This window comes from Erwinia sp. B116 (assembly GCF_002865965.1).
In the GTDB taxonomy this organism is placed as follows: Bacteria; Pseudomonadota; Gammaproteobacteria; order Enterobacterales; family Enterobacteriaceae; genus Erwinia.
The window spans coordinates 1-57671 of the sequence record NZ_JRZZ01000023.1 but is presented as its reverse complement, the minus strand read 5'-3'; the positions used below and the strand labels follow the sequence as shown (position 1 = coordinate 57671).

At 49.2% G+C, this 57671-nt stretch carries 48 protein-coding genes and 1 riboswitch (1 of these 49 running past the window's edge); of the genes, 29 read left to right on the top strand and 19 right to left on the bottom strand.

Annotation, left to right across the window (positions count from 1 at the left end; all coding sequences use genetic code 11):
* Nucleotides 1-241: the end of a DUF418 domain-containing protein YeiB gene (yeiB, locus tag NV64_RS15505; RefSeq protein WP_056233377.1), read on the top strand. The gene continues 899 nt to the left of window position 1, outside the view; only the last 241 of its 1140 coding nucleotides appear in the window; its start codon lies off the left edge, out of view; its stop codon occupies nucleotides 239-241.
* Nucleotides 242-265: 24 nt separating this feature from the next.
* Here the strand turns inward: yeiB and NV64_RS23210 are convergent, their stop codons facing one another.
* Entirely contained in the window at nucleotides 266-466 is a 201-nt protein-coding gene (locus tag NV64_RS23210; RefSeq protein WP_146005499.1) for a hypothetical protein, read from the bottom strand.
* 910 nt (nucleotides 467-1376) lie between these two features.
* On the opposite strand from NV64_RS23210, the gene NV64_RS15500 reads away from it, so the two are divergent.
* Nucleotides 1377-2582: a diguanylate phosphodiesterase gene (locus NV64_RS15500; RefSeq protein ID WP_056233375.1), complete on the top strand. Its 1206-nt coding sequence runs from the start codon at nucleotides 1377-1379 to the stop codon at nucleotides 2580-2582.
* A gap of 556 nt (nucleotides 2583-3138) precedes the next feature.
* Nucleotides 3139-3720, top strand: a complete 582-nt coding sequence (locus NV64_RS15495; RefSeq protein ID WP_146005498.1) for a hypothetical protein — start codon at nucleotides 3139-3141, stop codon at nucleotides 3718-3720.
* Nucleotides 3721-3817: 97 nt separating this feature from the next.
* Here the strand turns inward: NV64_RS15495 and NV64_RS15490 are convergent, their stop codons facing one another.
* The 9 genes from NV64_RS15490 to NV64_RS15450 form a co-directional block, all read right to left on the bottom strand.
* Entirely contained in the window at nucleotides 3818-5107 is a 1290-nt protein-coding gene (locus NV64_RS15490; RefSeq protein WP_056233372.1) for an HlyD family secretion protein, read from the bottom strand.
* On the bottom strand, nucleotides 5104-7218 hold the full coding sequence (locus tag NV64_RS15485; protein WP_056233488.1) for a peptidase domain-containing ABC transporter: 2115 nt from the start codon (nucleotides 7216-7218) through the stop codon (nucleotides 5104-5106). The genes NV64_RS15490 and NV64_RS15485 overlap by 4 nt, the downstream gene beginning before the upstream one ends.
* Before the next feature lie 65 nt (nucleotides 7219-7283).
* The gene (locus NV64_RS15480; RefSeq protein WP_056233371.1) at nucleotides 7284-7469 is read right to left on the bottom strand and encodes a hypothetical protein; all 186 of its coding nucleotides are present in this window, start codon (nucleotides 7467-7469) and stop codon (nucleotides 7284-7286) included.
* A 46-nt stretch (nucleotides 7470-7515) separates the two neighbouring features.
* Nucleotides 7516-7710, bottom strand: coding sequence for a hypothetical protein (locus NV64_RS15475; RefSeq protein ID WP_056233370.1), 195 nt, complete (start codon nucleotides 7708-7710; stop codon nucleotides 7516-7518).
* 25 nt (nucleotides 7711-7735) lie between these two features.
* Nucleotides 7736-8443, bottom strand: a complete 708-nt coding sequence (locus NV64_RS15470; protein ID WP_056233367.1) for a fimbria/pilus periplasmic chaperone — start codon at nucleotides 8441-8443, stop codon at nucleotides 7736-7738.
* Nucleotides 8434-10026, bottom strand: coding sequence for a hypothetical protein (locus NV64_RS15465; protein ID WP_056233366.1), 1593 nt, complete (start codon nucleotides 10024-10026; stop codon nucleotides 8434-8436). The genes NV64_RS15470 and NV64_RS15465 overlap by 10 nt, the downstream gene beginning before the upstream one ends.
* Nucleotides 10023-12578: a CS1-pili formation C-terminal domain-containing protein gene (locus NV64_RS15460; RefSeq protein WP_082502290.1), complete on the bottom strand. Its 2556-nt coding sequence runs from the start codon at nucleotides 12576-12578 to the stop codon at nucleotides 10023-10025. The genes NV64_RS15465 and NV64_RS15460 overlap by 4 nt, the downstream gene beginning before the upstream one ends.
* 11 nt (nucleotides 12579-12589) lie before the next feature.
* The gene (locus NV64_RS15455) at nucleotides 12590-13261 is read right to left on the bottom strand and encodes a hypothetical protein (protein WP_056233361.1); all 672 of its coding nucleotides are present in this window, start codon (nucleotides 13259-13261) and stop codon (nucleotides 12590-12592) included.
* A 91-nt stretch (nucleotides 13262-13352) separates the two neighbouring features.
* The gene (locus tag NV64_RS15450; RefSeq protein ID WP_101506266.1) at nucleotides 13353-14015 is read right to left on the bottom strand and encodes a common pilus major fimbrillin subunit EcpA; all 663 of its coding nucleotides are present in this window, start codon (nucleotides 14013-14015) and stop codon (nucleotides 13353-13355) included.
* 296 nt (nucleotides 14016-14311) lie between these two features.
* Here NV64_RS15450 and NV64_RS15445 point away from each other — a divergent pair, with 296 nt between their 5' ends.
* The 5 genes from NV64_RS15445 to mglC all read left to right on the top strand — a co-directional run bounded on the left by NV64_RS15445 (nucleotide 14312) and on the right by mglC (nucleotide 20012).
* Nucleotides 14312-14935 (top strand): response regulator transcription factor, encoded by a 624-nt coding sequence (locus NV64_RS15445; RefSeq protein ID WP_101506265.1) that lies wholly within the window; start codon nucleotides 14312-14314, stop codon nucleotides 14933-14935.
* A gap of 168 nt (nucleotides 14936-15103) precedes the next feature.
* Complete coding sequence (galS, locus tag NV64_RS15440; RefSeq protein ID WP_056233356.1) at nucleotides 15104-16144, top strand: HTH-type transcriptional regulator GalS; 1041 nt, start codon at nucleotides 15104-15106, stop codon at nucleotides 16142-16144.
* Between the two features lie 235 nt (nucleotides 16145-16379).
* The gene (gene mglB, locus NV64_RS15435) at nucleotides 16380-17375 is read left to right on the top strand and encodes a galactose/glucose ABC transporter substrate-binding protein MglB (RefSeq protein WP_056233354.1); all 996 of its coding nucleotides are present in this window, start codon (nucleotides 16380-16382) and stop codon (nucleotides 17373-17375) included.
* A gap of 86 nt (nucleotides 17376-17461) precedes the next feature.
* Nucleotides 17462-18982, top strand: a complete 1521-nt coding sequence (mglA, locus tag NV64_RS15430) for a galactose/methyl galactoside ABC transporter ATP-binding protein MglA (RefSeq protein WP_056233352.1) — start codon at nucleotides 17462-17464, stop codon at nucleotides 18980-18982.
* A 19-nt stretch (nucleotides 18983-19001) separates the two neighbouring features.
* Complete coding sequence (gene mglC, locus NV64_RS15425; RefSeq protein WP_056233350.1) at nucleotides 19002-20012, top strand: galactose/methyl galactoside ABC transporter permease MglC; 1011 nt, start codon at nucleotides 19002-19004, stop codon at nucleotides 20010-20012.
* 188 nt (nucleotides 20013-20200) lie between these two features.
* On the opposite strand, the gene sanA is transcribed toward mglC, so the two are convergent.
* From sanA to metG, 6 genes are all read right to left on the bottom strand, one after another.
* Nucleotides 20201-20914 carry an outer membrane permeability protein SanA gene (sanA, locus tag NV64_RS15420; RefSeq protein ID WP_056233348.1) on the bottom strand — a complete coding sequence of 238 codons (714 nt, stop codon included), beginning with the start codon at nucleotides 20912-20914 and terminating at the stop codon, nucleotides 20201-20203.
* A 302-nt stretch (nucleotides 20915-21216) separates the two neighbouring features.
* Nucleotides 21217-22914 carry an NAD-dependent malic enzyme gene (locus tag NV64_RS15415; protein WP_056233346.1) on the bottom strand — a complete coding sequence of 566 codons (1698 nt, stop codon included), beginning with the start codon at nucleotides 22912-22914 and terminating at the stop codon, nucleotides 21217-21219.
* A 124-nt stretch (nucleotides 22915-23038) separates the two neighbouring features.
* Nucleotides 23039-23929 carry a cytidine deaminase gene (gene cdd, locus NV64_RS15410; protein ID WP_056233344.1) on the bottom strand — a complete coding sequence of 297 codons (891 nt, stop codon included), beginning with the start codon at nucleotides 23927-23929 and terminating at the stop codon, nucleotides 23039-23041.
* Nucleotides 23930-24307: 378 nt separating this feature from the next.
* Nucleotides 24308-25009, bottom strand: a complete 702-nt coding sequence (locus tag NV64_RS15405) for a CidB/LrgB family autolysis modulator (protein WP_101506264.1) — start codon at nucleotides 25007-25009, stop codon at nucleotides 24308-24310.
* On the bottom strand, nucleotides 25002-25382 hold the full coding sequence (locus NV64_RS15400; protein ID WP_056233340.1) for a CidA/LrgA family protein: 381 nt from the start codon (nucleotides 25380-25382) through the stop codon (nucleotides 25002-25004). Before NV64_RS15400 ends, NV64_RS15405 begins: the two co-directional genes overlap by 8 nt.
* Nucleotides 25383-25796: 414 nt before the next feature.
* Nucleotides 25797-27830 carry a methionine--tRNA ligase gene (metG, locus tag NV64_RS15395; RefSeq protein WP_101506263.1) on the bottom strand — a complete coding sequence of 678 codons (2034 nt, stop codon included), beginning with the start codon at nucleotides 27828-27830 and terminating at the stop codon, nucleotides 25797-25799.
* A 180-nt stretch (nucleotides 27831-28010) separates the two neighbouring features.
* On the opposite strand from metG, the gene apbC reads away from it, so the two are divergent.
* Entirely contained in the window at nucleotides 28011-29123 is a 1113-nt protein-coding gene (gene apbC, locus NV64_RS15390) for an iron-sulfur cluster carrier protein ApbC (protein WP_101506262.1), read from the top strand.
* 50 nt (nucleotides 29124-29173) lie between these two features.
* Here apbC and NV64_RS15385 read toward each other — a convergent pair whose 3' ends face one another.
* Both NV64_RS15385 and NV64_RS15380 read right to left on the bottom strand, forming a co-directional pair.
* Complete coding sequence (locus tag NV64_RS15385; protein ID WP_056233334.1) at nucleotides 29174-29422, bottom strand: hypothetical protein; 249 nt, start codon at nucleotides 29420-29422, stop codon at nucleotides 29174-29176.
* A gap of 59 nt (nucleotides 29423-29481) precedes the next feature.
* Nucleotides 29482-29904 (bottom strand): GNAT family N-acetyltransferase, encoded by a 423-nt coding sequence (locus tag NV64_RS15380; protein WP_056233332.1) that lies wholly within the window; start codon nucleotides 29902-29904, stop codon nucleotides 29482-29484.
* A 1308-nt stretch (nucleotides 29905-31212) separates the two neighbouring features.
* Between NV64_RS15380 and NV64_RS15375 the strand changes: the two genes are divergently transcribed.
* The 18 genes from NV64_RS15375 to rfbD all read left to right on the top strand — a co-directional run bounded on the left by NV64_RS15375 (nucleotide 31213) and on the right by rfbD (nucleotide 53201).
* Nucleotides 31213-32349, top strand: coding sequence for a polysaccharide export protein (locus NV64_RS15375; protein WP_101506261.1), 1137 nt, complete (start codon nucleotides 31213-31215; stop codon nucleotides 32347-32349).
* 2 nt (nucleotides 32350-32351) lie between these two features.
* A complete protein-coding gene (locus NV64_RS15370; protein ID WP_101506260.1) occupies nucleotides 32352-32786 on the top strand; it encodes a protein tyrosine phosphatase in 435 nt (144 codons plus the stop codon).
* A gap of 20 nt (nucleotides 32787-32806) precedes the next feature.
* Nucleotides 32807-34972 carry a polysaccharide biosynthesis tyrosine autokinase gene (locus NV64_RS15365; RefSeq protein WP_101506270.1) on the top strand — a complete coding sequence of 722 codons (2166 nt, stop codon included), beginning with the start codon at nucleotides 32807-32809 and terminating at the stop codon, nucleotides 34970-34972.
* Nucleotides 34973-35100: 128 nt separating this feature from the next.
* On the top strand, nucleotides 35101-36105 hold the full coding sequence (locus NV64_RS15360; protein ID WP_101506259.1) for a glycosyltransferase family 1 protein: 1005 nt from the start codon (nucleotides 35101-35103) through the stop codon (nucleotides 36103-36105).
* A 136-nt stretch (nucleotides 36106-36241) separates the two neighbouring features.
* Entirely contained in the window at nucleotides 36242-37387 is a 1146-nt protein-coding gene (locus NV64_RS15355; RefSeq protein WP_101506258.1) for a glycosyltransferase, read from the top strand.
* An 80-nt stretch (nucleotides 37388-37467) separates the two neighbouring features.
* Nucleotides 37468-38880 carry a mannose-1-phosphate guanylyltransferase/mannose-6-phosphate isomerase gene (locus NV64_RS15350; RefSeq protein ID WP_101506257.1) on the top strand — a complete coding sequence of 471 codons (1413 nt, stop codon included), beginning with the start codon at nucleotides 37468-37470 and terminating at the stop codon, nucleotides 38878-38880.
* 16 nt (nucleotides 38881-38896) lie between these two features.
* Nucleotides 38897-40273, top strand: coding sequence for a phosphomannomutase CpsG (cpsG, locus tag NV64_RS15345; protein WP_101506269.1), 1377 nt, complete (start codon nucleotides 38897-38899; stop codon nucleotides 40271-40273).
* 98 nt (nucleotides 40274-40371) lie between these two features.
* A complete protein-coding gene (locus tag NV64_RS15340) occupies nucleotides 40372-41526 on the top strand; it encodes a glycosyltransferase family 4 protein (protein WP_101506256.1) in 1155 nt (384 codons plus the stop codon).
* Between the two features lie 267 nt (nucleotides 41527-41793).
* Nucleotides 41794-43224, top strand: coding sequence for an undecaprenyl-phosphate galactose phosphotransferase WbaP (gene wbaP / locus NV64_RS15335; protein WP_101506268.1), 1431 nt, complete (start codon nucleotides 41794-41796; stop codon nucleotides 43222-43224).
* A 254-nt stretch (nucleotides 43225-43478) separates the two neighbouring features.
* Complete coding sequence (locus NV64_RS15330) at nucleotides 43479-44657, top strand: O-antigen ligase family protein (RefSeq protein ID WP_101506255.1); 1179 nt, start codon at nucleotides 43479-43481, stop codon at nucleotides 44655-44657.
* Entirely contained in the window at nucleotides 44654-46126 is a 1473-nt protein-coding gene (locus tag NV64_RS23205) for a hypothetical protein (protein WP_146005497.1), read from the top strand. Before NV64_RS15330 ends, NV64_RS23205 begins: the two co-directional genes overlap by 4 nt.
* 119 nt (nucleotides 46127-46245) lie before the next feature.
* The gene (locus tag NV64_RS23200; RefSeq protein WP_146005496.1) at nucleotides 46246-47097 is read left to right on the top strand and encodes a glycosyltransferase family 2 protein; all 852 of its coding nucleotides are present in this window, start codon (nucleotides 46246-46248) and stop codon (nucleotides 47095-47097) included.
* Between the two features lie 39 nt (nucleotides 47098-47136).
* Nucleotides 47137-48201, top strand: a complete 1065-nt coding sequence (gene rffG, locus NV64_RS15325) for a dTDP-glucose 4,6-dehydratase (RefSeq protein WP_101506254.1) — start codon at nucleotides 47137-47139, stop codon at nucleotides 48199-48201.
* Nucleotides 48202-48221: 20 nt separating this feature from the next.
* Nucleotides 48222-49091, top strand: a complete 870-nt coding sequence (rfbA, locus tag NV64_RS15320; protein WP_101506253.1) for a glucose-1-phosphate thymidylyltransferase RfbA — start codon at nucleotides 48222-48224, stop codon at nucleotides 49089-49091.
* Nucleotides 49092-49634 (top strand): dTDP-4-dehydrorhamnose 3,5-epimerase, encoded by a 543-nt coding sequence (rfbC, locus tag NV64_RS15315; protein WP_101506252.1) that lies wholly within the window; start codon nucleotides 49092-49094, stop codon nucleotides 49632-49634. It abuts the gene before it with no gap.
* A gap of 195 nt (nucleotides 49635-49829) precedes the next feature.
* A complete protein-coding gene (locus tag NV64_RS15310; protein WP_146005495.1) occupies nucleotides 49830-51089 on the top strand; it encodes a hypothetical protein in 1260 nt (419 codons plus the stop codon).
* Between the two features lie 93 nt (nucleotides 51090-51182).
* Complete coding sequence (locus tag NV64_RS15305) at nucleotides 51183-52271, top strand: glycosyltransferase family 4 protein (RefSeq protein WP_101506250.1); 1089 nt, start codon at nucleotides 51183-51185, stop codon at nucleotides 52269-52271.
* Between the two features lie 75 nt (nucleotides 52272-52346).
* Nucleotides 52347-53201, top strand: coding sequence for a dTDP-4-dehydrorhamnose reductase (gene rfbD, locus NV64_RS15300; RefSeq protein ID WP_101506249.1), 855 nt, complete (start codon nucleotides 52347-52349; stop codon nucleotides 53199-53201).
* Nucleotides 53202-53518: 317 nt separating this feature from the next.
* Here the strand turns inward: rfbD and NV64_RS15295 are convergent, their stop codons facing one another.
* Nucleotides 53519-55447, bottom strand: coding sequence for an acyltransferase family protein (locus tag NV64_RS15295; protein WP_101506248.1), 1929 nt, complete (start codon nucleotides 55445-55447; stop codon nucleotides 53519-53521).
* A 312-nt stretch (nucleotides 55448-55759) separates the two neighbouring features.
* A riboswitch (TPP riboswitch) is annotated at nucleotides 55760-55859 on the top strand.
* A 41-nt stretch (nucleotides 55860-55900) separates the two neighbouring features.
* Here NV64_RS15295 and thiM point away from each other — a divergent pair.
* Together thiM and thiD are read left to right on the top strand one after the other, a co-directional pair.
* Complete coding sequence (gene thiM / locus NV64_RS15290) at nucleotides 55901-56692, top strand: hydroxyethylthiazole kinase (protein WP_101506247.1); 792 nt, start codon at nucleotides 55901-55903, stop codon at nucleotides 56690-56692.
* Complete coding sequence (thiD, locus tag NV64_RS15285) at nucleotides 56689-57489, top strand: bifunctional hydroxymethylpyrimidine kinase/phosphomethylpyrimidine kinase (RefSeq protein WP_101506246.1); 801 nt, start codon at nucleotides 56689-56691, stop codon at nucleotides 57487-57489. The genes thiM and thiD overlap by 4 nt, the downstream gene beginning before the upstream one ends.
* Nucleotides 57490-57671: the final 182 nt, after the last annotated feature.

Sequence of the window (57671 nt, the reverse complement as noted above, 5' to 3'; positions counted from 1 at the left end):
TAGCCGGGTAGGCCGCATGGCGCTCTCCAGCTACCTGCTGCAGACGCTGATTTGTACCACGCTGTTTAACAGTCTGGGGTGGTTTAACCAGTTCAGCCGCGCGCAGCTGCTGCTGATGGTGCCGGCAATCTGGGCAGTCAATCTGCTGTTCTCGTGGCTGTGGCTCAAGCGGTTCAGACAGGGGCCGCTGGAGTGGCTGTGGCGTTGGCTGACGCAGCGCTGCGGCGGCAGCGTCCGCTGAGGCGATCAAACGGCGGGAAGAGGGCTAGGTGAAGTATTCTCCCAGCAGGCTGCGTGCCCGGATGCACACGCGTTGCCGCCGGGAGTCGGTGGTCTGGCCGCCAAGAAGGGTCAGCGTGGCGATCAGGCTGAGCCGGGTCACCGGCTGCCCGGCTTTGATGATGGTCGTTACCGCCGCGCCCATCACGGCGCGGAGTTCATCTGTTTCGCTTAAACCTGTCGACATATTATCCCTCGCCTGGCCGCTGCGTTTTGTTGTTTAACTGAGCAATCAAATTTATTTCTCACAGGCAGGACAAAAGCCGCCGGAGTTTGCGTGTATTCCATCATGCACAGAAAAGAACAATAAAGAACAGTAAATAGCATAATTATTTATCACAGGGGTTTGTACAGCTGAAAACATATCTGTACAATTCATTTTTAACTGTATAATTTGGCGCTGGTTTTTTAGCTGTCACGGGTGTAAATAATTTCATCCGCTGCAAAGGTGATTTAGAAGAGCACTGATTATCATTTCTGATAACTTTCATTCTTTCTGACCGTTATCTTCGAAATATCGTTTTTATCGGCAATCAGTTTGCAACCACTCCTTTTTTTTGACGGGAGTGAATAGGAGGTGGTGCGGGTGAAACCTCAGGGTTAATGTGGGTCAGAACAGCGTTATTGGTTGATTATTATTCAAATCTCATCATTGTGAACAGAGACACGCACCTGGCCGTACGCAACTCCTGCGGCAAAGTGTGACGCGGCGTCATTCGCCAAAAAAAAAATTTCTCAGCTTAATCACCCGGTAGCCAGCACTGCGCGACTTCCGAAATATCTTAAAATCCACCTCATTTCAGTTAGCAAAAACGATCGTTTAGGTGATTAACAGGTGTTATTTTGCCTAATCACCTCAAAACAGATCAACTTTGCAGCACTCAGGTTAATGTTTTTTACTCCTTCGCAGGGTGATGTCCGACCGTTAAAATTAATAACGCGGTTGTTAATGAGTAAAACAGAGGCGCAGGGGCTATCCCTGTTACATAACAGAGACTTTCAAGTCGTCCATTTTCATGCAAATATTTATTAACCGTTTCATTTTACGCGACTGATTTTTAATACCAGCGCCCCCGATAACCCAACCGGAGCAGCCGATGCTGACCACCATTCTTTACCGTAGTCATCTCGCTGAGCATGTGCCGGTAAAAACTCTGCCCACTCTGGTGAGTAAGGCCAGCGCGTTTAACGCGCATCACCAGGTCACCGGTATCCTGCTGTTTAACGGTACGCACTTTTTTCAGCTGCTGGAGGGGCCATACGAAGGTGTGCAGGCCGTTTACCAGCGCATTTGTGCCGATCAAAAGCACCATAATCTGGTCGAGCTGATGCGCGACTATGCCCCTCTCAGGCGCTTCGGTAACGCCGGGATGGAGCTGTTCGACCTGCGCGATTATGACAAGTCAGAGGTGCTGCAGGCGGTGCTGGATAAAGGCACCACGCGCTATCAGCTGACCTATAACGATCGCGCGCTGCAGTTCCTGCGCACCTTCGTTGAGGCGCGTGAAAAAGAGAATTATTACGAAGTGTTGCCGGGTGAATACTGGGAGTTTGTCGCCGGGCCAGCGGCCGTCCGCGACGCTGCGCCGGCCACCCATGACGCCGGCCACCCGCCGGTACTTTTTCAGCCGATCGTCGATCCGCTGGCGCGGGAGGTCAACGCCGTGGACGGTGAACTGGCGGGCGTGTGCCTGAGCGCAAATGATGCCGTGCAGTTGCCGGACGCCACCGCCGATCTGCAGCGCCTGCAGGATATTCTGGCGGCCTGGAGCGATCGCCGCGATAACAAAACCCTGCTTAACGTCAGCCTGGCCGCGCACACGCTGGCGACGGTGCCTGCGGTGGCGTCGGTGATTGCCCGTCAGGTCAGGGAGGCCGGGCTGGTGCCGGAACAGGTGGTGATCAGCCTCGATGAGAAAATGCTGCCGGCTGACGTTAGCGCGCTGATGTCCGGCGTAATCGCGTTGAAAACTGCCGGTATCAGCTTGTGTATCAACAACTTCGGTGCCGGTGCGGCGGGGCTGTCTTTGCTGACGCGCATTCAGCCGGAACGCTTAAAGATCGATGCCAGCATCATCCGTGACATCCACCGCAGCGGGCCTAAGCAGGCGGTGGTGCAGGCGATTATCCGCTGCTGCTCGGCAATGGAAATTGTCGCGGTCGCTGCCGGTATCACCCAGGCGGAAGAGTGGATGTGGCTGGAGGCGGCAGGGGTGATCAATTTCCAGGGTGAACTGTTTGCCGGGTTTGGTCCGGCCGATGCCGCGCACGTTGCCTGGCCGGAATACCGGGATGTGATTTAAACCATCACTCTTCTGCCCCCGAAAAATCAGGCCGGAGACGTCCGGCTGGAAAAATGGGTTTTTTTAGCTATATTTAATAATGCGATGAGCTGAAAAAGAGAGTATTAACAATATGTTTAATTATCACTCCTGGGGTTATTACAGGAAAGATTTACAGCCTGCGGTGCGCGTAAGATATCTGCTCAGCATCACGTATAGGAATTTTCGTAATGCGAAAAATTCTCTGATGAGTATAATTTGTTCTGACTGTGGAATTTCGATGCTGAAGTTTCAGGTTCCGCCACAAGATATCCCAGCCAGATGACTTTTTGATACAGTCTCAATTAGTGTTTAATTTTTTTTCAAAATCAACTTGATAAGACGATATTGCGATACAAACTATTATCCGTATCTTCGGTCGTCCGTCGGTTACCGTCAGCCTGTGGTGTGACCTTAACCCTGATTAATAGCGCAGTCGCAATACAAGTGAGAGCGTAGTCCAAGTCGTTACTCTGTGAAGTGCGCCTTTGCAGGGCTAACTATTCCTAAAGTCTGAGGGAGGTGCCCAGTACGGTTTATGACTGATTCCGAAAAATCGTTTCGAAGATCGGCTTTACAGAACAAGATTATCAAAGTTCTTATGGAGATGAAGCGCGGGGGAATCGCAGCAACGCAGCTGAAATCGATCATTTCCTGGCTGAAAGAACGTGAGGGCGAGAAAACGTTCGATTCAAACGTTCGCCGGTCGATATTCAGATTGAAAGAGGCAGGGCTGCTGCAGTTTACCGTCAGCAATGGTACGCCTTTCGATATCAGCCTGACCGAGCAGGGTTACCTGCAGGGGCTGAATATCTCGCAAAAGGTGACCCTGGCGCACGATGCGTTTAAATCTTCTACGCTGTGTATTTCGCTCCCCGTACGTTTGGGGACGGTGCTGGCGACGGATAAGGAGGTAAACATTGATACACACACCTATTCTGTCAGCCGGGCTGATTTTGTTATCCGCAACGATGGCAAAACCTGTCTGCAGCTGAGTAATAAGCAGGGCGAGGTCAAACTGATTGACGGCCCACCGCTGGTCATCGCCCGTTGGTATAAACAGGTGCTTGAGGCGGGGGTTGCCGGCGGTGTACAGATCAACGAAGGTAAACCGGGTTGATTAATGCCCGACCTCGCCAGTAATACAGAGAAGGCGGCTACCACGGTGTGGGTGGCCGCCGTTTTTTTATAACGCTGTTTTAATCAGATTCCGGTGATTATGCATCACCATAGCCCAGGAAACGCGTGCGTATCCGGTTTAACGGTGCAATTAACAGCGCGATCACCGGCCGGGTATCCAGCACCACATCCGCCGAGAAAGTCATTCCGTCCATGATCAGACGCGTCTGGCGATCGGCGTCGATAAAACTGGCTGGCAGGTCAATGCGTGCCAGATACCAGCTCTGCCCCTGAGGCAGCGGGAGCAGCGCAGATTTGGCGTCAATGCTCACCGGATAGAACGCCTTCAGCCGTGCGTTAACGGCACCGTACTTGTCCACTGGCCAGGCGTCAAAATGGACCCTGACTCGTTCCCCTTCACGAATGCGTCCGGCACCGGAGGAGGGAATGTAGATATAACCTTCCAGCGGGCTGTTGAGATGCTGGCGTACCACCATTACCACTTCATTCTCCTGACCGACCGCATGGCCGGGAGGAAAATTGATCGCCACCACGTAGCCGCTGGCGGGTGCCAGCATTGATAGCGTTTTGCTACCGCGGCTGGCCAGCGTGCGCTCAATCTCGCTGATACGGTTGCGTAAGCTGAGGGACTGGTTAGCCAGCTCGTTGAACTGGACCTTGTGATTATCGGCCAGCTCGCGCTGGTTGCTCTTTAACTGCAGTAAGCCGGACTCCTCCTGCTGCAGATTCAGTTCGGCGTTCAGGTAGTCGTTGTTGTGCTTGTTCAGTTCGTTATGCGCTACGTAGCCCTCATGCTGCATTTTCTGCCAGGCCTCCAGCGTGGCACGAGTATTGCTGACCAGCGCACGACTCTGGCGAATCTTAATGCGGGCGGCCGCTATCTGCCGGTCGATCAGCAGCTGCTGTTGCTGCAAATTGTCCTTCAGCTGGGTGACGGACTGCGCCAGCTCCTCAATGCGCGTCTGTGCCTCCTGCTGTTCCTGACGGTAACGCGCGGCTTCAAAAGCCGGCACCGATCCCTGCTGGCCACCATAGTCCTGCGCCACCGTAAACAACACCTGATTCTTCTCTACCCGCTGACCCAGTTTTACCGGAATATCGACAAGGGTGCCGGCCACCCGGGCGCGGATTTGTGCCTCACCGGCGCTGCTGATGACGGTGCCCCGTGCCTGGGTGGTTTCCGAAAAGGTCATGACCACTGACCAGACTAACAGGCTGACGATAAACGCCGTCAGCAACAGACCCAACCGCGATAAGCCGGGGACGTTAACCGGGTAGATGCGGGAGAAGCGCTTCGCAGAAACCTGACCCGGCGGCAGCGGTGCCTGCTGCTGATAGCGCCGTGCCAGCCAGTTGAGGAAGCTCATGCCAGCACCTCCGCTGCATCCACCGCTGCCAGTGACCCGTTTTCCAGACTGAGCAGCTGTCCCTGCTGGTAGACCCGTTCCGGCGAGTGGGTCACCAGAACCAGACCGATGCCTGAGCCCCTCAGGTTCGCCAGCACGTGCTGTGCTGTTACCTTGTCGAGGTTAGCGGTGACCTCATCGCACAGCAGCCAGTCGGGCTTTGAGTAGAGCGCCCGCGCCAGCACCAGCCGCTGTACTTCCCCGGCGGAGAAAAACGGGCTGCCGGGGACAAACGGCGTCTCATAGCCGTGGGGAAGGGCGTCGACGATGGTGTCAATTTCGGCCAGCCTGCAGGCGGATCTGACCCGGGGATGGTCGATCTCAGCGGCAAAGCTGGCGACATTCTCGGCAAGGGTGCCGGTAAACAGCGTATCGTCAGCGTGAACGATGCGAATACGCTCACGAAGTGAGCTCAGCTGCCAGTCGGTCACCGGCCGCTGGTTGATGCGGATCTCGCCGCTGCTGTGGTTGAGCATGCCGCAGATCAGGCGCAGGAAGGTGGTTTTACCCGATCCGCTGCGGCCAATGATCACCGTTTCCTGCTCGCGCTTCAGGCACAGGCTGAGATTTTTCAGCGTTGCCGCTTTTGCCGGCCAGCTAAAGCTGACGTCGTCGAACTCAATATTCGCCACCGGGCCCAGCGGAAGATCGCCGAAACGCTCTGCTTCCTGCGGATAGTGTATCAGGTCGGCCAGACGCTCCAGTGGCCCCCGCAGCGAAGATTTTTCTAACAGCTTTTGCGCGATCTGCATCACCCCATCGGCGAAGTAGCGTTTGTAGCTGAGGTAGGCAAAGAGCATGCCGAGGGTCATGCTGCCCTGCATCACCGACCAGGCGCCGTAGCCGACCACGATTAGCTGTTCGATGTTGATAACCGCCAGCGAGGTGGCGTCAAAGCGGGCCAGCAATCGCTCTTTCTTAATCAGTGCGGCTATATGCTGGCGCATCGCCACTTCCAGCACCTGGCTGAGGTTGGCCTCCATATTGTTCGCCTTTAGCGTAATGATGCCTTTTTGCGTCTCCACCAGCAGTGATTCATATTCAGCGGTTTTAAGGATTGACCGATCGACCGCCCGCTGCCATGGGCCGATTAGCATAAAACGCAGCATAAAAAACAGTGCCATTGACACCAGCGTAATCATCGCGATCTGCAGATTGTAGAACAGCATAAACACCAGGCTGCACAGTGCCATCAGCGCGGAGGAGAGCATAGCGATATAGCCGTTGCTGATAAATTCGGCGCAGGCGTGCAGCGACTTTTCCACCGCCAGAATAATGCCACTCGGCCGGGTACGGAACCATGACGGATGAGCACGAAGCAGCAGGCTACGCACGGTCTGGCTCAGGTCGTCATAGGCGAAGTTACGCATACAGATTTCCAGTATCTGTTTTAGCAGGCGGCTGGCAACGTCGAAGACAAAGACGATGGCAAACACCAGCGTCAGCAGTATCACCAGATCGTAATCGTTGCGTGCCACCGCTTCATCCACCACCAGCTGCAGATAGGAAGGCGAGATCAACATCAGCAGCAGGCAGAACAGTGAAAACAGCAGCAACGCCAGCTGTCGCCGGTGCAGGTGGCCGATCAGGCCGCTCAGTGCGCCGAGGCGCAGCGTCTGTTCCGGCTGCGCCTCCTGACGGATAAAGACCGGTCCCGGCTGCAGCTCCAGTACGTAACCGGAAAACAGCGCGGCGGCTTCCCGATGGCGATAGTGCCTGACGCCGCTGGCCGGGTCGTGAACGGTAACCTGCTTCGCGCTGAAGTGGGTAATGACCACAAAATGGTGGCCGCGCCAGAAGGCGATGGCCGGCAGGCGGATTTCTGTCAGTTCAGCAAAGGTGCCCTGCAGCACCCGTCCGGTGAAGCCGTAGCCTGTTGACCAGTTGAGCAGGTCAAACAACGAGGTACCGGCCTCTTCGGAGACGCTATGCTGACGGCGCAGCTGGCTGAGCGAGGCGTGATGGCCGTAGTGCCCCAGCAGCATTGCCAGGCAGGCGAGGCCGCATTCCGTGTACTCATGCTGGCGGATCATCGGGGTGGTCAGTTCTTTTTTATGGCTAAACAGAAACATAAAGTGGCGTGTCTTATTGAGTGAAAAAAAGGCCCGCATAGGCGGGCCTGAAACGCTATAACCGGTTAAGCGGAAACGAGGCCGGCAATTAAGCCTCCGAGAAAGCCTAACGCCCCGGTGACCGTGCCGCCCAGCGGGCCGAGGATCTTATTTCCGACGTCAAAGCATTTTCTTGCGCCGGAAAGGGCGGCACCAAAAGGATCCCAGCCGCCCACAATTTTCTCTGCCTGTTGTTCACTTACTGCTCGCATAATTAATTCCCTCTGTTATGTATCTGAAAGAGTTGCCAATTGTTAATCACTTAAAACTGCCTACCAGCGCCCCGAGGAAACCGCCAATGCCGCAGACAATACCGCCGACCAGGCCACCCAGGATCCCCATAACATCAGAGCCGGTTTCATAACCCAGCTGCGCACCCTTAATCAGCCCCTCAACGGGGTTCATAGCACCGCCCACCACGCGCTGCGCTTGCGTAAAAGAGATGACTTTCATGTATTACGTCCTTTGTTTTGTGTACTTACTGCTTAAGACCAATGCCACCTGGCATTGACCGGTTTTTTCCTGTTTCGTCACAGTGACTGACAGGAATAATCTGGTTTTCAAAAACGACGATCTTTTTGGCACCGCGTTCAGCCGGCTGAAACGACCAGCTCTCTCCCGGGGCCAGATAGATCGCCTGCTGATATTTTTTACTGCAGCCCTGAGCCGCCATGTACTTAAAGTAACTGTTGCCGGTATTGATGATTTCGCTGTCGGTTATCCGGTAGCTGAAGCGCAGGCGCGCCGGCCGGACAATCACAATTGCCGAGATGGCGATGCGGAAATCGGAACGGGTCTGCGCATTACCGGACGGTAGCGGTACCGCAGCCAGCGGGGTTTCGGTAAACGTGACCCGGTAATAACGCTCCCGATCGTCTTTCGGGCCGCTGTAATAGAGCTTGAACCCGGCCCGCTCCCCCGGCGACAGCAACAGCTTTTGCGGCGACCACATCAGGCTGCCGTCGTTAATTTCGCTCTCCGTTCCCTGCGCTTTGGGCACGCTGACCTGCACCATGCTCAGGGTGTAAATGCTGCGCCGCGGGCCGTTATTGCTGAGCGGAACAAAGCGCACCTGCTTTTCCGGATTGAGGTCAATGTTCAGATCTTCAAGCAGCAGAGCCGATGTGCGGGCCGGTAGCAGGCTGCAGGCGGCGAACAGCCAGGCTGCCGCGCGACCTATTTCCATGTGGCTTTAACCTCAATGGTGCCTTCGGCGTCAACTACGCCATCCCAGGAATCTCCTGAGAAGGTTTTGGTCGAGACTGGATCGTTCATGGTAAAGCCGAGGATCAGCGGCGCACGCCACAGGGTGTAGCCGTTGATGCCTGACGGCTGTTGCTCCCAGGACGTCGGCGAGTGACTCGGATCGGGGATAGCTATTTTTTGCCCGTTGCAGCTTTGCGGGTAGCGCTGCTGCCCCAGCCCGGCCAGCAGAAAGCCCGGTACCGGCACCGTAACGTTGCTGGCGGCCCCGACGCCGCGGAACAGGCAGTAATCCTGGCCCCGCAGGGCCTGGCTGCTGCCGGTAACGCTGACACTTATCGCCATGGCCGGCTCTTTGGCAGTGGTCAGCAGCGTAAAGGGGATGGTGACCGGTTTACTGTCGCCAATTTTGCCCTTACCGCTGCCGCCGAAGCCGTTGGGATCAAGCTTATAGTCGGGGTTATCCGGGCGGATCTCGATGCTGGGTGCAATCGGCCGGATACTTACGCCCTCGCCGGGTTTGAAACAGAAGTCGGCGCCGATGCGGCTGTAGTCCGGATTGAGGCACAGGGTGACGATATCGGTCAGATCGCTGGCCTGGCCCTGGGTGGCCACCGCCATAATAAAGTCGTTAGGGAAAAACACCTTCATCGTAGCGTTACCGCCATTTTTTGCCGCGGCGGCGATCAGCGAGTTAGCCAGCTGCTTTGCACTCCCCGATGTGGCGTTCGACAGTGAGCTCCATAGTTGCTCATCGAAGGTGTAATCAATGCTTAACCCGCGGTTATTAAACTTAGTGAGCAGCGGGTTGATGCCGCTGGCCGTCAGTTTCAGCGGACCGGCGGAGAGATCGGGCATGCTACCCTGGTAACTGATGTTCAGGATGCTGCACAGCATGCCGGGCATCACCAGCCGGGTGTAGGGCGTACACTGGTTTCTGCTGTTGGCGGTGTGCAGTGAGACTTCACCGCTGATCGGGTCAATAACAAATTCGAGCCGGCTGGCGTTGTGCAGAGTCATATCGCCGCGTTTCAGCAGCGTGTTGCTCTGCGATTTTTCCTCATAACGCCCCTTCACCGACGTATTTATGGTTGTCTTCGCCCCTGGTGGCAGCGTGGCCAGGTAGTGCAGAAAGGTATCGCTGAGGATCAGGCCGTTCGAGCTGTAGATCCCGCCCAGCACGTTGTACTTCAGTGTGATAGCAGTATCGCTAACCGCCACCGGCGGCGTTATACCGCCCGGGCAGCTGACGCAGAAACTGCCCTTGAAGCCGGTGCCGCTAAAGCCTTCAATCTGATATTTCCAGCGGGCATCTTCGTCATAGCTGGCAATACCGGCTTCTGTGACGCTGGCGGGGACATAGGTCGCCACGGTTCTGGCCGGGTTATCGCTGAGTACGGGATACTCTGCCGGGCCGGCCAACAGGGGCGTTCCGGCATTCAGGCTGTAAACGGCGATGCTGTTACCGCCGCCTCTGGCATCATTGCTGTGCACGGCGATATAAGGGAGATCAACTGCCCCGACGGCAAACGTGCTGAACGCCAGTAAACCGATCGCTCTTTTCATGATTTTCTGTTCCCTGCGGATGGATGTGTGGGCTGCAGCGCCAGCTGCTGTGGCTGACAGTGCACGTCTCCGATCCACTGCGCACCGGTTTTCGGTTTAATCTGCAGATCGATAGCGCACTGGCTCTGGTCAGAGGTTTCGATGTTCAGCACCGGGTGCTGCGTATCCACGTCAATAACGAAACGACCGTCGCTGCCGCTCTCCGCCAGGCCGAAGCGGTTCTTGATTTTACGGTTGGCCAGCGGCTGACCCTGACCATCCAGCAGACGGCCGAACACCGTAACAATCTTGCGCACCTGCGGCTGCAGATAGACCACGTTGCCCGGGTAAAGGGTCACGCTGTTTTTGGCACCGCTACTGACCTCATAGCTGTCGAGATCCTCAGCGCTGTTCATCAGCGACAGCTGATAGCGGTTGTAGGCACGCAGCGGGATATAGTTACGGTTGCCGGTCAGCGCCCTGGCAGTGCCGTCTACGTCCAGCATCAGTTTTGCATCGCCCTTCAGACCGGTATCGATCAGCACTCCGGCGTTACCCGGCTCTTTACCGGCGCCGAGATGGCTGCCGGCCAGGCCGAGAGACCCCTGACTGGTCAGCGTCGTGTTCCAGCCGCGCTGGTTGTCGGTTTGTACGCTCAGGCTGTTGCTGTTGTAAGGGGTATCGATATTGGCCAGCACACCGCCGGCCAGATCCCGGCCTACGCCACCTGAAAAGGCTTTCGACAGGTTGGCCGACATACTTTTCAGGTAGTCATTATCAAACTGGCGGCTGGCAGTCATGTTGAGGTTGGTGCCGGCATCCCGCGAGTGCGACAGGCCAACGGAGATGGCGTTGCCAATGGGAATCGCGAAGTCCAGCATCACAAAACGCTCCCGATCATGGCGCGTGGTACGGTTACGGGTCGTGTTGCTGGCCGCTCCGGCACGCATTCTGACGGTGCCATAGCGCCCGGCATAAAGAGACTGCGAGTAATCCAGCCTGCGTCGCACGTAGCCATAGACGGTATCGCGATCTTCATTAAAGGTGACGATGCCGCCGTTATAAAAGCCCACCGACGGGATATTCAGCGCCAGTCCCCAGTTGACGCCCTGCGTTTCATACAGCGCAAGGAAACGCCCTGTTGATAACTTGCTGTAGTTCAGCCAGGCGTTACCGGCGTTCCAGGGCAGCGTGACGTTGCTACCCACGTTGGTGCGCTTGCTGCCGTCACTGGAGCTCATACCCTGGGTGTTCAGTGAGAACCAGGAGAGAATTCTGGCGGAGAGCGAAAGCTCGCCAATGGCCTGGTTTTTCAACATATAAGTGGAGAGATTCCACTCAAGACGACGATAGCTCTTGCCGAGCGATACGCCGAGCAGCGACAACATTTCTTTGCGCTTGCGGTCATAGGTCGTTTTAATGTCGTCTTCATTATTAGCCCAGGAGTTATTGCGATGGTAAGCACCGCCCCAGAGCTGCCAGCGTACGTCTTCGGTGATGTCCGCTGAGAACGGCTTGTTGATGTGGAATGGGCTGCGTGACAGAACTTTTCCGCCGCTGACCACTTCGACATCCACGCTGTAGATACCGTAAGGCATCTGTGAGGTATCAATTTCATGGTTGCCGACGTCAAAGCGCTGAATGCCGATCAGCTTGCCTTCGCGGTAGATACGCGCCTCGCCGGCGGTGGCAAAGAACACGACCACCGGCGTTAATGACAGCGACTTCTCACGCTTACGTGAGCTGGCGGCATTGCCGACGGAAAAACCGTAGACTTCACCACCGTCGAGGGCAGTAATATTACCGACCGACTGCATCTTCCAGCTGTCCAGAACGCCGGCCGCATAGCGCATGCCTTTGTAGTCACGCTCCCACAGCGCGGCGTTGATGCGCCCGCCGCGATCGGATGAGAAACTGTTACCGACATACATTGCGGAGTCGACGATCAGATGATCGATACCGCGCGACAGCAGAGCGTTAGCGTTGAGGTAGCCTGAGTTACTGGTCATCCCCCGGGCGCTACGACTGCTGTAGCCGCCAAACTGGTAACTGAGCGTCGAGGACAGCCCCTGTGACGTTGGGTCATCGATATCATACTGTCGGGGTTTTATTCTGATGCCGTAGCCCTGCTGTAACACGTGCAGGATCAGCCGCATTCTGACGACGTCGAGCGTAAACCATGCCCAGGGTGTGATTGTCATCTTCATTTGCGGGTCAAACTTACGATCGCTGTCGCCGCCAAGCAGCGTCAGCAGTTCCGGGGAGAGGCGCACGTCGCTATCGTTGTTTTCAATCATTACGTTGCGCAGCCCCAGCCGATCGGCGTCGGTAAATAGCGAAGCGCGGCCGATCTGCAGATAGCAGGTATCATTACAGGGGGCGGCGGCGTCGGTGCCTGCCGGGCGATTTTCCAGTAGCACCGGGACGTCGAGCCCGCTCTTCAGCATTCCCCACAGCGCGGCTGGGAAACGATACTGGGATGCCTCGTGCGCCGGTGCAGGGTGAACTTCTGCCCGGACAAACGGAGACAGTGCAAGGAAAGGAAACAGCCAGGGGGCGAAGGTGAATTTCATTGCGGCCTGCGCTACTTGTTCACTGGTACGTACTGGTCGATATCCCAGATGCCGATATAGGAATGCGGATCATTGATATCAACGTCAGGGAATGTGTAGGTTTTACCCGGCGGTACGTAGTAAACGTCACGGCAGTCCTGCTGCGACGTGTTTTTGTTCAGGCAGCGACCCATGGCGTTAACCCGCCAGGAAACATTACCGGTATTGCTAATTTTTCCCTGGCTGAAAGCGTAATTAAGATGCTTATTTCGCGGCTGCACGACCAGAATGGTACTGATTATCGCCCGTGTCATGGCATCGGTATTTTTACCACTGCTATTTTTGGCGCTCTCACCCACCGACTCATCGGTAAAGGTGATGCGATAATAACGCTCCACGCTATCCGATTTTCCCTGATAGTAGAATTTAACCAAATTTCGGGTTTCGGCGGGCATCATTAGCTGTGACGGAGCCACCAGCAATTCGTCAGCTGAATCGAAGGGGAGTGTGGTACCTGAGGAAAACGGCGAACTAATCTTGTCAACTCTGACTGTTACCAACCGAGCCATATCGGTTTGATTGATTATCTCTTTCGCCACCAGTTGCTTATCCGCAGCAATAATCGTAGTAACGTTGCCGACATTGAGCGCGGCGGTATTGAAAGAGACTAACAGAGTTAAGGATATAAGACGGTCGATCTTCATATGCAAATCCTTCTTGAAGTGCAGGAGCCAGTCCGTGCTCCTGCATCACAATGCGCTTAAACGCAGGTTAATAAGGGCCAGCTGTTAAGAGTCAGGAACCCGTTTTTCCGCCCGCTGGCGTCGCCCATGTCGCGCGGAAGGCCACCGCCACCTCGCCCTGCCACATAGCGTCAGGCAGTTTGGACAGATCAGCCTCCGCCGTGCTGCCGTCCAGCGTGGCTTTTTTAACGATAAACTTGAAGTTATCGCGCGCCGAAATCAGCGGATCCTTACTTCCCGCTGACCGGGTCAGCGCCCATAACGCACTGCCAGCGCCGATATCTTTGGTGGAGTCGAGCAGTGTGGTCCACGCATTCGACGCACTCACGCCGCCAGCGGTACCACCGTTGCTGGAACCGACTTCGGTACTGCCAAACAGGGCACCGATCTGCAGCGTACTCTTACCGCCGACCTGGCGTAGGATGTTATTTGTGTCGTCAACGCGGGCTTCCAGTTTGAAAGCGGTTGAGGTGCTGTGATCGCCCTTCAGGGCGATCTCAAAGGTCCCCGTGTCCGTATTGAAGTCTTTGGCAGCGGGAGCATACTTGAACTGCAGGGCACGCATCGGTGTGACCACCAGATTGTTAGTGGTGTTTTTGTCGGCTTCGGCCTTCCAGACGGCGGAGGCCGTCACGGCCTCGTCAGCGGCCTGGCTTGCGGTCGAGATGACCAGTGCAGATAAGGCCAAAGGAATAAGCGAACAGATACCTTTCATTAGTTTTATCCTTATATCTAAGTTATATCTTAGTTAGTTATGGTGTGGTTGGTTCTATCGTGGTTTCAGAATGACGCTAAATATATGAACTTCCGGGTTGTGGTGCAAAGAAAATGACACCAGGATTTTTTCATCATTGTTGAAATGTTCTCATTTTTGCAGGGTTGATTTTATGCAAAAAACCGGTCTTTTGTTTTTTTTGTGTTTGTTTTGTTGTCATTTTTGGTGGTCGGTGTACTTTGGTGATGATTGCGCTTTTATTTAATCGGGTGTTATTTTACAGGGCGAATTAAGCTATGGAAGGTAAGAAGATATTTAATGTCGCGGTGGTTGATAATTGCCAGTATACGCAGCATGCTATGGCGGCATTATGTCAGGAGATCGAAACGGATATCACCTTGTCTGTAATCGGTTTTATTCAGCTAAGTGACTTTATTGTAAACTCGCGGGAAATTAACTTCGATCTGGTTTTTTACGACATATTATCTCGCACCGAGTGGTCTATTGATCCTGAACATGAAGTTTTACTCATCAGACAGGCTTATCCCCGCATTTCCATCTGCATTTTCTCACTGGTGCATGAGTTTATGTCCATCGGTGGGGTGGAGTGGGTGATCGACAAACGTATTCCGCTGACACATCTGAAATACACCATCTCCAGCGCGCTGGCAGAGCATCCGCGCAAGACGTCGATGTGCCTGAGCTTCATTTCCCAGCACAGCTATCGTCTGAGTAAATGGCAAACGAGCGTGCTGCGCGGTTACCTGGCGAACTGCCATACCAAGGTGATCGCCCGAACGCTGAACTGCAGTTCCAGACAGGTTTACGCCTTTCGCAACAGAGCGCTGGAGAAGATTACCCGGCAGAACTGTGACCAGATAAGCATCTGGCGCTGCATCAATCGTCTGAACTCCACCTGACTTTTCAGGTAAACCATGATCCCTCTCACAAAGTTGTTACCGCATGATGTAACCGTTTTCAAGGCTGTGACCTGTTTCACGCAGCGGCGCGCTCAGGGCTGACACAATACGCGGTAACAGCGTCTGGTCAGGAACGGCTATGCAAACTTTCAACGCAGGTATCAGCCTGTGATTACCATCCGCGATGTGGCCCGCGAGGCCGGGGTATCGGTAGCCACCGTTTCGCGCGTGCTTAACAACAGCGCGGCGGTCACCGTCGACACCCGCGAGGCGGTGCTCAGAATCGTCGAACGCCTTGGCTACCGGCCCAACGCCAACGCCCAGGCGCTGGCCAGCCAGGTCAGCGATACCATCGGCGTGGTGGTGATGGACGTCTCGGACCCCTTCTTTGGCGCGCTGGTGAAAGCGGTGGATACCGTCGCCCAGCGTATGCAGAAACACGTGCTGATCAACAACTCCTATCATCAGGCCGACAAAGAGCGCCACGCGATTGAGGTGCTGATTCGTCAGCGCTGTAACGCGCTGATCGTGCACGCAAAAGCCCTGGGTGATGACGAACTGGCCTCGCTGATGCAGCAGGTGCCGGGGATGGTGCTGGTCAACCGGGTGATCCCCGGATTTGCCCACCGCTGCGTCTGCCTCGATAACGTCAGCGGCGCGCTGATGGCGATGCGCATGCTGCAGCAGCACGGCCACCAGCGCATCGGTTATCTCGGGTCGATGCATCCGATTGAGGATGACGACCAGCGGCACGCCGGCTGGGCGCAGGCGCTGGGCGAGCAGGGCGTAACGCCGCAGGAGAGCTGGTGCGCCAGCGGCGAGCCGGACCTGCAGGGTGGTGAAGCGGCGATGGTCGAACTGCTCGGGCGCAACCAGCAGCTGACGGCGGTGTTCGCCTATAACGACAGCATGGCCGCCGGTGCGCTGGCGGCGCTGAAGGACAACGGCATTGCGGTGCCGCAGCAGGTTTCAGTGGTCGGTTTCGACGATATTCCCATTTCCCGTTACACCGATCCCCAGCTCAGCTCGGTACGCTATCCGATTGTTTCTATGGCGAAACTTGCCACCGAACTGGCGCTGAAGGGCGCGGCCGGCGTGCTAGACGCCAGCGCTCAGCACTGCTTTATGCCGACGCTGGTGCGTCGCCATTCGGTCGCCATCCGGCAAAATGTGGCGGCCGTCACTTTACCGCGCGATTCAGCGGTGTAACCGTTTTCAATTTGTGAGTAAATTCACAGAACTATTACAACGCCTTCACTATGATGGCAGCGTTACCACACAGCCAGCAGGAAGTCTTCCGCACACGGACGTCGGGTTTTGTCAGCAATCGTCGGCCGGTGTAACGCACCGCAAAGGTGTAACACCGCCAGTTAATTGACCGTGACGTGCCGCCCACCGCTGCATTTCACGTTGAGTACTACCCTACAATAAAACCGGAGATAGCATGAATAAGAAGGTATTCACACTTACCGCACTGGTTGCGAGCATGATGTTTGGCGCGACGGCTCAGGCTGCAGATACCCGTATCGGCGTAACCATTTATAAGTATGACGACAACTTTATGTCGATGGTGCGCAAAGACATTGAGAAAGAAGCGAAAAACAGCCCGGACGTACAGCTGTTAATGAATGACTCACAGAACAGCCAGTCTACCCAGAACGACCAGGTTGACGTGCTGGTGGCAAAAGGCGTGAAGGCGCTGGCGATTAACCTGGTTGACCCGGCTGCCGCCGCGGTGGTAATCAGCAAAGCCAAAGCCAATGATATCCCGGTAGTGTTCTTTAACAAAGAGCCGTCTGCTAAGGCGCTGGCCAGCTACGACAAAGCTTACTACGTCGGTACCGACTCAAAAGAGTCCGGCATCAAGCAGGGCGAGCTGATTGAGAAGCACTGGAAAGCCAACCCGAACTGGGATCTGAACAAAGATGGCCAGGTGCAGTTCGTTCTGCTGAAAGGTGAACCGGGCCACCCGGATGCCGAAGCGCGTACCAAATACGTGATCGACACCCTGAACAAAGACGGCCTGAAAACCCAGCAGCTGCATATGGATACCGCGATGTGGGATACCGCACAGGCGAAAGACAAAGTTGACGCCTGGCTGTCTGGCCCGAACGGTAACAAAATTGAAGTGATTATCGCCAACAACGATGCGATGGCGATGGGTGCGGTTGAAGCGCTGAAGGCGCACAACAAATCCAGCATCCCGGTGTTTGGCGTCGATGCGCTGCCGGAAGCCCTGGCGCTGATTAAGTCTGGCGCAATGGCCGGTACCGTGCTGAACGACGCCGACAACCAGGCGAAAGCCACCTTCGATATGGCGAAAAACCTGGCGGCCGGTAAGCCAGCCACCGAAGGCACCAACTACAAGCTGGACGGTAAAGTAGTCCGCGTTGCTTATGTACCGGTAGATAAAGACAACCTGTCTCAGTTCGCTAAATAAGCGTCCTCTGTTCCGGGGTGAATCGCCCCGGAACAGACGTTGAGTCAGGGTGACCTGACTTTACACTCTTTCAGCCAGGTAGAATTATGGGCAGTGATAACGTGAAAGCAGAGCGTGAGTTTTTGCTGGAGATGACCGGCGTCAGCAAGTCATTCCCCGGTGTGAAAGCGCTGGATAATGTCAATTTAAAAGTCCGCCCGCACTCCATTCATGCCCTGATGGGTGAGAACGGGGCCGGGAAGTCGACCTTATTAAAATGCCTGTTTGGCATTTACAGTAAAGATGCGGGGAGCATTCTTTTTCAGGGGCAGGAAGTTAATTACAAAAGTTCCAAAGAGGCGCTGGAAAACGGCGTATCGATGGTGCATCAGGAATTAAACCTGGTTCTGCAACGTACCGTGATGGATAACATGTGGCTGGGCCGTTATCCGAAAAAAGGCCTGTTTGTCGATCACGACAAAATGTATCGCGACACTAAAGCGATCTTCGACGAACTGGATATCGATATCGATCCGCGCGACAAGGTAATTAACCTGTCGGTGTCGCAGATGCAGATGATCGAAATCGCCAAGGCGTTCTCCTATAATGCGAAAATCGTCATTATGGATGAACCAACCTCGTCGCTGACCGAGAAAGAAGTTAACCACCTGTTTACCATTATCCGTAAACTGAAAGATCGCGGCTGCGGCATTATCTATATCTCGCACAAGATGGAAGAGATCTTCCAGCTGTGTGATGAAATCACCATCCTGCGCGACGGCCAGTGGATTGCCACCCAGCCGCTGGAAGGGCTGGATATGGATAAGATCATCGCCATGATGGTGGGCCGTTCGCTGAACCAGCGCTTCCCGGACAAACACAACGTGCCGGGCGAAACCATCCTTGAGGTGCGTAACCTGACCTCGCTGCGCCAGCCGTCGATCCGCGATATCTCCTTTGACCTGCGTCAGGGTGAGATCCTCGGCATTGCCGGGCTGGTGGGGGCCAAACGTACCGACATCGTGGAAACGCTGTTCGGCATTCGTGAAAAATCGGGCGGCACCATTAAGCTGCACGGTAAGGCGATCAATAACCACAGCGCCAACGAAGCGATTAACCACGGCTTTGCGCTGGTGACCGAAGAGCGTCGCTCGACCGGCATCTACGCCTACCTGGATATTGGCTTTAACTCGCTGATCTCAAATATCCGCCAGTATAAAAACAAAATCGGCCTGCTGGATAACAGCCGCATGAAGAGCGACACCCAGTGGGTGATTGATTCAATGCGGGTGAAAACGCCGGGGCACCATACCTCGATCGGTTCGCTTTCAGGCGGTAACCAGCAGAAGGTGATTATCGGCCGCTGGCTGCTGACCCAGCCGGAAATTCTGATGCTGGATGAACCGACGCGCGGCATTGACGTTGGCGCCAAGTTCGAAATTTACCAGCTGATCGCCGAGCTGGCGAAGAAAAATAAGGGAATCATTATTATCTCGTCAGAGATGCCCGAATTACTGGGGATCACCGACCGGATACTGGTAATGAGTAATGGCCTGGTTGCGGGCATTGTCGAAACGAAAACTACCACGCAAAACGAAATCTTGCGTCTGGCATCGTTGCACCTCTAATGATGTAAGGGCTGTTACTATGAACGCTGTTAATAAGAAAAATGCGCTGACCTTTTTAAAAGAGGGCGGGATTTATGTGGTGCTGCTGGTATTGCTGGCGATCATCATTATCCAGGACCCGACGTTCTTAAGCTTAATGAACCTGAGTAACATTCTGACCCAGTCCTCGGTGCGCGTGATTATCGCACTCGGCGTGGCCGGGCTGATCGTTACCCAGGGTACCGACCTGTCGGCCGGCCGTCAGGTCGGGCTGGCGGCGGTGGTGGCGGCCACGCTGTTACAGGCGATGGACAACGCTAACAAGGTGTTCCCGACGCTGGAAACCATGCCGATTGCGCTGGTGATCCTGATCGTCTGTTCGATCGGTGCGCTGATTGGCCTGGTCAACGGCGTGATTATCGCTTACCTGAAGGTGACGCCGTTTATCACCACGCTGGGCACCATGATTATCGTTTACGGCATCAACTCGCTGTACTTCGACTTCGTCGGTGCGTCACCGGTGGCCGGTTTTGACGAGAAGTTCTCCACCTTTACCCAGGGCTTCCTGCGCATCGGCGACTTCAAACTCTCGTACATCACCTTCTACGCGATTATCGCCATCCTGCTGGTGTGGGTGCTGTGGACCAAAACCCGCTTCGGTAAGAACATCTTCGCCATCGGCGGTAACCCGGAAGCGGCGAAAGTCTCCGGCGTTAACGTGCCGTTCAACCTGATTCTGGTTTATGCGCTCTCCGGCGTGTTCTACGCCTTCGGCGGGATGCTGGAAGCGGGGCGCATCGGTTCCGCCACCAACAACCTTGGCTTTATGTACGAGCTGGATGCAATCGCGGCCTGCGTGGTGGGCGGCGTCTCCTTCGCCGGCGGCGTGGGCACCGTGGCCGGGGTGGTAACCGGGGTAATCATCTTTACGGTGATCAACTACGGCCTGACCTATATCGGCGTCAACCCGTACTGGCAGTACATCATCAAGGGCGGCATCATCATCTTCGCGGTGGCGCTGGACTCGCTGAAGTACGCGCGTAAGAAGTAATCTCTGCACCATCAGCACAAGGGCCGCTTATCGCGGCCCTTTTTTTTGCCGGCAGTTTACTGCATCAGGCTGTCGCAGCGGAGGGCGGATTACGGCCAGTAAAGCGGGTGAGGGCAGCGGATCTGCACCCGGCAGGCGGTCTGACGTCGCAGCGGGGCAGGCGAAAACTGCGTGCGGTAGCCGTTCTGCTACTTCCTGCGCTGGATCTCCAGCACCTGCTCCGGGGTAACCGCCGGATAGCTCTGGGCGTCTTCGGCGACTTCGTGGCGGGCGGGGATTGGCACCAGCGGGCCGAGGAAGCGCGGTTCGCGCTTCATAATATAGAGATCGGCCAGCGCGCCAAGGCGGGCACCGACTTCGCGCAGGCGCACGGTAAGCATGTTTTTCGGCGACGGCACCGCGTAGCACTGCGCCTGGATGCCGGAGTGCAGGGCGATAAACAGCGCGCGTTCACAGTGGAAACGCTGGGTGATGATGATGAAGTCGTTGGTATCGAACACCTTGCGGGTGCGCACGATCGAGTCGAGGGTGCGGAAGCCGGCAAAGTCCATCACTATATCGGCCGGATCGACCCCGGCGGCGATCAGGTCGCGGCGCATGGTCATCGGCTCGTTGTAGCTCTGCTGGGCGTTATCACCGCTGAGCAGCAGGTAGTTAACCTTGCCGCTGTTGTAGGCGTTCAGCGCGCCCTGCATGCGGAACAGGTAGTATTCGTTGGGGACGCCGGTGCGGTAGTACTTGGCGGTGCCAAGCACTACGCCGACCTGGCGGTGCGGCAGCGACTTCAGGTCGTCATAGACGTAGGGGGCGGTTTTCCAGCTGATCCAGCGATCCAGGCCAAGCGCGGTCAGACCCGTCAGTCCCACGACGATAATCAGACCATAAAACAGGCGTTTCAGCATTCGGCTCGGTACCCGGTTCAGCAAGTGCAAGGTGGTTCAAGGCTACTTGAGGCGGCGGGGTGAAGCAAGTCAACGCGTGCCGGTTGGCGGGATTTCAGACAAAAGGAGGGACAAAGGGTTGTCTGCCGGCCCAGGTTAACGATGAGGCAGCGGCTAGCTGGCGTGCCGCTGGACAAAACATCAGCATCAGCAGGTAGCGGGTGTATGGAGCAGGAGCAGGTATCGCGTGCGGGAAGCTGGCAGGAGAGAGGCAGGTGCAGCGGTAACAGCGTCAGGGCCGCAGCCCTGACGCTTTACGCCGATCAGATCGATGTACGACGATAGTTACGGTACTGCGGCAGCCAGAAGTTGGCGGCGATGGCTTTCGACAGCACGTCTTCCGAAGTCACTACCGCGACGCCGGCCAGCTGCGCCGCTTTGGCCACCGCCATGGCGATCACCTTCGACACGCCCTGAATATCCTTCACTTCCGGCAGCACCGGGCCTTCGCCGTCGTTGGCCAGCGGCGAGCAGTCGGCCAGCGCGCGGCTGGCGGCCATCAGCATGCTGTCGGTGACGCGGGTGGCGCCGGAGGCGATCACACCCAGACCGATGCCGGGGAAGATATAGGAGTTGTTGCACTGGGCGATCGGGTAGGTTTTATCCTTCCAGGTGACCGGGGCAAACGGGCTGCCGGTGGCGACCAGCGCCTGGCCGTCGGTCCACGCCATAATATCCTGCGGGGTGGCCTCCACGCGCGAGGTCGGGTTAGACAGCGGCATGATGATCGGGCGCGCGCAGTGTTTGTGCATCTCGCGCACGATCTCTTCACTGAACAGCCCCGGCTGGCCGGAAACGCCGATCATAATGCTCGGACGGGCGTTACGCACCACGTCGAGCAGCGACAGCGAGTCGCTCTGGCTATCCCAGCCGGCCAGTTTGTCGCTCTTCTGCACCAGGCGGCTCTGGAAGTTCAGCAGGTTCGGCAGCTTGTCGGTCAGCAGGCCGAAACGATCCACCATAAATACGCGGCCGCGCGCTTCGTCATCGCTCAGCCCTTCGGACTTCATCTGCGCGATAATCTGCTCGGCGATGCCGCAGCCGGCGGAACCGGCCCCGAGGAACACCACGTTCTGTTCGCTCAGTTTGTTGCCCGCCGCGCGGCTGGCCGCCAGCAGGGTGCCGAGGGTGACGGAAGCGGTGCCCTGAATATCGTCGTTAAAGCAGCACACCTCATCACGGTAGCGCTCCAGCAGCGGCATGGCGTTCTTCTGCGCGAAGTCTTCAAACTGCAGCAGCACGTTCGGCCAGCGGCTCTTCACCGCCTGGATGAAGTCGTTAACGAAGTTATCGTACTCTTCTCCGGTGATGCGCGGGTGGCGCCAGCCCATATACAGCGGATCGTTCAGCAGCTGCTGGTTGTTGGTGCCGACGTCCAGCACCACCGGCAGGGTGTACGCCGGGCTGATGCCGCCGCAGGCGGTGTACAGCGACAGCTTACCGATCGGAATGCCCATGCCGCCGATGCCCTGGTCGCCGAGGCCGAGGATGCGCTCGCCGTCGGTGACCACGATCACCTTCACATTCTGCTTGGTGGCGTTCTGCAGCATGTCTTCGATGTTTTCACGGTTCGGATAGGAGATAAACAGGCCGCGCGCGCGGCGGTAGATCTCAGAGAAGTGCTCACAGGCCGCGCCGACGGTCGGGGTGTAGATAATCGGCATCATCTCTTCCAGATGATTGTCCAGCAGGCGGTAGAACAGGGTTTCGTTGGTGTCCTGAATGTTACGCAGGTAGACGTGCTTATCGTTATTGTTCTTGAAATCCTGGTACTGGCGGTAGGCGCGGGCCGCCTGCTCTTCGATGCTCTCAACGGTTTCCGGCAGCAGGCCGCGCAGGTTAAAGTCGTGGCGCTCTTCGGTGGTGAAGGCGCTACCCTTATTCAGCAGCGGGAATTCCAGCAGGATTGGGCCGGCGTAAGGGATATAGAGGGGGCGTTTACTTTCGTACTCGAGTTCCATGCAATCATTACTCAGTGGGGATTGGGGATGTGGCGCCAATCCTAGAATAAATCGCCTGAAAGTACAGCTTTTGTTAACACGCAATAACAAAAGCTGCGATTATCCTCGAATATTAGAAAAATTCTTACAGATCGCCCAGCGATAAGCGGCTGAAATGTTGACAGCCGAGCGCGGCCAGGGTGGCGGCGGTGGCAGACGACTGATCGAGTTGCGCATCACCGGCCTGCGCCAGCACGCCACGGCGGATCTGGTCGAAGCTGCGGCCGCTGAGGTTAAGCAGGTTCAGCGCCCCCTGCAGCGGCGGCAGGCTCGGGTTAAAGGCGGCGTTCTCGGCGTAGCGGCCGGCAAAGATCGCGCCGTCGTCGGTTTCCAGCGCCACGCCGCTCCAGGCTCCGCTGTACGGCGCGTGGCTGCGGTTCGCGGCGGCCAGCGCCGCCTGCTCCAGCGCGTCGCCGCGCGGCTGCACGCCGTGATCGACCTCATCCATCAGCAGGGTGGCGATCTCCAGATCGCGCGGGCCGAACGAATCCGGCAGATAGTGGCCAAGCGTGGCGGCGGCGCGCCCCGGTAGCTCAACGATCAGATCGCTGCCGCTGTTCAGCTCGTTCATAAACTGACGACAGTGGCCGCAGGGGGTGTAGTTAACGGTGATCGCCGCCAGCCCGCGCTCGCCGCGCAGCCAGGCGTGGGTCACCGCGCTCTGCTCGGCGTGCACCGTCTGCTGCATGGTTGCCCCGGCGAACTCCAGGTTGGCACCGAACCACAGCGTGCCGCTGACCCCGCGGGCGATGGCACCCACCATAAAGTTCGACAGCGGCGCAACCGCGCAGGCGGCGGCCAGCGGCAGCAGCGCAAAGGCCAGCTGGCTGTCGTCCAGGCCGCTGGCCAGCTTCAGCGCGGCGGCGTCGGCTGCGCTGATTGAACCGGCAAAGTCGTCTGCGTCAAGCAGCGGCTGAATGGCCTGCTGCAGCGCCGCGGGCAGGGTGGTAAAAGCGGACTGGAAACGTGGGTGCATACGAAACCTCATTAACGGAGTACTGGCCCATCCTAATGGGCCGGCAGCCTGTTATATGTGATTCATGTCACGCTGACAATGTAATAGATGAAAGATATGTGAGAAATGCGAGACTTATCGCAAGTTTTAGACCATTTACTGCCCCAGCGGGCAGCGGGCAGCGGGCAGCGGGCAGCGGGCAGCGGGTAACGAGTAGCGAGTAGGGGGCACGGGCGGCAGGTTGAGGACAACAGCGACGGGCAAGGTGCAGCGGGCAGCAGGCAGCAGGCAGCGGGAATAGAATATCGGGCACCTGGTAACGGGTAACAGGTAACAGGGAAACAGAGAAATTCTGCTCCCGAGCCACTGGGGGCACGGGAGCAGGGGAGAGTGTCGCTGTCAGCCCAGCCAGTGCAGCAGCAGCGGGAACAGAAACGGCGCGGTCAGCGAGGTGATAATGGCGCACAGCACCAGCGCCAGCGAGCTGAACGCGCCCTCCTGCGCATCCAGCTCCACCGCGCGGGCGGTGCCGATAGCGTGCGAGGCGTTACCGATCGCCAGCCCGCGCGCCGCCTTATGCCTGACCCGCAGCAGGTTCAGCAGCATATGGCCAAACACCGCGCCGGAGACGCCGGCGATCAGCACGCAGATAGCGCTGATCGCCGGAATACCGCCCTGCGAGGCGGAGACCGCCATGGCGATCGGCGTGGTCACCGACTTCGGCATCAGGGTGGCGGCGATCTGCGGCGTCGCTCCCAGCCACAGCGCAATCGCGGTGCCGGAAACCATCGCCGTCAGGCTGCCGACGAAGCAGACGCTGATAATCGACTTCCAGCGCGCGCGGATCTGATGGATCTGCTCATACAGCGGCAGCGCCAGCGCCACCACCGCCGGCTGCAGCAGGTTATTCAGCAGCGCGCTGCCGGCAAAATAGCGCGCGTAGGGCAGCTGCAGCACCAGCAGCAGCGGAATAATCACCGCCATGGCGACCAGCAGCGGATTCAGCAGCGACAGCTTCGCCTTCGCCGCCAGCCAGCGCGCCGCCAGAAACACGCCAACGGTCAGCGGCAGCGCCCACCAGAAATCACCGAAATCAGACATCATCCCCCTCCTTACGCTGCAGACGCTCAGACAGCAGCCCCACCGTAACCAGCACGATCAGCGTACTCACCAGGCAGGAGACAACGATTGGCGCAAACTGCGCGCTGAGAATATCGATGTCGTTCATAATCCCGACGCTGATCGGCACAAAAAGCAGCGCCATATAGCGAATAATCAGCTGGCAGCCGGGCCGCACCCACTCCACCGGCAGCAGCTGCGTCGCCAGCAGGGTAAACAACAGCAGCATGCCGATAATACTGCCGGGAATGGCAACGGGAAGCAGGGTCGAGATGCCGCGCCCGGCAATCAGGCACAGGTAAATCGCCAGAAACGAGCGGCAATAGCGGAACACAATAAGAAGAACGCGGGACATAAACCACTCCGGAATTCAGAGCGTTAAGCATACGACGATTGCCAGCCCACTGCCAGCAGCAGCGAACACGTGTTCTGCATTCAGACGACATGCAATGTATAGCGAAGGGAGTCAAACAACATGAAGACAACGCAACAGGTAAAGCGAAGCAGTCAAACAAGAAGCTAAAGACAACGCAGAAGGTAAAGCGAAGGGAATCTGACAGCAATCAGAAGACAACACAGAAGGTAAAGCGAAGGGAGCCCGTACACGGAGTAAAGCATCACGGGCCAGGGAAGGCCCGTGCTGAGCTGTCATGGATGACGTTTTTTGCGTCTTTACGGAGTGTCCGGGCTCCCTGAGCCGGAGCCCGGATTAACAGACGACTCAACGCTGTTGAACTTGCTGAGCCCGCCACCGCATCAACAGACGACCTTACTTAACCTGCTGCCCCGGCTGCGCGCCGCTGTCCGGGCTGAGCAGGAAGATATCCTTGCCGCCAGGACCCGCCGCCATCACCATCCCTTCCGACACGCCGAAACGCATCTTGCGCGGCGCAAGGTTGGCGACCATCACCGTCAGGCGGCCGACCAGCACCGCCGGATCGTTATAGGCAGCGCGGATGCCGGAGAACACCTGACGGGTCTCACCGCCGAGATCCAGCGTCAGCTTCAGCAGCTTATCTGAACCCTCGACCAGCTCGGCGTTCTGGATCAGCGCAATACGCATATCCACCTTAGCGAAATCGTCAAAGCTGATGGTCTCCTGAATCGGATCGTCCGCCAGCGGACCGGTCAGCGCCGGTTTAGCCGCCGCCGCCGCATCTTCCTTCGACGCTTCGATCAGGCCGTTAACCTTATCCAGCTCAATACGGCCATACAGCGCCTTAAACGGGGCAATGGTATGGTTCAGCAGCGGCTGCTGAATACCGTCCCAGCTCAGCTCCTGATTCAGGAAGGCTTCGGTACGTTCGCTCAGCGTTGGCAGCACCGGCTTCAGCCAGGTCATCAGCACGCGGAACAGGTTAATGCCCATCGAGCAGATCGCCTGCAGATCGGCGTCGCGGCCTTCCTGCTTCGCCACCACCCACGGCGCCTGCTCGTCAACGTAGCGGTTAGCCACGTCGGCCAGCGCCATAATCTCGCGCACGGCGCGGCCGAACTCGCGGCTGGCCCAGGCCTCACCAATGCTGGCGGACGCATCGGTAAAGGTCTTATACAGCGCCGGATCGGCCAGCTCGGCGGACAGCTGGCCGTTAAAGCGTTTGGTGATAAAGCCGGCGTTGCGCGAGGCGAGGTTAACCACCTTGTTAACGATATCGGCGTTAACGCGCTGCACGAAGTCTTCCAGGTTCAGGTCGATATCGTCAATGCGCGACGACAGCTTGGCGGCATAGTAATAACGCAGGCTGTCCGCATCCAGGTGCTGCAGCCAGGTGCTGGCCTTGATAAAGGTGCCGCGCGACTTGGACATCTTCGCCCCGTTCACCGTCACGTAGCCGTGCACGAACAGGTTGGTCGGCTTGCGGAAGTTGCTGCCTTCCAGCATCGCCGGCCAGAACAGGCTGTGGAAGTAGACGATATCCTTACCGATAAAGTGGTACAGCTCGGCGTCGGAGTCTTTCTTCCAGAAGGCGTCGAAATCGATATCGCCGCGCTTATCGCACAGGTTCTTAAACGAGCCCATGTAGCCGATTGGCGCATCCAGCCAGACGTAGAAGTACTTGCCCGGCGCACCCGGGATCTCAAAGCCGAAGTACGGCGCATCGCGGGAGATATCCCACTGCTGCAGGCCGGACTCAAACCACTCCTGCATCTTGTTCGCCACCTGCTCCTGCAGCGCGCCGGAACGGGTCCACGCCTGCAGCATGGCGCTGAACTCCGGCAGGTCGAAGAAGAAGTGCTCAGAGTCGCGCAGCTCCGGCGTTGCGCCTGACACCACCGACTTCGGATCGATCAGCTCGGTCGGGCTGTAGGTGGCGCTGCACACTTCGCAGTTATCGCCGTACTGGTCCGGGGCCTTACATTTCGGGCAGGTGCCTTTCACGAAACGGTCCGGCAGGAACATGCCTTTCTCCGGATCGTACAGCTGCGAAATGGTGCGGTTCTTAATAAAACCGTTCTCCTTCAGGCGGGTGTAGATCAGCTCGGACAGCTCGCGGTTCTCGTCGCTGTGCGTCGAGTGGTAGTTGTCATAGCTGATATTGAACCCGGCAAAATCGGTCTGATGCTCCTGACTCATTTCAGCGATCATCTGCTCCGGGGAGATGCCGAGCTGCTGGGCTTTCAGCATGATCGGCGTGCCGTGTGCGTCGTCGGCACAGATGAAATAAACCTGATTGCCGCGCATTCGCTGGTAACGAACCCAAATATCCGCCTGGATATGCTCGAGCATGTGGCCGAGGTGAATGGAGCCGTTTGCGTACGGCAGTGCGCACGTTACCAATATTTTTTTCGCGACTTGAGTCATAGTAAGACTTGCTATACCTGTTGAAAAAGGGGTTTACATGCTAACCGAAAGCGCCGCCCTGCGGCAACTAAGGCCGACGCAACAGAAGATTTTTCAGCACCCTGAGCGCCGGGCCAGGCGGGATCTGGTATGCTTACCGACAGTTATGGGCAATTTTACAACAGTCAACAAGGAGCCGGGATGACCCTTCACTCCCCGGGGCACCACACCCCCGAAGTGCTGCGTGCCGTGGTGGTGGGCGTGCTGACCACATTTGAACATCCAACCCTGCAGCGCAACCTCACCGCGCTGAAAGCGCTGCGCCACTGCGCACTGCTGGATAACACCCTGCACCTGGAACTGAGCATGCCGTTTGTCTGGCAGAGCACGTTTGAACAGCTGAAAGAACAGCTCAGCGCCGAACTGCTGCGCCAGACCGGGGCGGCCGCCATCAGCTGGCGCTTAACGCTGGACGTGGCCACGCTGCAGCGGGTAAAAAACCGCCCCGGCGTTAACGGCGTCAAAAACATCATCGCCGTCAGCTCCGGCAAGGGCGGGGTGGGCAAATCGACCACCGCGGTCAACCTGGCGCTGGCGCTGGCCGCCGAAGGGGCGAAGGTCGGCCTGCTGGACGCCGATATCTATGGTCCCTCGATCCCCGACATGCTCGGCACCGACGACCAGCGCCCCAGCTCGCCGGACGGCACCCATATGGCGCCGATTATGGCGCACGGGCTGGCCACCAACTCGATCGGCTACCTGGTGACCGACGACAACGCCATGGTGTGGCGCGGGCCGATGGCCAGCAAGGCGCTGATGCAGCTGCTGAACGAGACCCTCTGGCCGGAGCTGGACTACCTGGTGCTGGATATGCCGCCGGGCACCGGCGACATTCAGCTGACGCTGGCGCAGAACGTACCGGTGACCGGCGCGCTGGTGGTCACCACGCCGCAGGACATCGCACTGATTGACGCTAAAAAAGGCATCGTGATGTTTGAGAAGGTCAACGTGCCGGTGCTGGGCATCGTGGAGAACATGAGCACGCACATCTGCAGCCAGTGCGGCCACGAAGAGACGATCTTCGGCAGCGGCGGCGCGGAGCGGCTGGCGGAGCAGTATCACACCCGCCTGCTGGCACAGCTGCCGCTGCATATCAGCCTGCGCGAAGACCTCGACCTCGGCGAACCGACGGTGGTGCGCCGCCCGGACAGCGAGTTTACCGCGCTGTACCGTGAACTGGCCGGCCGGGTGGCCGCGCAGCTTTACTGGCAGGGCGACGTCATCCCGCAGGACATTGCCTTCCGCGCCGTATAACCGGCCAGCCGATGCCAGGGCACGCCCCTGGCATCTGAGCCCAGGGCCGGTCAGGCCAGCCGCACCAGCCGCTGTTCAAAGCCATCCAGCATGCGGTAATCGAAGTCGATCTTACCCGCCTCAAACAGCTCGTTAATCACCGTAAAGTTATTGTCCGGCGTGACGTTGCAGCGGTGGTTCAGCTCGGTGTCCTGCAGGGTAAAGGCCCGATCGTTGCGGGCGATGGTGTGCAGATACTGCAGCATCAGCCAGGCTTTCTGGCTGATGCCGGCCTGCTCATAAAGAGGGCGGTGGCTCATCGGGGGTAAAGGTTTCCGTAAAAAAATTCAGTTCAGTGGTCAGCAGGGCAGGGGGGCTGCTACAGGCTGTAGTGCATCAACAGGTACTCGCCCTGATCGCTCTCACCCTGCGCCACCACCCGCCAGCCGTGCTTCTTATAGAAGCTCTGCGCCTGCAGATTCTCCGCCAGGCACTTCAGCGCCCCGGTCGACGTAAACCGCTGCTGCACCGCCTGTAACAGCGCGCTGCCGGCACCACTGCCCTGGTGGGCCGGATCGATAAACAGGCTGTGCAGGAAGTTATCGTTCTCAAGCAGGGCGGCAAAACCCAGCCGCTCGCCGTCTTCTTCCGCGACCAGCACCGTTTCGCCCAGCGTAATACGGTCAAAATCCTCCAGCTGCCACTCGCTGTCGTCCAGCCAGGTCCAGTTAGCCTTGCGTGAAGCGAGGAACAGCGTACGCAAAAACGGCCGGTCGGCTTCGGTAAACGGGCGGATGATCATGGGTAAAACTCCTGCAGCAAAACGCCATCTGGCAACGTCACAGAGTTTATCGCAAAACGTTAAATAATAATCAGAATAAACAAAATAACGCGGTTAAATACCCGTTTCAGGGTTTTTCTGCCTGGCTTTTGACTTTACGTGGCAGTCTATGTCGTTTTTTATTGAATTCGGGCGCTTTTAGCTGGCGACGACGGCTATAACTCAGCATGATATCACCTGAAAATCACCCTGCGGGACTATTAATGAGTAAGTTTGATTTTTGACCTCTTGATTATTCCTGCTTTCTGGACAGGGTAAAAAAAAGCGAAATTGAGTAAGAATCTACCAGATATCCGACCAGTTAAGAAAAATCTGATTTATACAAACTTGACGCTGGTTGACAATTTGGATCGGAATAAGCTGAAATAAAAAACTCGTTAAATTTCAGTGGCTTGAATCGATTCAATTGGATTATTTCAGAGCATTCTGGCGTTATTCCTAACCGGCACGTTGCGATAAGCTGTCAGAGAAATATCGTGATAGCCCTCCCATTTCGACAGTATTTAACTTAGAATAATCCTACTTAACGAGTACCCCCCTATGCAGTTCTCATCAGATGACTGAGACTGCTTACGACCCGGCGCTGGACAACCCGCGCTGGGGGGGCTAATGATGATTGCGACGTACAGTGGACTGGTAGCTGTTGAGCCTGGGGCGGTAGCCTGTCTGAACCGCCCTAAAATGGCGATGAAATGCACAGCTTCACGATTTCTCATTCACTGTACTAATACTAACTATCTTAGATTCTTATTGCTCAGCGCGCGAATTTGATGATCCATAATTGAACAGACGCGCATGGCAACGTGGTAAAGAGTAGGGGACCAGGGCTGCGGAAGAGTCAACCGCGGGCACCCTTACTGCTGTGAGGTGACGGCTGTTTTCAGCTGGATGAACGAGTCACCTGTTGCGTACACTCCTCACATGCAGTCCTTTTATGGTCCCGTTACATTACTGACCACCTCTTCAGAGTGCTTAGTTCAGCCCGACCCCGGATGCCCGGTGCCGATGAGCCCAGGCGTTCACTGCGCCAGATCCGGCATTCGTCAGACAAGACATAACCATACCTTATCCTGACCGGGCCAACCCACAGCGTTGACCCGTTGAAAAAAAGCCTTTTTTTGGCGATTAACCTACAATAGCTTCAACCTAAAACGGTTACACTGCTGCAATCAAGGCAGCAACCGTCCTTAACATTTCGTGGCCGGAACCGGGGGGCCCCCCGCCCGGCCGCGGGCAGATAAATATTCTAATCATTGATGATACGAACTTATGACCAAAAAACTTTTGAAGCTTTCGGCGGTGGCAGTAACTTTAGGGCTGTTAACTGGTTGTACGATTTTGCCAGGACAGGGATTGAGTACCTCAGGCAAGGACGTGATCAAGGCTGAGGACAGCAATTACGATATCGATAAACTGGTTAACGTCTACCCACTTTCTCCTGGCTTAATCGATCGCCTGCGACCGGAGCCTGTGATTTCCCGCCCGAATCCAGAGTTGGATAGCTTACTGAGCAGTTATGAGTATCGCATTGGCGTGGGTGACGTGCTAATGGTGACCGTATGGGATCACCCGGAGTTGACTACCCCGGCCGGCCAGTACCGCAGCGCCAGCGATACGGGTAACTGGGTTAATGCCGATGGCACAATTTTCTATCCTTATATTGGAAAAGTGAAGGTTGCAGGTAAGACTGTTGCAGAAGTCCGTCAAGAAATCAGCAATCGTCTGACTACCTTCATTGAAAGTCCACAAGTCGATGTAGCAATTGCTGCATTCAGGTCTCAGAAAGCGTATGTAACTGGTGAAGTTATTACATCAGGAAAGCAAAATATAACTAATATACCTTTGACAATAATGGATGCGATTAATGCAGCTGGTGGCCTAGCCCCTGATGCAGACTGGCGCAACGTGGTATTAACTCATAATGGGCGAGATAGTAAAATTTCACTTTATGCATTAATGCAAAAAGGGGATCTTACTCAGAACAAATTGTTATATCCCGGCGACATCCTTTTTGTTCCGCGAAACGATGATTTAAAAGTTTTTGTTATGGGTGAAGTCGGTAAGCAGAGCACGCTTAAGATGGATCGAAGTGGGATGACATTAGCCGAAGCTCTTGGCACTTCAGAGGGTATGAATCAGTCTCTAAGTGATGCACAAGGAGTATTTGTGATAAGACAGCTGAAGGGCGATAAGCAAGGAAAAATCGCTAACGTATATCAACTTAATGCTAAGGATGCATCAGCTATGGTCTTAGGCTCTGAGTTCCAACTTCAGCCATACGATATTGTATATGTGACTACAGCACCATTGGCACGATGGAATAATGTAATTTCTCAGATCGTACCAACAATAAATGGTGTGAACTCCATGATTGAAAACGTACGTTACATTAGAAATTGGAATTAAGTATGTTTAACTCAATTTTAGTCGTTTGTACTGGGAATATCTGTCGCTCGCCGATAGGTGAAAGACTTTTACGAAAAGCCCTCCCAGAAAAAAAAATAGATTCTGCGGGAACCGGAGCTTTACAAGGACATGAGGCGGATGCAAGTGCAATCGCAATTGCAAATAAGCATGACCTTTCATTAGCAGATCACGAAGGTAAACAATTCACTTCTACTCTTAGCCGGCAGTATGATCTGATTCTGGTTATGGATAAATCTCATCTTGAGCAAATAGGGCGCATTGCTCCGGAGGCAAGAGGGAAAACCATGCTATTTGGTCATTGGATCAATCAGCGCGAAATCCCAGATCCTTATAGGAAAAGTGATGAAGCATTTGCCTCCGTTTACGATTTAATTGAACAGGCTAGCAAAAGCTGGGCTGAAAAACTTAGTGGATAATCTTCAGGAAACTAATGCGCATGTCATCTGTTACTAGTAAAAAGTCATCTATAGAGACTGATGAAATTGATCTCGGTCGGTTATTCGGTGAGTTGGTTGATCACAGAAAGTTTATAGTAACTGTAACGACTATAGTTACCGCGTTAGCTATCATCTATGTTCTCTTTGCTACACCCATTTATCAGTCTGACTCATTAATACAAATTGAACAAAAGCAGGGCAATGCAATCCTGGGGAATTTAAGTCAAATATTGCCAGACAGTCAGCCTGAATCGGCACCAGAGGTGGTACTGTTACAGTCTAGAATGATTTTGGGCAAGACTATAGATGACCTTAATCTACAAACAGTAGTGAAACAGGACTATTTCCCTATTTTTGGACGTGGCTGGAATAGACTCACTGGAAAAAAACCAGGGATGATATCTGTTTCCCGAGCATATATACCAGAGCTAGAGTCTGGTAAGAATGAACTACTTTTAACAGTAGTTAATTCAAATACTTATACTATTGAGGGAGAGAATTTTTCTTCCGAGGGGCATGTAGGAAAGCTGTTTAGTGATAGCGGAGTTTCTTTAATGGTCAGTGATTTAGTTGCTGAACCAGGAACAGCCTTCAAAATCAAAACGTTAAGTAGATTACAGGCAATCAAGACCCTACAAGATCAGTTTCTCGTAACTGAAGAGGGCAAAGGAACAGGTATGCTCCGGTTAACCTTAACTGGAGATGACCCGAAACTAGTATCTTCAATTCTGGATAGTATAAGTAATAATTACTTAACACAGAATATCGCAAGGCAAGCAGCCCAAGATGCTAAAAGTTTAGAGTTTCTTAGCAAGCAATTACCTAAGATAAGAACAGATCTAGATTTGGCTGAAGATAAGTTAAATGACTACAGGAAGAAGAAAGATTCCGTGGATTTAACCATGGAAGCTAAGTCAGTACTTGATCAAATTGTCAATGTAGACAATCAACTAAATGAATTAACTTTTCGTGAAGCAGAAATATCTCAGCTTTTTACAAAAGAACATCCGACGTTTAAAGCTCTAATTGAAAAGCGTCAAACATTACAAGAAGAAAAGGCAAAGTTAAACAAGCGTGTATCGTCAATGCCCGCTACACAACAGGAAGTTTTGCGGTTGGGTCGCGATGTTGAGTCAGGACGAGCTGTTTATATGCAGTTGCTGAACCGTCAACAAGAGCTGAATATCTCAAGGTCTAGTGCAATTGGATATGTAAGAATAGTTGATAATGCAATAACAGAACCAGGGCCAGTTAAACCCAAAAAAGCGCTCATGGTTGTTATTGGTTTAATCATGGGGTTAATTCTCTCAATCGGGTTGATTCTTTTACGTGTCTTTTTACGTCGTGGAATTGAATCGCCTGAACAATTGGAAGAACTTGGCATTAACGTATATGCAAGCGTACCCGTTTCAGAAACATTATCTAAGAGTAAACAGTCAAATTCTAAATGGAATAAACATAAAGAAGATGATGCATCATTCTTGGCATTCGATAATCCAGCTGATTTAGCAATTGAAGCAATACGTGGACTACGTACCAGTTTGCACTTTGCGATGATGGAAGCATCTAATAAAGTTCTTATGATTTCTGGCGCAAGTCCCAATGCAGGGAAGTCATTTATCAGTAGTAACCTTGCAGCAATCATTGCGCAAAGTGGTAAAAGAGTATTATTTATTGATACGGACATGCGAAAAGGTTATGCGCATAAGGTTTTTGGTGTGTCTAATGACAATGGTTTGTCTGATTTACTATCGGCTAAAGCCTCAATTGAGGACGTAGTAAAACCAATAGTTAAAGCAGGCTTTGATTTTATATCACGCGGTGCAGTACCACCTAACCCAGCAGAATTATTGATGCATTCTCGTTTGCAAGATTTGATTAATTGGGCAAATGAACATTACGAATTGATCGTCATCGATACCCCACCAATTCTGGCAGTAACAGATGCGGCAATTGTTGGTCGCTACGCTGGTACAACTCTTCTTGTAGCTCGCTTTGAAGAAAATACTGCAAAAGAGATTGACGTAAGTATCAAACGATTTGAGCAAAGTGGTGTAGTTGTCAAAGGATGTATTCTCAACGGTGTGGTTAAGAAGAGTAGTAGTTATTATGGTTACGGTTATAACCATTATGGATACTCATACTCGGATGATAAGAAAAAATAGCTAGGAGATTGGCTCAATGGACGGGCCAAGGAACTTAACTATAAATTTATTTTAGCGTGGTAAATGGATATGAATAAATTTACCACGCTAAAAATGCAGTATCAAATTACTTTGAGAGTTAACTAAAAATGAAGGAATTAATAAATTTTGATAGCCGGTGGATTGGTGAGCACGGCATAGGCCGCTTTGCAGCAGAAGTTCGTCTTGCAGATTTAAACTTTGTTGATATTCCTTTAAATGGAAACCCTGCTGGTAAATTTGATGTATTAAAACTAACGGCATATTTGATTTCAAAAAAAAGTTTATTCTTTACACCTGGGTACAATTCCCCATTGTTTTTCTTAAGTAGGTGTATGATTACTATCCATGACTTGAATCATATTGATCTTGATTTCAATAGTTCATTTCTGAAAAAGATTTACTATGCTTTAGTACTAAAGCGTGCGTGTCACAAATCAGCCAAAATTTTTACTGTATCAGAGTTCTCTAAGCAAAGAATAACTGAATGGGCAAATATTTCTCCTGAGAAGGTTATTGTAGTAGGGAATGGGGTATCTGAAGAGTTCAATGTTTCTGCTAATAAGTATGATGCTGGATCTGAGTATGTTTTTGTTGTGGGTAACAGAAAAAAACATAAAAATGAAGTTCTTGCTTTAAAAGCGTTCCTACTTTCTAATATACCAAAAGAAACGAAAATAATTTTCTCCGGAACAGAGTCTGAAGAACTTAAGCAAGTAATAGATGAATACGAAGCTCATTCAAGAGTGATATTTACAGGACGACTGAGCAACGAAAAATTAGCGATGATGTATAGAGGGGCAATTTGTCTTTTGTTTCCATCGCTTTATGAAGGCTTTGGTCTGCCAGTGATCGAAGCAATGGCTTGTGGTACAGCCGTAGTAACTTCGAACACAACTTCATTAAAAGAGGTATCTGGGGACGCTGCATGCTTAGTCGATCCTACAGATGTAAACAGTATTAAAGATGGGCTTAATCGTGTTTATGAGGATAAAGAGTATAGAAACATTCTCATTGACGAAGGGTTAAAACAATCTCAAAAATACACGTGGGATAAAGTTAGGGATAAGTTATCTTCCGCAATCAATATCGAAATTAAAAAAACAAATTACTGAGTAAAATTTCTCTAAGGTTAGCGATGAGTTGCTATTATCAACGGTATTATCATTAATCCATTTTTAATACTCTTAAATAATTAGCAATCTTGCATTAATTCACTGATTAATGCTTTAAAGTTGGAAAGGACCAATCATGAGAATAATGATTTTCAACACTCTCTATTACCCTTTTAGAATCGGTGGAGCTGAAGTGTCTGTCCAGATACTAGCTGAGGAGTTAGTCAGGCAGGGTAATGATGTTAGAGTGATAACACTGCACGATAAGAAAGAACGTGAAGAGATTTTGTTGAATGGTGTGGAAGTAGTATATTTGCCATTGAAAAACGTTTATTGGCCTTTCTCGAATAATAAAAAATCCCCGTTTAAAAAATTACTATGGCACACGCTAGATAACTATAATTATTTAATGTATAAAAAGTCACTTTTAGAGATAGATAAGTATCAACCAGATGTTGTTCATACCAATAACCTTGCAGGTTTTTCAGTCGCAGTATGGCATGCAGTAAAAAAATCAGGGGTCAAGTTGGTTCATTCATCTAGAGATTATTATCTCTTTCACCCGAATTGCACACTTTTTAAGTCTGGTGAAAATATGGACGTTGGCGAAAAGAGCGTGTTTTTGTGGTCTTGGTTAAAGAAAAAAATAAGTAATAATGTCGACTCGTATGTTGGGATTAGTAAATATATTTCTAATGTGCATGCTCAAAACGGTTTTTTTAGTAATTCGAAAAAACAATTTATATATAATCCTGTAGAAAAAATAAAAAGTTTCACAAATGAAGAAGTCATAACTGTAGGGTTTATTGGGCGACTTACCTTAGAAAAGGGGTTTGATGAATTTTGTCGAATCGCTGCTTTTTACAAAAATAATGATAAGTTTAAGTTTGTCGCTGCAGGTGAATATGTAAATAATGGAAGCAGAGATCTACTAGAAAAGTTAGCAAGTGATAGCAATGTTCAAATTAAAGGCTATATGCCTCTTAAAGAATTCCTAAATATGGTAAAGGTAGTTATACTGCCTATAAAATGGAATGAACCCTTCGGGAGGACAGCTGTAGAGTGCGCATTATCTGAAAAAATAGTTTTCACAAACTCTGTTGGTGCAATGACAGAATTGTCAGATATAATGTCTAACATAGTCTTAATATCTAACGGAGAAGTCAATATTTTGGATAAAGTAGAAAAAATGATTCCGGTTCAGTTACATCAAAGTATTGAAATTAATTTCGCCCCCAGAAAGATCGCTAATGACTATTTGAGTGTTTATAGAAACAAATAAAAACAACATACTACTGAATTTGAATGTGGAATTTATATTCAGTATTAATATTTATAATTGCATACTAAGAAGAGATGAAAATGATTCTACCAGTTATTATGGCTGGCGGTACAGGCAGTCGTCTATGGCCAATGTCACGAGAGCTGTATCCTAAACAGTTTCTCCGATTGAATAGCGATTTATCCATGCTTCAGGAGACTATAACTCGTCTGCATGGATTAGATGTATCCTCACCAATGCTCATATGTAATGAACAACATCGCTTTTTAGCTGCAGAACAATTACGCCAAATCAATCAACTCAATAGTGATATCATTCTTGAGCCAGTAGGACGTAATACTGCTCCAGCTATTGCTTTGGCTGCTTTAAGGGCAACAGCTAATGGAGATGATCCTCTTCTGCTTGTGCTGGCTGCCGATCACATTATTGAAGATACAAATGCTTTCCATCTGGCAATTACTGCAGCAGTTCCACTGGCTGTCAAAGGAAAACTTGTAACTTTCGGGATTGTAGCAACTGGTCCCGAAACGGGGTATGGATATATTCAGCGAGGCGAAGCTGAGGAGAATGTGGCATATGGCGTAAAACGTTTTGTTGAAAAGCCAAACTTCGAAACAGCTAATCAATATTTAGAAAGCGGCGAGTACTACTGGAATAGTGGAATGTTCCTTTTTAGTGCTAAGCGTTACTTAACTGAACTTTCTAAGTTCCAACCAGAAATTCTCGCTGCTTGTGAAAAAGCTATTGCAATTACAGATGTTGACTCTACACAAGATTTTATTCGGATAGATTCTGAAGCATTCTCTGCCTGTCCAGATGATTCGATAGATTACGCAGTCATGGAAAAAACTACTGATGCTGTGGTTATTCCTCTCAATGCTGGTTGGAATGATGTTGGTTCCTGGTCTGCCCTCTGGGAAGTAAATGATAAAGATAATGCTCAGAATGTATTAACCGGTGATGTTTTTACTCATAATTCTTCTGGTTGTTACATTAATACTGATGATACGCTTGTCGCAGCGATAGGGGTAAAAGACCTTGTTATCATTAACACTAAGGATGCTCTGTTAGTAATTGATAAGTCTCATGTTCAGGATGTTAAAAAAGTAGTTGAGTATCTAAAGTCCAATCAGAGACGTGAGCATAGATTGCACAGGGAATCATATCGTCCATGGGGTAAACATGATAAGGTTGTCGATCAGCCGAGATATCATGTGAGTCGTTTGACAGTCAAACCAGGCGGTAAATTCTCATTACAAAAACATTTGCACAGAGTTGAACATTGGGTGGTCTTATCAGGCACCGCTCAAGTAACAGTTGATGACAATATCTTCTTATTAACTGAGAATCAGTCTACTTTCATTCCTGTAGGTACAACTCATATGTTAGAAAATGTGGGTAAAATCCCCTTAGAGTTGCTTGAAATTGCCTCAGGATCTTATTTGGAAGAGGATGATATTATTCGTCTTAAAGATTATTACGGTCGCTGCTAATTTTAGGGAAATAAAAATGTCAGGAAAACTTACCTGCTTTAAAGCTTATGATGTTCGCGGGAAATTAGGCAGCGAGCTTAATGAAGATATTGCATACCGCATCGGTAGAGCGTATGGGCAATACTTAAAACCTAAAACAGTAGTTTTAGGTGGTGATATACGTTTAACAAGCGAATCACTCAAAAATGCTTTATCTAATGGTTTGCAAGATGCAGGCACCGATGTAGTAGATATTGGAATGACAGGGACAGAAGAGGTTTACTTTGCTACTTCCTACCTACAGACTGATGGTGGCATTGAAGTAACAGCAAGCCATAACCCATTGGACTACAATGGAATGAAACTTGTTAGAGAAAATTCTAAGCCTATCAGCGGAGATACTGGACTTCGAAATATTCAGTCTATTGCGGAGTTAAATGAATTTGCTACTGTTGAAGCTGATAAACGTGGTAGCTATCGCAAATTATCAGTAACAGATGCATATGTAGAGAAACTTTTAAGTTATATTGATTTCAAAAAATTCAATCGTCCCCTAAAGTTAGTCCTCAATTCTGGTAATGGCGCTGCAGGTCATGTGATTGATGCTATTGAAAATCGATTCAATGCTGAAGGATTACAGGTTGAATTTATTAAAGTGCATCATGAAGCTGATGGGAATTTCCCTAACGGAATACCAAATCCGTTGTTGCCTGAATGTAGACAGGATACAACTGAAGCAGTTATCAAACATAGCGCTGACATGGGAATTGCTTTTGATGGGGATTTTGATCGTTGTTTTCTTTTTGATAACAAAGGAAACTTCATCGAGGGTTATTATATTGTAGGTTTACTTGCTGCTGCATTCTTGGAAAAGAACCCAGGTTCAAAGATTATCCATGATCCTCGTCTTAGCTGGAATACTATTGATATTGTAGAAAAGGCTGGCGGTTTACCTATTATGTCAAAAACAGGTCATGCGTTTATAAAAGAACGTATGCGTCTCGAAGATGCTGTTTACGGTGGTGAAATGAGTGCCCACCATTATTTTCGTGATTTTGCATATTGTGATAGTGGAATGATTCCATGGTTGTTAGTTGCTGAATTATTACTCGTTAAGAATAAATCTCTAAGCGAATTAGTTAGTGATAGAATGGCGGCCTACCCTGCTTCGGGTGAAATTAATAGTACTATAAGTGCACCTCAGGAAGCGATCACGCGTGTCTTAGATCATTACAAAGATAATGCCATTAATATCGACTATACGGATGGTATCAGTGTGGAATATACCGACTGGCGATTCAATTTGCGGAGTTCGAATACGGAGCCAGTTGTTCGACTTAATGTTGAGTCGCGCATGGATGTCGAGTTGATGGAATCCAAAACTAACGAAATTCTAGCTCTCTTGCGCGATTGATTTTTACGATTTTGAATAATCCAGGGGCCCGATACTAGCAGGGCCTTAGATTCCATAGGTTTGATGAAACGTGGTTTATATTTATTTTAAGGTGAAATATGTCAAATGACATAAGTGTTGCGATAGCTGCTGACTGGTTAGTAACGTATGCCGGAGCCGAACGTGTTATTAAAGACATGCTGGATATATATCCGAATTCTGATATTTATACAGTTGTTGAAAACTTAAATGATGAAGCACGTTCAAATCTCCCAGCAAAAAAAATACATACCACTTTCATTCAAAAACTACCAGGAGCTAAAAAAAAGTATCAGAAATATCTTCCTCTTATGCCATTAGCGGTTGAGCAACTTGATGTCTCGGACCACGATATATTGTTGTCTAGCAGTCACGCGGTTGCAAAAGGAATTTTAACTGGTCCAGATCAACTCCATATTAGCTATGTACACTCCCCTATTCGATATGCGTGGGATATGCAGCATCAGTATTTAAGAGAAGCTGGTCTAAACAAGGGTGTCAAAGGATTTCTCGCTAAATGGATGCTACACAAAATTAGACTTTGGGATTACAGAACTGCTAATGGCGTAGATCATTTTATTGCAAACTCTCATTTCATTGCTCGTAGAATAAAAAAAGTTTATGGTAGAGATGCTGATGTAATTTATCCACCGGTTGATGTAGAACGATTCACTTTAGAAGAGAATAAAGAAGATTTCTACTTCACAGCATCGAGAATGGTTCCATATAAACGCATTGACCTGATTGTAGAGGCTTTTAGTAAAATGCCTGACAAAAGACTTGTGGTCATTGGTGACGGTTCAGAAATGGAAAAAATAAAATCAAAAGCAAGTTCTAACGTAAGCATACTTGGATATCAATCTAACAGTGTGATGTTAGAGCACATGCAAAAAGCCAAAGCTTTCGTGTTCGCAGCTGAGGAAGATTTCGGTATAACACCAGTAGAGGCTCAGGCTTGCGGAACTCCTGTAATTGCATTTGGAAAGGGTGGTGCGTTAGAAACTATTAGGCCATATGGTGTTGAAAGACCAACTGGACTATTTTTTGAAAAACAATCAACTGATAGTATCGTTGAGGCAATTGAAAAATTTCAAAGTATTTGCCAGCATATTAGTGCTAATGATTGTCGTGAAAATGCGTTGAGATTTTCTTCGGAAAGATTTAAGGATGAGCTCGCTAAATATGTAGATCTTAAGTGGGAAGAATTTCAGTCAAGAAAACGTGTAACGTATTAATTTTCTCTCTAAATTAATTGAAATGATAATATTGTTATTTTTTGTGATGCTGGATAGATTTGTACATATGAATATTTTTTAATTACTTATTCATTCATTATTTCAAATGTATATCTAGTATTAATAGATTATCTCGGGCAACTTTCACAGTGAAAAGAGAGAGTAATAGTATATTTAATTCCTATTATAATTAGGGGTTTATTTTACTATGTTTCTCTACTGAATGTTAGTTCACTCCCCCTGCAAAGGATTATGGTGAGGACAACCATGAAGCGTTCAACAAGAAATTATGTTGTCAGTTTAACGTTGAGCATATCTGACCTTATTGGATTTACATCTGCTATCTACTTGGCTCTTTGGATTCTGAATAGCAGTATCAGTAAGTATGACAGTATCATACCAAATGATGCAATTGATTGGTGGCTTAGCTTGCACTGGACTTTGGCATTTTGTTGCATAGCTTGGTATGGAATGCGGCTTCGTCATTATTTTTACAGAAAAACATTTTGGTTCGAACTAAAAGAAATCCTTCGAACATTAGTCATATTTGCAGTCATTGAAATCGCTATTGTTGCCTTTGCAAAATGGGATTTTTCAAGATATATGTGGCTCCTGACATGGGTTTTAGTCCTGCTCCTTGTACCTGCTTTACGCATGACCAGTAAATTCCTTCTCGCAAAACTGGGTATTTGGCAGCGTGATACCATCATAGTAGGAAGTGGTAAGAACGCTGTTGATGCTTTTAAAGCGATAACTAGTGAGGGAAATCTTGGTTTTAGAGTTATTGCTTTCATTAATAGTGAAAAACAACTCTCAGGTGAAACTGATCTCCTTGGGGTACCACTAATTCATGATGGAACTGATTATTTAAAGGGGAATGTCGATAAACGAATTCAGTTTATTGTCGCCGTGGAGACTCATGAAGCAGATTTGCGCAATGATTGGTTGCGTGAATTCATGATTAAGGGATATCGCTACGTATCAGTTATTCCTACACTAAGAGGAATGCCGCTTGATAGTACCGACATGTCTTTCATTTTTAGTCATGAGGTTATGATTTTTAGAGTACATCAAAATCTGGCTAAGTGGTCTTCTAGATTTTTAAAACGCGCTTTTGACGTTTCATGCTCTATAGCTATTATTATAGTATTATCCCCATTATTATTATATGTAATGAAAAAAGTAAGGAAAGATGGAGGTCCTGCGCTGTATGGACATGAGCGCATCGGGAAAAATGGTAAGACTTTTGCTTGTTTAAAATTTAGGTCAATGGCGATTAACTCACAAGAGTTGCTTAAAAAATTACTTGAGACTGACCCGGTAGTTAAAGATGAATGGGAAAGAACATTTAAGCTTAAAGATGACCCTCGTATAACAAAGATCGGTCACCTTCTACGTCGAACCAGTATGGATGAGCTTCCTCAACTCTTCAATGTTCTAAAAGGTGAGATGAGTTTGGTCGGGCCAAGGCCAATTATTCAAGCTGAGTTGGAGCGTTACCGTGAACAAGTTGACTATTATCTTATGAGTAAACCAGGCATGACGGGACTATGGCAGGTTAGCGGACGCAGTGATGTTGATTACGAAACTCGCGTATACTTTGATGCCTGGTATGTGAAAAATTGGTCAATGTGGAATGATATAGTTATTATGTTCAAAACTGTAGGTGTGGTTTTAAAAAGAGATGGGGCATATTAATTCCTTAGCCCTCAAGGCGGAATTGGGAGTCTATATTTTCGCCTTGCTTTTTGATGCTTTATGTTAGAAAATAATGTGAGATTATTATTAATTATTCATAGTAATTATTCTGTAGTAACCATCTATAATCGCGTATTTTTATTTTTTTTATTCATTTTAATATACTCAGCTCATTGTTTCAGGTTTTTCAGTAATTGTTTCGAATTACTTGAACTTTAAAGTCATTTAAATAAGTGGTATTTTAAGGCGCTGTAATGACATTCAACAAGACGGCACTATCATCCTTTATATTTACTTTTATGGTAAGCATAGATATTCTTCAATTCTCAGGGTTGAGGCTTTCGCTAGTTCCTCTATTCCTGTATGGTTGTTACCTAATCATAAAAGATAAATCTTTAGATAAATCATTCTTCTATATTGTGTTGTTTGCGTTATCATGCTTGCCATCGCTTATCTTTTCTTATAACCCCGGAAAATCCTTGGGTTATATTGTTTGGATTATATTTAATTATATTGGTATTTCTTTCGTGTTTCGCACGTTAATTTTACGCGATATGAGCTCGACTTTATTTGGAATAAGAAATGCATACCGTTTTCAGATTATTCTAGGTTGTTTGCTTTATTTTTCAGGTATTCAGGATAGAGCACAGGTACTCTATTATGAACCATCCTATTTTGCACTTTCATTAACTCCATATGTTGTTATGCTAACAAGCAAGTATCTAACGGGGCTTAAGAAAACAACAGAAAGCTATTCATCAAGTGTAGATGTATTACTTCTTTTGCTAGCAATATATACAACTAAAAGCGCTAACTTGATCTTTATCTGTCTTATTTCAGCAGTCGTATTGCTAATGTTTAACAAAGGAAAAATTAAAAAAATAGTTTTTGTAACTTTAGCCTGTACTCTGGCTTGGTATGGGATCGGTTTCTATGCTGAGAGCAGCAATGATTTAATCTCTCAAACTTACAAAACAATTGTTAATTCTAGTGATGTACTAGTATCAGTTTTGGATAGGACTGGAAATAGATGGCCCAGAGCTGAATTAACATATGATGTTGCTTTAAGTCATTTCTGGGGCGTAGGCATTGGAGCTTTCGAGGATTACACAAAGTCAGTGTTTTTACCTGATTACAGTTGGCTACCGGAATATTTGACGCCTATAGGATATCCACCAGTAAATATTTACTTTGAAATTGCAGCTACATGTGGTTGGATTTCACTAATTATTTGGATTTTATGGCATTTCAATCTTTTATCTCAAGCTAGTAGATTGAAGTGCAGCAAAATAGTTATTTGTTCATTAATAGTCGCTATGATCGCACTTTCTATAGAATCTAATTTTATGCGACCTTATTATTGGATGTTACTAGGTTTGTTGACTGGAAATATTTCTCATATGCTTAGACTGAAAAAAGAAGGTAAGCTATGATCACACGCAGAAATTTACTACAACTCTCTGTACCTTTAACTGTCTTACCAATTGCTTCTGCAGTAGCGGCAAATCCTAAAGAAGGCCCATTTAAGATTTTTCAGTCGTTAGACGAATTCAAATCGGTACGTTTTGGCGACCAAGAATTAAGTTATCTTGTCTCATACCATCAAGGGAAAAATTACGGATCTGGATGGCTTATTCACGAGGTCACAGACACTAAAGCTAATATGGTCACTACATATCCATCCCTAAATGGTCTATGGCATCGTTTAGGTGTGGATAATAGTAGAATAGATTGTGCTTTTGCTGGCATGTGTCCTGATGATGAAATTGACAATTCCAGTTATCATCAGTTGCTCATTGATTATGCAGACAAGAATGAATACTCCATACTCTATGGTTCTGGTACATTTTCGCACAGCAAAACTGTTTTAAAGAAACAGTCTTTTTCCTGTCCTAACTTGAATGGGGCTGGTTGCGGTAGTAATGGAACAGTCTTCAAATTTCTCAATAACTCAGCCTTAAAAATAAAAGGTGGTTCTGGAGTTTTATGTTTGAGTACTATTTCAGGAATAAAATTCTCGGGTTCAAGCACAAGTGATAATCTTCTAATTATTGCTGATCAGTGTGGATTAAATATCGAAAAGTGTTCATTCAATGATTCAAATAACGGTATTTTGATGCTGAACGAAAGTAAAGGGGGGTTTTCAGAGTTTAACGTCATTAAAGAATCTGTATTTTCATCTACTTGCTTATCCTGTTTGGAATATAAAATCATTGATGGTAACGATTCGTTCCATGGAACAGGTGTAGAAAGATGTGTTTTTCAATCTAATAAAAGTGTAATTAAGAATAGTGCAATTGTAATTGGTGAAGGTTGTTTAGTTTATAATGCGCCCTTGAATTTCAACGTTTTTATTGATTTAAATCCTTACCCCATTATTAAACATAATGGAAAGCCCATTTCAAATTTTTTTGGCACAATCGCGGTCGAAAAAAAGCCTAAAACCGTAGTCAATCTTGTTGAAGGGAATTACCTATATTTTCTCGGAAATGTGTCTTCTTTAACCGAAGACTTACATACTGACAAAATTATTTTATGCACAAGATTTCAGGCCAACTCAGATGGCTCTGCTAACTATATAAGAAACAACCTCACACTATCAGGTAAAACTGATAGTGGCGACAGTGTATTACTTCATTTTAACGCTGGTGAGAGCGCATTTGTTGACTTGACATTAATTGGTTCAGGGCAGCATTACAGAACTTCATTATTTGTAGAAATTGACAGTAATGGGAATGGTACATTTTCAAACGACAAGTCTGCTGACAAAAAAACATTTATTGATGAATGTCTTCGATTTGATAAGACAACACTGGTTATTGAGGCAGGTAAAGCAAATAATTTTTCCTGGGTTGCAGGTGTGACATTTTTATCTAGTCGCTATCAGTTTATGATGAAGTAAATTAAACTCCGAGATTCTATTGGTAATAACAGTTTTTAAGATGGTTTCATTGCTTTCATTTTATCATGGCCGTATCAAAAGGTTTCGAAACTTCATTCAGTCATGCGGAGTTTGCATTTATGGATAATCCCACCACCGTTCTTCTCATTGTTTTATTTAATAAAAAACCAGAAGATTCTACAACTTTATTATCATTATTAAATTGTGAAATTAACAATATTAAAATTGTCATCCATAATAATGGACCTGAACTTGTAGTTTTATCGGAAAATATTTTAAAATCATTTAAGCAAAAACAAATCCAATATGAACTGGTGAATTTTGTTTCTAACAAACCACTAAGTGTTCTATATAATGAATTTATAGATTCCAATCCAAGTTGCAAAGTTTTTGTTTTACTTGATGATGATTCTGAAATCACTCAGTCCTATGCTGAGTCTATCAAAAACTTCAATCATGATCTTGAAGTCCCACGAATTGTCTCCAAAAAAGATGGAGTTATTTACTATCCAATTTCAAATGGTAAAATTATTACTCATGATGCATCACTTAATGTAATCGGAACTCACTCAATTGGATCTGGTTTGATTATTAGTCGGAATATGATTTCTCAGTTCAAAAGTAATAAAATTACCCTTTTTGATGAGAATTATGCTTTGTACGGTGTAGATGTCAGTTTATTCAGGCGCATGTGGCTTTTGACTAAAAAAGGCATCAATTTCAAAGTTAAAACTTCATCCTCAATTTTGCACTCTTTATCCAGGACGGAAGCAAAGGAAACTGATTTTAGACGACTAGAGCGAGTTATTGATTTCGCAATTACTGTCAGACATTATCCTACTTTTAGATCGTATCTTTCTTTTTGCAAAAGATTACTAATTCAGTTATCCAAAATGCGTTTCAAAGATTCAATTACAATGATTACTGTTTTTCTGCGCGGCAAACACCCTCGATGCAGTAAAGTTAAATGATTTTAATAGTGGTTTGTAACCATTTTTATAGGTAATCCAATGAAGATAATTATCACCGGTGGTGCAGGATTTATCGGTTCTGCTGTAGTGCGACATATAATCAATAACACATTAGATGAAATAGTTGTAGTAGATTCTTTGACTTATGCTGGTAACTTAGAGTCGCTCTCAAATGAGTTTAACAATAAGCGATTTTGTTTTGAAAAAGTCAATATCTGTGATCGTGATGCAATAGATGAAATATTTTCAAAACATAAACCTGATGCGGTTATGCACCTTGCGGCTGAAAGCCATGTCGATCGTTCAATCGATGGCCCTGCAGCCTTTATTGAGACGAACGTAGTTGGTACCTACACGCTTCTTGAAGCAGCGCGCAGCTACTGGAATGGATTGGGGAAGGATGCCAAAGCTGCATTCCGTTTTCATCACATCTCTACAGATGAAGTCTATGGCGACCTGGAGGGGACCGATGATCTCTTCACTGAGACGACACCTTACGCACCCAGCAGCCCTTACTCAGCTTCTAAGGCATCCAGCGATCATCTGGTTCGTGCCTGGTTGCGTACCTATGGTCTGCCGACCATCGTTACCAACTGCTCCAATAACTATGGCCCTTACCACTTCCCTGAAAAACTGATTCCACTGATCATCCTTAACGCTCTTGCTGGTAAGCCGCTGCCTGTCTACGGTAACGGAAGTCAGATCCGCGACTGGCTGTACGTTGAAGATCATGCAAGGGCGCTTTATATCGTCGTTACTCAGGGTGAAGTAGGGGAGACCTACAACATTGGCGGTCATAACGAGCGTAAGAACATTGATGTGGTCACAACCATCTGCGGCCTGTTGGAAGAACTGGTTCCTGCCAAGCCGGCAGGAGTGGCTCAGTATCAGGATCTTATCACTTATGTTAAGGACCGACCGGGTCACGATCTGCGTTATGCAATTGATGCCTCTAAGATTGAACGTGAGCTGGGATGGGTTCCGTCAGAGACTTTTGAGAGCGGCATCCGTAAGACGGTAGAATGGTATCTCAACAACGAAACATGGTGGCGTCGGGTTCAGGACGGCTCTTATGCCGGTGAACGTCTGGGCTTGTCCGATTAATCATTAAGGAAAATAGTTAAATGAAAGGTATTGTACTTGCAGGTGGCTCCGGCACACGGCTTTATCCAATTACTCAGGGTACGTCCAAACAACTGATGCCTATCTACGATAAGCCGATGGTGTTCTACCCGATCTCAGTTCTGATGCTGGCAGGTATCCGTGACATCCTGATCATTACTACCCCTGATGATATGCCAGGTTTTAAACGTCTGCTGGGTGATGGCAGCCAGTTTGGTGTGAATTTCAGCTATGAAATTCAACCAAGCCCCGACGGGCTTGCTCAGGCATTCATTATTGGTGAAAAATTCATCGATGGCGACAGCTGTGCACTGGTGCTGGGTGATAACATCTACTTCGGTGAAAGCTTTGGTCACAAACTCGAAAATGTTGTTAAACACAACGGTGGCGCGACCGTATTTGGCTATCAGGTACTTGATCCTGAGCGTTTTGGCGTGGTTGAGTTTGATGAAAACAACAAGGCTATTTCGCTTGAAGAGAAGCCAGTTAAACCAAAATCTAACTGGGCCGTCACCGGTCTGTACTTCTACGACAAAGACGTAGTGGAGATGGCTAAGCAGGTTAAACCATCCGAGCGTGGTGAGTTAGAGATCACCACTCTCAATGAACTCTACCTGCAGAAAGGTAAGCTTCAGGTGGAAAAATTGGGCCGCGGCTTCGCCTGGCTGGATACCGGCACACACGACAGTCTGTTAGAGGCCTCTCAGTTTGTTCATACCATTGAGAAGCGCCAGGGCTACAAAGTGGCCTGCCTGGAGGAGATCGCTTACCGTAAAGGCTGGTTGACTAAGCAACAGGTACTTGAGCAGGCAACGCTGCTTGCTAAAACAGGTTATGGACAGTACCTTAAGCGCTTGATCGAGGAAGCATAAATGCAGGTTATTGACACTAAAATTGCTGACGTAAAAATCATTCAGCCGAAAGTGTTTGGCGACGAACGTGGCTTCTTCCTCGAAACATTCGAAGTTAAGCGTTATCAGGAAGCGCTAAACATCGATCTGGACTTCGTTCAAGACAACCACTCACGTTCTGCCAAAGGCGTTTTACGCGGCCTGCATTTCCAGACCAGGAATCCGCAAGGAAAACTGGTGCGCTGTGTTCGCGGTGAGGTTTTTGATGTCGCCGTTGATATCCGCCCAGACTCACCGACTTTCGGTCAATGGGAGGGGGTGATCCTCTCAGAAGAAAACAAAATGCAGTTCTGGATCCCACCGGGCTTGGCCCACGGTTTTGTTGTGCTCTCGGATATTGCTGATTTTGAATATAAATGTACGGACTATTATAACCCTGGATTTGAAGGATGTCTGATTTGGGATGATCCTCAAGTGGGTATTGAGTGGCCTTTACAAGATAAGCCGATCCTGTCAGGAAAGGATCTTCTGGGCAAAAAATTGCAGGATTTGCTCGAAAAATAAAAATAGAATAAGTATTTCTCCATTCCTGCGTAGAATTGATTAAATATACAGTTTATCAGCCCCTTGCGATGTAAGTCCTGGGGCTGCTAAAAATCCACATCTGGTTTTTAATTATTGCGGATTTATTAAAACCCAGTGTGCTGATTTTTTAAATTTTCTTTATTGAAGTAAAAATGTAAAAATTAGAGGGTGAACATGGAAAGAAATATAATAAAATCCGCGATGGCATTTCTCAGTTCATCGATTTTAGTTCAGTTAATCGGTTTTGCATCTCAAATAGTGCTAATGAGAAATTTAAGTCTCAACGATTTTGGTAGGTATGCACTGGCATTCGAAGCTATCGCAATGTGTAATATGATAGTTACTGGCGCATTTAGAAATTATTACTTGAGAGAAATAAAAAAAGAAAATACAGGAAGTAATTTAATGTCCTACCAGCTTTTCTTTGGTAGTTTTTGGTGCGTTATGAGCACCATCATCGTTGGTGTAATGTTTAGTCTGGATTTAGTATTGATTACATCGATGGCTATATCTTTGGTTATATCTTCTCTAATAATGCCACACTGGGTAGAAGCGCTTGCCCACGGTCGTAGAAAATTAATTATTTATAGAGATATAGCAAACTCGGCTCTGACATTAGTCTTCATTGCTTCTTTTATTTTGTTTTTCAAAGGCAACATTGAATTTCTTATTGTTGGTATATTCATAATAAATGCATCTGTTGCTATACTCTTCTTTTGGAAAAAAGAGGACTTTAGAAATATACTAAATCTTGAGTCTTTAAAATCTGTAACCACACCCTTAACCCCATTTTTCAGTATCTTCATAGCCAACACCGCCTATAATAAAATTGGAGTGACCTATATAAATCACTTCTCAACTATCAGTAACGTTGCTCTTTACCTTGCTATGTATAAGTTCATTACACCTCTATTTTTCATTCAAGCTTCACTTATATCTGCTGTGATGCCAAAATATAATTCAAATGAAAAAATAGCTTTTGACTTAAAGTTTTTCTCTTTTTTTGCGCTTCCTGGTTTGTTGGTTTCTGTCTTTCTTCCTCTGCTATTCCCAATTTTCATTATCATCGCCGGCCTCGAACGCTATAGTGATGTTTCTACCTTGTTATATTTTGGATCTCCGGTGATTTTTGTCTCATTCATATACGGAGCACTTTCTAATTTCATTGCTATTAATGGTGGTCAAAGTTACATTCTCAAAACTAACATATATGGAATTCTGGTGTACCTGATGTTTTTGATTACATCTCATATATTCATTCCATCAATTGACATTATGGCATCAACCATCTCTTTCTTTGTTATTTCCGAATCAATTCTATGCTATATCTACTATTCTAAAATTAAAAAAACAAATTCAATAACAGTGTTTTTCCTTGTCAGTCCATTATTGGTTGTTCTTTATGAGATCATAATGCTTTGCATTTTTCGATGATTTTTAAATCCGCGTTTTATTGAATATTGTATTTGTGGTGTCAGGGTTGATGCTTGATATCTCAACAAAGATAATAAATTACTGGTACTTAATATGAAAAAATGGGTCACTCTCTTCGAAAGATTTCAATACTTCCACCTGTTCAAGGACGTAGGCCAAATCCCTTATCATGTTCAGGAATACTCGGAAAACAATGTGGAAGTCTGGAGAAAGTCTGCTCACAGTGACGAAAAGAGTTATCCTTATGAAGTGATTGATATTTCATCAGGAAGTTCTGGGGTAAAAATCTCGTTATCGATTATAAAAAAAATCATACGTGAAGCTAAAAATATAGACTACCTGAATCTTTTTCATTTCAGAAAATATTCTCTCGTATATGCTATTTTTTACAAACTATTCAATTCAGACGGTAATGTATTCATTAAGTGTGATTTTTCACATGATGTAGGGCTTAAGCCTGCTGGTATAGTTAAAAAACTGACTTTAAAACTAATTTCCAAATTAAAACTGATCGACTTACTATTAATCGAACACCTTCCTGCTTTGCATTTTTATCAAAGTTACGGGTTCGAATGTTTATATACTCCGAATGGAGTAGCTAAGGAATATTATTCTTTAGTTCAAGAGATTAATAAAAATGAAATTCCTACTATTATTTTTGTAGGGAAGTGTGGGGATAAGAGAAAGAATGCTGAAGATTTAGTACGAGCATTGCTTTCAATCAGCGATACCTGCCAATGGAAAGTTATGTTCGTGGGTGGTGAAACCACTGAGTTTAAAAAATGGTTTGAAGAGGCAACAGACTCTTTACCTCATGATATTGTTGAACGTTTTCATTTTTTAGGTTTTATCACTGAAGCATCTGAAATGGTGAATTTATATTGTCAGTCACATCTTTTTATAATGACATCACTAAGTGAAGGTTATCCTTTATCCCTGGCGGAGTCATGCTGGTGTGGTTGCTATCCTATCCTTTCTCAGGGGTCGGGGGGGAATGACTTAATCGATGCCGGTTTTGCGATTGGATATCAAAATTCTGATGACCTAAAAAAGAAAGTGTATAATTCGCTAGTGAATATTGAATTTACCCTTGAAAAGGGTAGGATGATAAGATCTCATATTCAAGAAAGTAATGACTGGAGAGTCATGGTTAAGAAAATCGACGCGAGATTTTTTAATTAATCCTGTATTATTAAACTAAACTCACTCTTTTTTTTAGAGTCAAACTTTCATTTCACACTCTTGATGAATTCTAATATGAAAATTCTTTTGACTGGATCTAAAGGCCAGCTAGGCCTCTGCTTCCAGGACCGTTTGCCGCAGGGTTGGGATTGTCTGGCTTTGGATTCGACGGCGTTAGATATCAGCAGCCGCGAAGCTGTGTTAACTGTTGTCAGAGAGTATCAACCTGATGCCATCGTCAATGCTGCAGCCTATACTGCTGTTGATAAAGCTGAGGGGGACGCTATTAGAGCTAATGCAGTTAACGCTCATGGCCCTGAAAATCTCGCTTCTGCAGCTAATGAGGTTCAGGCCAGGCTTGTTCATATCTCGACTGACTATGTGTTCGATGGTTCTGCCGACGTTCCTTATCTTGAAAGCGATGCTGTCAATCCGCTGGGGGTTTATGGCAAATCAAAACTTGCCGGGGAGTTGCTGGCACAACTTGTTCATCCACAGGCAATCATTATTCGTACTGCCTGGGTCTTCAGCGAATACGGTAATAACTTCCTGAAAACTATGCTTCGTCTCGGACAGGATCGAGATACGTTAGGAGTAGTAGCCGATCAATATGGTAACCCAACTTATGCCGGTGATATTGCAGAGGCTGTCATTGAGTTGCTCAAGGCTGAATCCAGTAAAGGTATCTATCATTACTGTGGTGACGCCGCTACTTCCTGGCATCAGTTTGCTGAGGAAATCTTCCGTCAGGCAGTCGAGCAGAATAAATTGGCTTGTGCTCCGGTTGTGAATGCTATCACCACCGATCAATATCCGACGCCAGCTGCCAGACCCGCATTTTCCACACTGTGCACTGAGAAGATCCAGCAGCTTGGCATTCAGCCCTCTGACTGGCAGTCTGCCATTACTAAGGTATTAGGCCGGCTTTGATTCTCATCTACTAAAGTTTAAGCTGTGGTCAATCTGGTCACGGCTTTTTCCCGCCTCACTGACTTCTGCAAAAACTCGACAATCGCATTAGCAATGCGCGTCCGTTAGTTTTGTTATTATCCCCGTTAATACACCATTCGCTTCCCGAGACCTCACCGCCAGCGTGCTGCTGATCGTCGGCGATGGTATCGACCCGAATGAAACGGCATAACTTCTGGATATTCTTATTGCGGCTAAGTACGTCTCTTTTCAAGATTAAATTGTTTTCGATCTTTCCAAGAGACGTTGGTATGTGATGATTACTCCCAAGTGAATCTTTAATTACTTGATGCTAAAAATCCTTTCAACTCTTCATATCTCTCCCTGTCCATAAAGAAAGCCGCGGAACTTTTAGAACCATATACAGACAAGTGTAACCCGTCTGTACTATATGGGACTCCATCACGGCTGGCTTGATTTGACATGAACAAGTCATTTCGTCTTATAAAGAATATTTTATCATTGCTTTTTGTTATGTTAGTAATGTAGTCGGAGATATTTTTTTGTTTGCTGGCTTTACTGCTTGCAAGATATTTTTCAATGTTAAACCCTTGGTTCAACCATGTTTTCCTTTTGTAGATCTCCCCAACTTTCTTTTCAAATGCGTAGGGTTCATCCATAATAATTATTTTCTTGTTCTTGAAGCTGTCTGAGTTAATAAAATCTTTCAGGTTTGTTAATTGCCCTTGAGTTTCAACATCAGACCACATGCCTGCGATGATTATGTAGTCGTATTTATCTACATTCTTAATTAAGAAATCCCTGTTTAGCAAACACTGCTGATAGGCTTTTGAAGTCTTATTTCCCGTAAAATCATCATTGAGGCTAGGGTAGCACCAGTTTGTCGTGATACCTTGAATTTTTAAATGAAGATCTTTCCCTACAACATCCCAGAAAGGTGTATTGTGCCCTGCAAATGAATCCCCAAATAACACCGCGTTCTTAGGGGCGCTTGCTGAAGTATCCCCCATGAAGCACTGCTGGGCATCTTTTCCAATTTTTAGTTTCGGATCATCATTGAAGTCATAAAAACACCAGTTATCACCAGATCTTGGCATTTTTATTTCAGTAGTTTTAGATAAATAGGTATCAGATGATCTTTTAATCATGCCTTGATTAATGATGATGCAGGCAAAAAAAATTGAGCATGAAGCAACTACCGTTCCTAAGATACTTGTGCTAACAACTTTACTCATACTAGCTAGTGATTTTCTTGTTGGAACTTCAACAAATCTATAGCTTAAATATCCCAATCCGAAGGATGTAATTACGCCTAATAATTTCGTGTAGAAATTGATACTTTCAAAGCTAGTTAAAAAGAACACTATCGGCCAATGCCATAAATAAATTGAGTATGAACAATCACCAATCAATTGAACAGGTTTCGTTTTTAAAAACACAGAGGTTTCGTTGCGTGCTGCTATAATTAGCATGCTGCCTAGAACTGGGAGTATAGTCAAATACCCTGGCCACAGTGTGTCTTTTTTAATGGTAAAGAAGCAGATTGTTATTAAAATTAACCCGGCCGCGCCAATGATTTTTTTGTTTTTATAAATATCTTTTCCGTAAAGGTAAACCATACTACCAGCAAGCATTTCCCATGCACGTGAAGGTAGCATGTAGAAATTGAACGTTTGATGTTCCTTTTGCAGCATAATTGAAATGCAGAATGAAATGGGTAGTATTAGCGCTGTAGCAACACGCACTAATCTTAAATCATTTTTTATCTTTATTAAGATGAATATAAATATAGGGAATAACAAATAAAATTGCCACTCTACCGATAGTGACCAAGTATGCAGTAGCGGAATATCATGTGAATCAGTTGAGAAATAGTCCCCACTTTTTTTCCAGTAATATATGTTTGATAAGAATGTTATGCTGGATAGAGCATAAAACCCATATTTTTTGTAATCTTCCGGGTTCAGAATAACCCAGCCCAGGAGCGAAACTGCTATAGTAACCAGCAGCAGTGCTGGTAAAATCCTGATACTCCTTGCAAGTAAAAAGTTTAATATTGAAAATTGATTGGCTGAAGTCTTTTCTAAAATTATTTTAGTCATTAAATATCCAGATATGACAAAAAATATATCCACGCCAACAAAGCCAGATTCAAAACCAGTAACGTTAAAATGAAAAAGGACTACAAGCATAACAGCATAGGCTCGCAAACCATTAATGTCATATCTGAAATTATTTTGCTTCATTTTTCTCTCCACTTAGATATGGAGATTGTAAGTTTTTTCTAACCTACTTACAATATCTTAACTATTTTTTCGTTCAACTTTTGTTTCGGTTGGTTTTAGATTGTTATAGCGTGAAAAGTTTTCATTAGGGTCTCTTGTTATCCGGTTTTAAGATTTATCGCAATTGCTTGCTGTTATTTTTAATGATCTTTGTTTCCCTGCGCTCATACAATCATATTCCTGATGAATGTTATATAATTAAAGCAACCCCAGGCTGTCTATATCCGCTACTACTTGCTTTCCCCCATCCCCCTCCCTTATCCTGTCCCGCGCAACTATGACTCGGGGTGCCCTTGCTTAACCGCAGGCTGAGATAAAACCCGTACCACCTGAACTGGATAATGCCAGCGGAGGGAAGTCAGATGCCCCAGCCCGTGCTGGCATCGCCTTCTTGAACGCCGGTTGGGAGAGAAGATGAGCCAACCCGTACCCCTCGGCCACGCAGATGTGGCCCGCTCGCTGGCGCTGTTCCGCCAGCACGCCCCGTTAATTCACTGTATGACCAACGACGTAGTGCAGACTTTTACCGCCAACGTGCTGCTGGCCGCCGGTGCCTCGCCGGCGATGGTCATCGACCCTGAAGAGGCCGCGCAGTTCAGCGCGATTGCCGATGCCTTGCTGGTTAACGTCGGCACCCTGACGCGTGAGCGCAGCGAAGCGATGCTGGCGGCGGTGGCCGCTGCCAGCGGGGCAGGGCGCAGCTGGGTGCTGGACCCGGTCGCGGTGGGCGCACTCTCATTCCGCACCGCCTTCTGCCATCAGCTGCTCACCCTAAAACCGGCCGCCATTCGCGGCAACGCATCGGAGATCCTCGCGCTGGCCGGATTGGCCGCGGGCGGGCGCGGCGTGGATACGCAGCACGGCTCCGACGCGGCGCTGGCGGCGGCGGTACGGCTGGCGCAGGAGTGCGGGGCGATCGTCGCGGTAACCGGCGAAGTCGACTACGTTACCGACGGCAGCCGCACCCTGGCGGTTGCCGGTGGTTCACCGCTGCTGACCCGGGTGGTTGGCACCGGCTGCGCGCTCTCGGCGCTGGTCGCCGGCTTTGCCGCGCTGCCGGGCGATCGGCTGGTGCACGTTGCCAGCGCCTGCCGGGTGGTGGCGCTGGCCGGTGAACGTGCCGCCGCGCAGGCGGCCGGGCCCGGCAGCTTTATCCCGGCGTTCCTCGATGCCCTCTGTCTGCTCAACCCGGAGGCGCTGGTATGAAACGCATTAATGCTCTGACCATTGCCGGCACCGATCCGAGCGGCGGCGCCGGTATCCAGGCCGATCTGAAAACCTTCTCGGCGCTGGGCGCTTACGGCACCAGCGTGGTGACCGGCCTGGTAGCGCAGAACACCCGCGGCGTGCAGTCCGTGTACCGCATCGAACCGGCCTTTGTCGGCGCGCAGATCGACTCGGTACTGTCGGACGTGCGGATTGATGCGCTGAAGATCGGTATGCTGGCGGAGAGCGATATCGTGCGGGTGGTGGCACAGCGCCTGCGCGAGTCGTCGGTGCCCTGGGTGGTGCTGGATACGGTGATGCTGGCCAAAAGCGGCGATCCGCTGCTGTCCAGCGAGGCGGTCGCCACCCTGCGTGAGGCGCTGCTGCCGCAGGTCTCCCTGATCACGCCCAATCTGCCGGAAGCGGCGGCGCTGCTGGAGTGCGCCCCGGCGGTCAACGAACAGCAGATGCAGGATCAGGGCAGGGCGCTGCTGGCGCTCGGCTGTGGTGCGGTGCTGATGAAGGGAGGGCACCTCAGCGACGCCGAAAGCCCGGACTGGCTGTTCACCCGCGAGCGGGCGATGCGTTTTACCGCGCCGCGCGTCAACACCCGCCACACCCACGGCACCGGCTGCACGCTCTCCGCCGCGCTGGCCGCGCTGCGCTCGCGCCACAATAGCTGGGAAGAGACGGTCCCCGCCGCCAAAGCCTGGCTGCAGGGCGCGCTGCAGGCGGCCGACTCGCTGGAGGTCGGCCACGGCATCGGTCCGGTGCACCACTTTTACCAGTGGTGGTAACGCCTCCCTGTTAGTTGTAGCGTTGCTGTCTTAAAGGCGTGGCTTCCTGTTCTGGTGGCGGGTTCGGCCGCGGGCGAAAAGAACGCCGGGACGCTGCAAGTACGTCCATGTAAGCTCGGGCGGCGCTCCCTGCGCCGCACGCCCGGCTAACCTTTTCGCCCGCGTCCTCCCTGTTGGCTGTT

Excerpts from the sequence above, each read along its gene's own strand:
- NV64_RS23210 (WP_146005499.1), bottom strand. The coding sequence starts at position 466 with ATGTCGACAGGTTTAAGCGAAACAGATGAACTCCGCGCCGTGATGGGC.
- NV64_RS15500 (WP_056233375.1), top strand. The coding sequence starts at position 1,377 with ATGCTGACCACCATTCTTTACCGTAGTCATCTCGCTGAGCATGTGCCG.
- NV64_RS15495 (WP_146005498.1), top strand. The coding sequence starts at position 3,139 with ATGACTGATTCCGAAAAATCGTTTCGAAGATCGGCTTTACAGAACAAG.
- NV64_RS15490 (WP_056233372.1), bottom strand. The coding sequence starts at position 5,107 with ATGAGCTTCCTCAACTGGCTGGCACGGCGCTATCAGCAGCAGGCACCG.
- NV64_RS15485 (WP_056233488.1), bottom strand. The coding sequence starts at position 7,218 with ATGTTTCTGTTTAGCCATAAAAAAGAACTGACCACCCCGATGATCCGC.
- NV64_RS15480 (WP_056233371.1), bottom strand. The coding sequence starts at position 7,469 with ATGCGAGCAGTAAGTGAACAACAGGCAGAGAAAATTGTGGGCGGCTGG.
- NV64_RS15475 (WP_056233370.1), bottom strand. The coding sequence starts at position 7,710 with ATGAAAGTCATCTCTTTTACGCAAGCGCAGCGCGTGGTGGGCGGTGCT.
- NV64_RS15470 (WP_056233367.1), bottom strand. The coding sequence starts at position 8,443 with ATGGAAATAGGTCGCGCGGCAGCCTGGCTGTTCGCCGCCTGCAGCCTG.
- NV64_RS15465 (WP_056233366.1), bottom strand. The coding sequence starts at position 10,026 with ATGAAAAGAGCGATCGGTTTACTGGCGTTCAGCACGTTTGCCGTCGGG.
- NV64_RS15460 (WP_082502290.1), bottom strand. The coding sequence starts at position 12,578 with ATGAAATTCACCTTCGCCCCCTGGCTGTTTCCTTTCCTTGCACTGTCT.
- NV64_RS15455 (WP_056233361.1), bottom strand. The coding sequence starts at position 13,261 with ATGAAGATCGACCGTCTTATATCCTTAACTCTGTTAGTCTCTTTCAAT.
- NV64_RS15450 (WP_101506266.1), bottom strand. The coding sequence starts at position 14,015 with ATGAAAGGTATCTGTTCGCTTATTCCTTTGGCCTTATCTGCACTGGTC.
- NV64_RS15445 (WP_101506265.1), top strand. The coding sequence starts at position 14,312 with ATGGAAGGTAAGAAGATATTTAATGTCGCGGTGGTTGATAATTGCCAG.
- mglB (WP_056233354.1), top strand. The coding sequence starts at position 16,380 with ATGAATAAGAAGGTATTCACACTTACCGCACTGGTTGCGAGCATGATG.
- mglA (WP_056233352.1), top strand. The coding sequence starts at position 17,462 with ATGGGCAGTGATAACGTGAAAGCAGAGCGTGAGTTTTTGCTGGAGATG.
- mglC (WP_056233350.1), top strand. The coding sequence starts at position 19,002 with ATGAACGCTGTTAATAAGAAAAATGCGCTGACCTTTTTAAAAGAGGGC.
- sanA (WP_056233348.1), bottom strand. The coding sequence starts at position 20,914 with ATGCTGAAACGCCTGTTTTATGGTCTGATTATCGTCGTGGGACTGACG.
- NV64_RS15415 (WP_056233346.1), bottom strand. The coding sequence starts at position 22,914 with ATGGAACTCGAGTACGAAAGTAAACGCCCCCTCTATATCCCTTACGCC.
- cdd (WP_056233344.1), bottom strand. The coding sequence starts at position 23,929 with ATGCACCCACGTTTCCAGTCCGCTTTTACCACCCTGCCCGCGGCGCTG.
- NV64_RS15405 (WP_101506264.1), bottom strand. The coding sequence starts at position 25,009 with ATGTCTGATTTCGGTGATTTCTGGTGGGCGCTGCCGCTGACCGTTGGC.
- NV64_RS15400 (WP_056233340.1), bottom strand. The coding sequence starts at position 25,382 with ATGTCCCGCGTTCTTCTTATTGTGTTCCGCTATTGCCGCTCGTTTCTG.
- metG (WP_101506263.1), bottom strand. The coding sequence starts at position 27,830 with ATGACTCAAGTCGCGAAAAAAATATTGGTAACGTGCGCACTGCCGTAC.
- apbC (WP_101506262.1), top strand. The coding sequence starts at position 28,011 with ATGACCCTTCACTCCCCGGGGCACCACACCCCCGAAGTGCTGCGTGCC.
- NV64_RS15385 (WP_056233334.1), bottom strand. The coding sequence starts at position 29,422 with ATGAGCCACCGCCCTCTTTATGAGCAGGCCGGCATCAGCCAGAAAGCC.
- NV64_RS15380 (WP_056233332.1), bottom strand. The coding sequence starts at position 29,904 with ATGATCATCCGCCCGTTTACCGAAGCCGACCGGCCGTTTTTGCGTACG.
- NV64_RS15375 (WP_101506261.1), top strand. The coding sequence starts at position 31,213 with ATGACCAAAAAACTTTTGAAGCTTTCGGCGGTGGCAGTAACTTTAGGG.
- NV64_RS15370 (WP_101506260.1), top strand. The coding sequence starts at position 32,352 with ATGTTTAACTCAATTTTAGTCGTTTGTACTGGGAATATCTGTCGCTCG.
- NV64_RS15365 (WP_101506270.1), top strand. The coding sequence starts at position 32,807 with ATGTCATCTGTTACTAGTAAAAAGTCATCTATAGAGACTGATGAAATT.
- NV64_RS15360 (WP_101506259.1), top strand. The coding sequence starts at position 35,101 with ATGAAGGAATTAATAAATTTTGATAGCCGGTGGATTGGTGAGCACGGC.
- NV64_RS15355 (WP_101506258.1), top strand. The coding sequence starts at position 36,242 with ATGAGAATAATGATTTTCAACACTCTCTATTACCCTTTTAGAATCGGT.
- NV64_RS15350 (WP_101506257.1), top strand. The coding sequence starts at position 37,468 with ATGATTCTACCAGTTATTATGGCTGGCGGTACAGGCAGTCGTCTATGG.
- cpsG (WP_101506269.1), top strand. The coding sequence starts at position 38,897 with ATGTCAGGAAAACTTACCTGCTTTAAAGCTTATGATGTTCGCGGGAAA.
- NV64_RS15340 (WP_101506256.1), top strand. The coding sequence starts at position 40,372 with ATGTCAAATGACATAAGTGTTGCGATAGCTGCTGACTGGTTAGTAACG.
- wbaP (WP_101506268.1), top strand. The coding sequence starts at position 41,794 with ATGAAGCGTTCAACAAGAAATTATGTTGTCAGTTTAACGTTGAGCATA.
- NV64_RS15330 (WP_101506255.1), top strand. The coding sequence starts at position 43,479 with ATGACATTCAACAAGACGGCACTATCATCCTTTATATTTACTTTTATG.
- NV64_RS23205 (WP_146005497.1), top strand. The coding sequence starts at position 44,654 with ATGATCACACGCAGAAATTTACTACAACTCTCTGTACCTTTAACTGTC.
- NV64_RS23200 (WP_146005496.1), top strand. The coding sequence starts at position 46,246 with ATGGATAATCCCACCACCGTTCTTCTCATTGTTTTATTTAATAAAAAA.
- rffG (WP_101506254.1), top strand. The coding sequence starts at position 47,137 with ATGAAGATAATTATCACCGGTGGTGCAGGATTTATCGGTTCTGCTGTA.
- rfbA (WP_101506253.1), top strand. The coding sequence starts at position 48,222 with ATGAAAGGTATTGTACTTGCAGGTGGCTCCGGCACACGGCTTTATCCA.
- rfbC (WP_101506252.1), top strand. The coding sequence starts at position 49,092 with ATGCAGGTTATTGACACTAAAATTGCTGACGTAAAAATCATTCAGCCG.
- NV64_RS15310 (WP_146005495.1), top strand. The coding sequence starts at position 49,830 with ATGGAAAGAAATATAATAAAATCCGCGATGGCATTTCTCAGTTCATCG.
- NV64_RS15305 (WP_101506250.1), top strand. The coding sequence starts at position 51,183 with ATGAAAAAATGGGTCACTCTCTTCGAAAGATTTCAATACTTCCACCTG.
- rfbD (WP_101506249.1), top strand. The coding sequence starts at position 52,347 with ATGAAAATTCTTTTGACTGGATCTAAAGGCCAGCTAGGCCTCTGCTTC.
- NV64_RS15295 (WP_101506248.1), bottom strand. The coding sequence starts at position 55,447 with ATGAAGCAAAATAATTTCAGATATGACATTAATGGTTTGCGAGCCTAT.
- thiM (WP_101506247.1), top strand. The coding sequence starts at position 55,901 with ATGAGCCAACCCGTACCCCTCGGCCACGCAGATGTGGCCCGCTCGCTG.
- thiD (WP_101506246.1), top strand. The coding sequence starts at position 56,689 with ATGAAACGCATTAATGCTCTGACCATTGCCGGCACCGATCCGAGCGGC.